Below are 57,671 nucleotides of genomic sequence, written 5' to 3' on the forward strand. Positions count from 1 at the left end.
TAAGATTTTTAAAACTGATATTTAACTCTAAATCAAGCTCTTTTACAAGCTTCATCACAGCTTGTAAATCATCAATTTGTTTTGCTACAACACGAATTTCTTCACCACGAATCGAAGAATTAACTTTAAGTTTGCTATCTTTGATAGCTTTATTGATTTTTTTGGCATTTTCACTATCAATAGCATCGTTTGCTTTCAAATTTAAACGAAACATTGCTCCACTTTCACGAGAAAGCTCTTTAATAGCATTAGGATTAATTCCTCTTTTGATAAGTTTAGAAATCACTATATCTTTTAAAACATCAAGCTTTCCTTCACTAGAAGAACTGAGTTTAAAAATACTCTCTTTTTCGCTTAAATCAATCTCACACTTAATTCCTTTTAAGTCATAACGACTATCAAGTTCTTTTTTAGCTTGTTCAAAAGCATTTTTTAACTCTTGTTTATCTAAAGCTGCTGAAATATCAAAACTATGTTCACTTGCCATTTTCTATCCATTCTTTTAAATTATTATAAACTATATCCATTAAAGCATTTAAAGCCTCCTTGCTCGCCCACGCAACATGAGGAGTGATAATAAGATTTTCTTTATTTTTAATGCTTAAAAGTGGATGATTTTTCATCATAGGTTCAATTTCTAAAACATCAAGCCCTACACGAATATTTTTTTTATCTATGATTTTAGCTAAATCATTTTCATTGACAATCCCACCTCTTCCTACATTAATCAAAATCGCATTATCTTTTAAAAGCTTTAATTCTTCAAAGGCGAGTAAATTTTTGGTTTTTTCATTTAAAGGTGCGTGGATACTTATAATATCGCAAGTTTTTAATAAATCTTTTAATTCCAAATGTACAAAATCTGCGTTTTTATTAGCTCCACTCGTAGAATAATAATAAATTTCGGCTCCAAAAGCCTTTGAAATTTTTGCCACTTCTTTACCTATGGTTCCTAAACCTATAATACCATGTTTTTTACCACTTAAGGTGTTTAAAATTCTACTATAATCTGTAAAAATAGGACTTTCACACCATTTACCCTCTTTGCTCCATTTGTCATAATAAGGCACTTGATTTAAAAAAGCAAACATAAATGCAAAAGTATGTTGCACCACACTCATAGTAGAATACCCAGCAGCATTTTTTACAATAATACCTTTTTCTTTAGCATACTCAATATCGATATTATTAACCCCTGTAGCAGTTTCCAAAATGAGTTTTAAATTTTTACAAGCATCAATCACATCTTTATCAATTACAACCTTGTTTGTCATGGCGACATTAGCATCTTTTAAACGCTCTATGGTTTGCTCTTTATTTGTTGTGGTATAAATTTGCAAAGAACCAAATTTTTCAAAAACACTTAAATCATAATCCCCTAAAGTTGCCGCATCTAAACAAACAATTTTCATTTCTAATCCTTTATAATATGTCCTACAAATTTAGAATAATTATCAAGCACAAGTCCTCCTTTTCTAAATCCTAAGCCACACCCTTCATAAGCAAAGAAAACACCTGCTTGATAGTATTCGTTTTCACATGAATTAAACTCTACATATTCTTGATAAATAGCCTTATTATTCCCATAAGGACCTACATTCTCATGCAAAGTTTTTCCATCTTTAATTATACTGATATTTGCACCTTCTCTACCAAAAACAGGTTTTTTAACATAGTTTTTACCTTCTAAAGGAGTATCTTTTGTTTCTAAAAGTAATGGATGATTTGGATAAAGTTCCCATAGAATTTTTAAAATTCCCTTAGATTGAAATAAAAGCGTATAAGCAGGATTTAAAATAATTGCTCTTTGATTACGCATGATTTGAGTTAAAAGCATAGCAAGTTCACCCTCTTCTATGGCTATATCTTCCCAAGGAATAAGCTTAAACCAATACTCATAATTTTCACCCTCTTTAAAAATTCCTTCTTCACTAAATTCTACCTCATCTACAAAGGAAAAATTAGTTTGAAAACCTGCTTCATTGGCTATATGTGCAAGCAATTTTGTAGTGATTTCCTCTTCTTTACTTCCTGCAACACTTGAAAAAAGAATTTTCCATCCTTGATAATGCTCTTCAAACCCTTCAACACTTTCATCAAGGGTAATAAGTCTTTTAAAATTATCCATCAAACTTTCATAAATGCTGTTAAATTGTGCGCTTTCATCCATTCCATTTTGTTTTAAAAGTGCCCATTGTAAAATCGCACTTTCAAAAAGAGCAGTAGGGGTATCAGCATTAAATTCTATAAGTTTTATAGGCTTGCCATCAAGTCCACCCGCTAAATCAAAACGCCCATATAAATGCCAATGAACCTCATTTTCCCAACTCATCTTAATCGCATCAATAAGATTAAAAGGAATTCCAAGCTCATCAAAACGATCATTATTAATCACTTCTTGCGCTGCAGCAATAAACATATCATAAAGCTCATTTACCGCTTCATAATAAGCATTAGCTTCACTTTCCTTAACACAAACTAACTTATTGCTAATATAATCACTTCCATCTTCATCTGTATGCCAAGAAAAACCTATATTTTCTAAATAATCTTTTTGAAGTTTGTCTACTTGTAATAATTGCATTATTTATCCTTAAGAGCCAAAAGAAGAACTAGAACTTGTGGCTTTAGAGCCTCCACCAAAAAAACCTGATTTTTTAGCACTTGAAGCAGAGCTTGTTGTGCCTGCTTTATTAAAACTATTAACACTCCTTTGATAAGCACTTTGATTTGAAAAAGCACCGCGTTGTTGGTTGGCAAAATTTTGATTATTGAAAAGTTTTGAACCTATCCAACTTCCTAAAATAGCACCTGCAGCACTTGCGAGTAAAGTTTCCCCTAAACTCAATCCCCCACTACTGATTTGTCCATTGTCTTTAGTTAAATTTGAAGTTCCATTATCAATTTTAGCTGCTTCTTCTTTAATCAAAGCATCCATTTCTTCTTTGGATAAAATTCTTTCTGTACCATTAAGATCTTTTAAAACTACCCTTGTTTCATCACTTGGATATTGATCTTTGATTTTATACTGCCCTGGAGCTGTTTCTTCGATAATTACAAAAGCTCCTTGAGCATTAGCTGCTTGATTTAAAGTATCTGCATTGTCATTATTACTTCCACAACCTGCTAAAGCACCTCCAGCAACAGCTGCTAAACCACCTATCATACCAATTTGAATGATTTTTTTGATTTTTTTCATAAGTTTATCCTAAAAACAGAAAATTTAAATTAGAAATTTTAACAAAAAATAATAAATACTTTTTAATTTAATACCAAATGAAGTTTGTAGATATAAAAAAGCCCTTTCGGGCTTTTGGGTTAGAGTCTTGACTCGTAGCGTCTAAGCATATAAAGTCTTTTAAGCATTTTTTTGCGTGCTGAAATTTTTTGTTTTTTGCGAATTTCAGTCATAGGCTCAAAAAATCTTCTTGCTCTTACTTCAGTCACAACTAGATTTCTATCTACTTGTTTTTTGAATTTACGATACGCTTCATCAAAAGACTCGTTAGGATGCACCTTGATTCCTGGCACAGTCCTCACCACCTTTCTGTGTAAATTTTTGTTGTGAAATATAATTATAAAACACTTCTTATTAATTCTAACTTAGAAAGCATTTAAAAATTGTTTTAGTTTTTATCGGTTATAATCCTTAATTACAAAGTGCTAAAAAATTATAATTAAGGTCTAAAAATGCAAGGACACATTACAAACTATACAAAAAAACGATATTTTGTATATTTAATTGCAAGTATTATCATATTTTCCCTACCTTTCATAAGAATTAATGAGAATCATTTTTTTCTTTTAAGTTTTGATCATTCTAAATTAAACCTATTTTTTATTTCTTTTTCAACACAAGAATTTTATCTCATGCCTTTTGTTCTTATATTTCTTTTTTTATTTATTTTTTTTATTACAACTTTAGGTGGAAGAATTTGGTGTGCTTGGAGTTGTCCACAAACGATTTTTAGAGTTATATATAGAGATATCATACAAACTAAATTTCTTAAAATTCGCAAAAATATCAATAACAAACAAAAAGAATATGAGAGGCAATATTTTAAAAAATTTCTTGGAGTAATAATTTTTTATTTTATATCTTTAGTTGCTGTTAGTAATTTACTTTGGTACTTTATTCCTCCTGAAGATTTTTTCAATTATATTCAAAATCCTGGCGAGCATCTACTTTTACTTGGAATTTTATTTTGTGCTAGCTTACTTTTTACTTTGGATATTACCTATTTACAAGAAAAATTTTGTGTTTATGTCTGTCCTTATGCAAGAATACAATCTGTAATGTTCGATCATGATACAATGCAAGTGATCTACGATGAAAAACGCGGGGGCTTGATCTATGATGGACACACCAAACTTCATAAAAAACCGCCTGAGGGAGAATGCATAGGTTGCGAAGCCTGTGTTAGCATCTGTCCAACTCATATTGACATACGCAAAGGAATGCAACTTGAATGTATTAATTGTCTTGAATGTGCCGATGCTTGCTCTAAGGTTCAAAGCAAATTTAATCGTCCAAGTTTGATCAATTGGACAAGTGCAAAAGCTATTGAAACGCGTTCTAAGGTTCATTATTTAAGATTTAGAACGATAGCATATTTTATAGTTCTTCTAATTGCTTTACTGGCTTTAATCATCATGGGAAGCAAAAAAGAAAGCATGCTTTTAAATATCAATCGTAGTAGTGAATTATATAATATTTCAAATGTTAAAGGTGAATTAGTCATTTCAAATGCTTATACCTTTTTGTTTCAAAATACAGATTCTAAACCTCATGAATATTATTTTACAGCAAATTTAGAAGGAATAAATGATGGAATTGAAATCATAAGACCAAACAAACCTTTTAAATTAAAAGCAGGAGAACAAGTCAAAAAAATAGTTGTTATCAGGGCTACAAAAAATTTAGCAAATAATGATAAAAAAGACGTAATCTTTCCTTTACATATAAAAGCTTACGCAAAGGATAATGAAAAAATTTCGGTTTTTAGAAAAAGTATATTTGTATACCCTAAAAGCACTCTTATAAAGGATAAAAATGAACTCAAATAGAACACCATCACAAAAAGTTTTAGCCAGACAAGAAAAAATCAAAGCAGTGGCCTTAGAGCTTTTTTTAACAAAAGGATACCAAGAAACAAGTTTGAGTGATATTATTAAATTATCTGGAGGATCTTATTCTAATATTTATGATGGTTTTAAAAGTAAAGAAGGGCTATTCTTTGAAATTTTAGATGACATATGTAAAAAACACTTTCATCTTATTTATTCCAAAACACAAGAAATTGAAAATGGCACTTTAAAAGAAATTTTAACTTCTTTTGGTTTAGCTTTTATAGAAATTTTCAATCAACCAGAAGCTGTAGCTTTTGGTAAAATTATCTATTCTCAAGTTTATGACAAAGATAGACATCTTGCCAATTGGATAGAAAACAATCAACAAAATTTTTCCTATAACATACTTATGGATTTTTTCAAGCAACAAAATAATTCTTATATGAAAAAAAATGCAGAAAAACTTGCTGTTCTTTTTTGCACTATGTTAAAAGAACCTTATCATCATCTTAATGTTTTAATTAATGCTCCTTTGAAAAATAAAAAAGAACAAAAAGAACATGTTGAATTTGTTGTAAACGTTTTTCTAAATGGGATCAATGGATCCAAAGCTTAAAAATAATTTTATTAACCAAAATTAAGATATAATTAGCCAAAAATTTTTGTAATAAATATTACAATTTTTAATTTAATTTTTCAAGGCAAAACCATGAAATTATTTCAAAAAAATACTATTTTAGCTTTAGGTGTTGTGCTTTTACTCACTGCTTGCAGCAAAGAAGAAGCACCAAAAATACAAATGCCGCCTCAACCTGTAACAACCATGAGTGCTAAATCTGAAGATTTACCACTTAGTTTTACTTACCCTGCTAAACTTGTCAGTGATTATGATGTCATTATAAAACCTCAAGTTAGTGGCGTAATAGAAAATAAACTTTTTAAAGCTGGAGATAAAGTAAAAAAAGGACAAACATTATTTATTATAGAACAAGATAAATTTAAAGCTAGTGTTGATTCGGCTTACGGACAAGCTTTGATGGCTAAAGCAACTTTCGAAAATGCAAGCAAGGATTTTAATCGTTCTAAAGCTCTTTTTAGTAAAAGTGCAATCTCTCAAAAGGAATACGACTCTTCTCTTGCTACATTTAACAATTCAAAAGCTAGTCTAGCAAGTGCTAGAGCACAGCTTGCAAATGCAAGAATTGATCTAGATCATACCGAAATAAAAGCTCCTTTTGATGGTACTATAGGAGATGCTTTAGTTAATATAGGAGATTATGTAAGTGCTTCAACAACTGAACTAGTTAGAGTTACAAATTTAAATCCTATTTACGCAGATTTCTTTATTTCAGATACAGATAAACTAAATTTAGTCCGCAATACTCAAAGTGGAAAATGGGATTTAGACAGCATTCATGCAAATTTAAATCTTAATGGAGAAACCGTTCAAGGCAAACTTTATTTTATTGATTCTGTTATAGATGCTAATAGTGGAACAGTAAAAGCCAAAGCTATATTTGACAACAACAACTCAACACTTTTACCAGGTGCTTTTGCAACAATTACTTCAGAAGGTTTTATACAAAAAAATGGCTTTAAAGTGCCTCAAATAGCTGTTAAACAAAATCAAAATGATGTTTATGTTCTTCTTGTTAAAAATGGAAAAGTAGAAAAATCTTCTGTACATATAAGCTACCAAAACAATGAATATGCCATTATTGACAAAGGATTGCAAAATGGCGATAAAATCATTTTAGATAACTTTAAAAAAATTCAAGTTGGTAGCGAAGTTAAAGAAATTGGAGCACAATAATGTTTTCTAAATTTTTTATCGAAAGACCTGTTTTTGCTTCAGTTGTTGCAATTATCATTTCTTTAGCTGGAGCTATAGGTCTTACAAATTTACCTATAGAACAATATCCTTCTTTAACCCCTCCTACAGTTAAAGTAAGTGCAACTTACACAGGAGCTGATGCACAAACCATTGCTTCAACAGTTGCAAGTCCTATCGAAGATGCAATCAATGGCGCAGATAATATGATTTACATGGATTCAACTTCAAGTTCTTCAGGAACTATGAGTTTGACTGTTTATTTTGATATCGGTACAGATCCTGATCAAGCCACCATAGATGTTAATAATAGAATTTCAGCCGCAACTGCAAAAATGCCAGATGCAGTTAAAAAACTTGGAGTAACAGTTAGAAAAACTTCCTCAACAACACTTGCTGCAATTTCTATGTATTCAAGTGATGGCTCAATGAGTGCAGTAGATGTATATAACTATATCACTTTAAATGTTTTAGATGAGTTAAAAAGGGTTCCAGGAGTTGGAGATGCAAACGCTATAGGAAATCGTAATTATTCTTTAAGAATTTGGCTCAAGCCTGATTTATTAAATAAATTTGGAATCACAGCTACTGATGTAATTTCTGCGGTTAATGACCAAAATGCCCAATACGCAACTGGTAAAATTGGCGAAGAACCTGTAACCCAAAAATCCCCTTATGTTTATTCAATCACTATGCAAGGAAGACTACAAAATCCTAGTGAATTTGAAAACATTATTTTAAGAACAAATAATGATGGATCATTTTTAAGACTTAAAGATGTAGCTGATGTGGAAATAGGATCACAACAATACAGCTCACAAGGACGATTAAATGGCAATGATGCAGTTCCAATTATGATCAATCTTCAATCAGGGGCAAACGCATTGCATACAGCAGAACTTGTTCAAGCCAAAATGCAAGAACTTTCAAAAAATTTTCCAAAAGGTTTAACATATAAAATTCCTTACGATACAACAAAATTTGTAATAGAATCAATCAAAGAAGTTGTTAAAACTTTTGTTGAAGCTCTAATTTTAGTTATCATTGTTATGTATATGTTCTTAAAGAATTTCCGTGCAACACTTATTCCTATGATAGCTGTACCTGTTTCATTGTTAGGAACTTTTGCTGGACTTTATGTTTTAGGTTTTAGTATTAACTTGCTTACGCTTTTTGCTTTAATTTTAGCCATAGGGATCGTTGTAGATGATGCGATTATAGTTGTGGAAAATATTGATAGGATTTTACATGAAAATGAGCAAATAAGCGTAAAAGATGCTGCTATCCAAGCGATGCAAGAAGTTAGCTCTCCGGTTATTTCAATTGTTCTTGTGCTTTGTGCTGTTTTTGTACCAGTTTCTTTTATATCAGGTTTTGTTGGAGAGATTCAAAGACAATTTGCTCTTACCTTAGCTATATCTGTAACCATATCAGGTTTTGTTGCTCTTACCTTAACACCTTCTTTATGTGCACTCTTTTTGCGACGCAATGAAGGAGAGCCATTTAAATTTGTAAAGAAATTTAATGATTTTTTTGATTGGAGTACCTCTGTATTTAGCGCAGGAGTAGCATATATCCTAAAAAGAACCATTCGTTTTGTTTTAATTTTTTGTATTATGCTTGGAGCAATTTTTTATCTCTATAAAGCAGTACCAAATTCTTTAGTTCCTGAAGAAGATCAAGGTTTGATGATTAGCATTATTAATCTTCCTTCAGCTTCAGCACTCCATAGAACAATTTCAGAGGTTGATCACATAAGCCAAGAAGTTTTAAAAACTAATGGAGTTAAAGATGCAATGGCTATGATAGGATTTGATCTTTTTACAAGTTCACTCAAAGAAAATGCCGCTGCAATGTTTATAGGTTTGCAAGATTGGAAAGATAGAAATGTAAGCGCTGATCAAATTATAGCCGAACTTAATAAAAAATTTGCTTTTGATCGCAATGCTTCAAGTGTATTTATAGGCTTACCTCCTATACCTGGATTAAGTATCACAGGCGGTTTTGAAATGTATGTTCAAAACAAAAGCGGAAAAAGCTATGATGAAATACAAAAAGATGTAAATAAACTTGTTGCTGTGGCCAACCAAAGAAAAGAGCTATCAAGAGTAAGAACAACCCTTGATACAACTTTCCCTCAATACAAGCTTATAATTGATAGAGATAAATTAAAACACTACAATCTTAACATGCAAGATGTTTTTAACACGATGAATGCAACTATAGGCACTTATTATGTTAATGATTTTTCTATGCTAGGTAAAAATTTCCAAGTAAATATCCGCGCAAAAGGTGATTTTAGAAATACACAAGATGCGTTAAAAAATATTTTTGTAAGATCAAATGATGGAAAAATGATACCACTTGATTCTTTCTTAACTTTACAAAGAAGTTCAGGGCCTGATGATGTAAAACGATTCAACCTTTTCCCAGCAGCACAAGTTCAAGGTCAACCCGCACCAGGTTATACTTCAGGCCAAGCTATAGAAGCGATTGCTCAAGTAGCAAAAGAAACTTTAGGGGATGATTATTCGATAGCTTGGAGTGGATCAGCTTATCAAGAAGTTTCTAGTAAAGGAACAGCAAGCTATGCTTTTGCTTTAGGCATGGTATTTGTCTTTTTAATCCTAGCTGCCCAATATGAAAGATGGCTTATACCTTTAGCAGTTGTAACAGCTGTGCCTTTTGCGGTATTTGGATCATTTTTATTGGTATATTTAAGAGGATTTAGCAATGATATATATTTTCAAACAGGACTTTTGCTCTTGATTGGACTTTCAGCTAAAAATGCTATCTTGATCGTAGAATTTGCAATGGAAGAGCGCTTTAAAAAAGGTAAAGGGGTTTTTGAAGCAGCTGTTGCAGCAGCAAAACTTCGTTTTCGTCCTATCATAATGACTTCTTTGGCATTTACTTTTGGGGTCTTGCCAATGATTTTCGCAACAGGAGCAGGAAGTGCTTCAAGACACTCTTTAGGAACAGGGCTTATTGGTGGAATGATCGCAGCATCAACTTTAGCGATATTCTTTGTGCCTTTATTTTTCTATCTTTTAGAAAATTTTAATGAATGGCTAGATAAAAAAAGAGGTAAGGTTCATGAATAAAATAATTTCAATTAGCGCTATAGCAAGTTTTACTCTTTTGATTTCAGCTTGCTCTTTAAGTCCAAATTTAAATATTCCCGAAGCAAACTATAGCATTGATAATAAGCTTGGAGCCTTATCCTGGGAAAAAGAAAACAATAGCTCTATCACAAAAAATTGGTGGAAAGACTTTGATGATGAAAATTTAAATAAAGTGGTTGATTTAGCACTTAAAAATAATAATGATTTAAAACTTGCTTTCATACACATGGAACAAGCTGCTGCTCAATTAGGTATAGATTTTAGCAGTTTGTTGCCAAAATTTGATGGTAGTGCAAGCGGAAGTCGTGCAAAAACAGCTATAAATGCTCCAAGCAATCGAACTGGGGAAGTAAGTTACGGTAATGATTTTAAAATGGGACTTAATTTAAGCTATGAAATCGATCTTTGGGGAAAATATCGCGATACATATCGCGCCTCAAAATCAGGCTTTAAAGCAAGTGAGTATGATTATGAAGCTGCAAGACTTTCTGTTATTTCAAATACAGTTCAAACTTATTTTAATCTTGCAAATGCTTATGAAAATGAAAATGCTCTTAAAGAAACCTATGAATCGGCAAAAGAAATTTATAGGATTAATGATGAAAAATTTCAAGTTGGTGCTGTAGGTGAATATGAACTTGCTCAAGCAAGAGCCAACTTAGAAAGTATGGCTTTGCAATATAATGAAGCAAAGTTAAATAAAGAAAATTACCTTAAAGCTTTAAAAATTTTAACTTCAAATGATTTAAATGACATACTTTACAAAAATCAAAGCTATCAAGTTTTTAATCTTAAAGAATTTGACATTCCAACTGGAATTTCAAGTACCATCTTGCTTCAACGTCCAGATATTGGCTCTTCTTTAGAAAAATTAACTCAGCAAAATTATCTTGTTGGAGTAGCCCGCACGGCTTTCTTACCTAGCCTTTCTTTAACAGGATTATTGGGATTTGAAAGTGGGGATTTAGATACCTTGGTTAAAGGAGGTTCTAAGACTTGGAATATAGGTGGAAACTTTACTCTGCCTATTTTTCATTGGGGTGAAATTTACCAAAATGTAAATTTAGCTAAGCTTAATAAAGATGAAGCTTTTGTAAATTATCAAAATACTTTGATTACTGCTTTTGGAGAAATTCGCTATGCTTTAGTAGCTAGAAAAACTATACGCTTACAATACGATAATGCACAAGCAAGCGAACAATCTTACAAAAGAATCTATGAAATTGCTAAAGAACGCTATGATATAGGAGAAATGTCTTTGCAAGATTATTTAGAAGCACGTCAAAATTGGCTTAATGCTGCCGTTGCTTTTAATAATACTAAATATTCTTATGCCAATTCCATAGTAGATGTAATCAAAGCATTTGGTGGAGGATTTGAGCAAAGTGAAGATACGAGTAAAAATATAAAAGAAGAATCAAAAAATTTAGATATGTCTTTTAGAGAATAGTTTGTTCTATTCTCTAAATAAATTAAAAATCTTTGTCTAAATCTGCATCTGTAATTTCATAAGCCTTGTAAATAGCAGGCAATAATTTTCTTATAGCATAATCAAAATGATAAAATTGCTTATATACCTCTTCTGGATTTAAATTTTTAGCATTCTTAAAATCAAATACTTCAGTATTATTGATTTTGGCAATATTTTCATCAAAATAAGAGTAAAACTCTGCTCTTTGTTTAAACAAAGCATTTAAATTTTGAACAATTTTGGCTTTATCCATTTTATATCCTTTTTAAATAATTTAAAAACTTAATCCCATTTTTTATTTAAGAAATAAAAAATTTACTCCTATTTTAGCTAAAAATTGATAAAGTTATGTCTTAAATATTTTAATATATAGGCCACTTATGAATTTATTTCAAAATTTAGCTTTAAAATACTCTCATACTATGATGGAAAAATCCCTTCAAAAAGGTTTCAATGTCGAACTTTTAAAACAACCCAAAGAAAAAATTCCAAAACAAGACAAAAGCTATATGCTTTATGCTCATGTACCTTTTTGCCATACCTTTTGTCCTTATTGTAGCTTTCATAAATATTATTATGATGAAAATTTAGCCAAAGTATATTTTCAAAATCTTAGAGAAGAAATTAAAATCATGAAAGATAAAGGTTTTGATTTTACCTCCATGTATGTGGGTGGTGGTACAACACTGATTGATGAAGAGGAATTATTAAAAACCTTAGAACTTTGTAAAAAGTTATTTAATATAAAAGAAATTTCATGCGAAAGCGATCCAAATCATATTGATCCAAATAAGCTTTCTATGTTTAAAGGTATAATTGATCGTTTAAGTTGCGGGATTCAAAGTTTTGATGATGAAACTTTGAAAAAAGTGGCAAGATATAATAAATTTGGTTCATCTAAAGAACTTCAAGAAAAAATTTCAAAAGCTTTAGGAATTTTACCTATTTTTAGTATAGATCTTATTTTCAATCTTCCAGGACAAAACGAAAAACAACTTTTAAATGACTTAGAAATTGCTAAAAATTTAGCCCCGCAACAAATCACAACCTATCCTTTAATGAAATCAAATCTTACCAAAGATAATATCGCTAAAAGTCTAGGAGTGAGCATTAAAGATAATGAATTTACTTATTATCAAATCATACGAGAATTTTTTAAAGACTATACCCAAAACAATGGTTGGAGTTTTTCTTTAGAAAAAAACAAGCTTAATGACGAATATGTCAGTTCTCATCATGAATACCTAGGAGTAGGCAGCGGAGCTTTTAGCTTTTTAGATGGGGAGCTTTTAATCAATGCATTTAATCTAAATGATTATGCTAAATTTATACAAGAAAAACAAAATGCTAATATAGCCAAAGCTTGTTTTGATAAAAAAGAAATTATCAAATATGTCTTTTTAACTGAAATTTTTTCAGGGAAAATAGAAATTGATAAATTTAATAAAACTCTAAATTGCAATCTCGAAAAAGAACTTTTCATAGAACTTTTAGGACTTAAAACAAGTGGTGCCATCATAAAAGATCAAAATGCTTTAATCGCAACTGAATTTGGTCAATATCTTTTTGTGGTTTTAATGAAAGATTTTTACACAGGAATGGATCTTGTGCGCGCAGTATTTAGAGATGATAAGCGTCTTAAAAATAAAGATTATATCGATATCATGAAAGAAAATATTGATCCGCTTAACTCCGCTAGTATGGAATTTAAAAGCGGAGACAAACTAAAAGGGACGAACAACCATCATTAAAGCGATGATAATAAACATTATAGTTGGAAATTCATTATAAATTCTAAAATATTTTCCACTTTTAGTAGAAGTATCATTTGCTAAAGCTTTTAAACAATAATAATTATGTATATGAAAAATAATCAAAAGTGTAACACAGGTAAGTTTAACATGCATAAAACCCGCACCTACCATTAAAACTTCCTTATGAGCATGCAACATTAAACTTCCTGTGATTAAAGTCACAATCATTGCAGGAGTTTGTATATAATAATAAAGCTTTCTTTCTTGAATTTTTACAACCTCGACAAAACCTTTATTGTCTTTATGTTCAGCATGATACACAAAAAGACGAGGTAAATAAAAAAGACCCGCCATCCAAGAAACAAATGCCAAATAATGCACCCATTTAATCCAAAAATAATAATCATTAATCCATTCTGTCATCTTTTTTCCTTTTTTTAAATATTTCTTGTATTAAAATCAAAGCCACACTTATATTTATCATGACATCTGCAACATTAAAAATAGCAAAATTAAACCATTTATGCCAAAAAAACATATCCACTACACCTCCATGTATAAAACGATCCAATAAATTTGAAACGCCGGCACCAAGCATCATTCCAAAAGCTATGCTATGAGTTTTTAAAAGTGTTCTTTGCCAAAAAAGATAAATAAAAAGCACGCCAATTAAAGCAAGATGTAAATATTTTAAATTATGTTCTAAAAAACTCAACATTGAAAAAGCTACGCCTGTATTTAGAGCATAAGTTAAATCTAGGTATTCACTCTGCCATCTAAATCCTGCTAAAGTTAAGGATTTTACCCATTGATCAAGGGCAAAAACCAAAACAAAGGCACCCCAAAAATAAAAAATAAATTTAAAAGTTTTAGCCATTTAAAGCTTTCTTAAAAAACTCCACAACATTTTTCATTTCTTTTTCTAAGAGCTTAATATCTCTGGCTTCTAGTAAAAGTCTTATCAAATTTTCTGTTCCAGAATAGCGAAATAAGGTATTAATATTTTTATTTTCTAAATCTTTTTTTAATTCTTTTAAACCTTTAATTTTATCTAAATCTTTTTTTTCTGCAATTTTAAGATTGATTAAAAGCTGAGGATAAGGTTTAACTTGACCCAAAATAGAACTTGCAGATTTTTTCTTAGAAAGCATTAAAGCACTAAATTGCAAGGCAGCTATCAAACCATCTCCAGTTTTTGCATAATCGCTAAAAATAATATGCCCACTTTGTTCTCCACCAAAATTTCCACCATTGGCTTTTAGTTTTTCAAGCACATATTTATCGCCAACATTACAAGTATCAAGTTCTATACCATGTTTATTTAAAAACTCTTTTAAAGCACCATTACTCATTATAGTAGCCACAACACTTGATTGTAATTTACCTTGTTCTTTAAGATAAAGTGCCAATACGCCCAATAAACTATCCCCATTAGCCACTTCGCCTTTTTCATCTACAACCACCAAACGATCTGCATCACCATCAAAAGCAAAGCCCACATCTGCACGCAAACGCTTTACCTCAGCAGCTAAGTTTACAGGATGCAAAGCTCCACAATTTTCATTGATATTAAGTCCATTAGGTTTATCACTCATTACTATAACTTCAGCGCCTAATTCCTTAAAAACAGTAGGTGCTACCTTATAAGCTGCCCCATGAGCCACATCTAAAACAACACGCAAAGACTTTAAAGTAAGATCTTTTGGAAAAGAATTTTTAATAGAAACAATATATCTTCCTATAACATCATCAATTCTTTTTGCTTGACCAATTTTTTCCATATCTACCTTAGAGGCTTGTATAAGCTTATCATCAAAATAAATTTCTTCTATTTTTTTCTCTATATCTTCACTGAGTTTATTTCCATGAGCATCAAAAAATTTAATACCGTTATCATAATAAGGATTGTGAGAAGCTGAAATCATAATCCCTGCGTCACAACGCATATCTTCAGTTAAGAATGCAATCGCAGGAGTTGGCATAGGACCAATTTGTATAACATTATATCCTATAGAAGTAAGCCCTGAAACAATAGCATTTTCTATCATATAGCCACTTCTTCTTGTATCTTTTCCTACTAAGATATTATTAGTAATACTTTTATCTTTAAAATAAATACCCGCAGCCATTGCTAAACGCATAGCCAAAAAACTATCTAAAAATTCACCCGCTTTTCCACGAACTCCATCAGTTCCAAAAAGTCTCATTGCAAACCTTTCTAGCAAAATTTAAAGACAATTATAACAAAGCTAAGATAAAGAAATTTAAACAAGCTCTAAAAATAGAGCTTGTTTGGAACCTTATAGTTCAGGTTTAGGAGTTTTTTCAGTAGAAATAGGAAGTTGTGGATAAACAATTGCTGGTTTTGTTCCTGTTAAGGATTTTAAGAAAGTTTCAATACTTTTTGCTTCTTTATCAGAAATTTTAATGCCAAGTTGCACACTACCCATTTCCTTAATAGCATCTTTTAGATTCCAAATAGCGCCATTATGAAAATATGGAGCAGTTTCAGCAACATTTCTTAAAGTTGGAGTTTTTACCATGCCATTTGCATCACCTTTAAAATCACCTAAATTTGCAAATTTATATTTACCAGCAACTTCAAACGCTTGCATATTGCCACCTAAATTCACACCATTATGACAAGCTACACAACCCTTGTCTATAAAAAGCTTTAAGCCTTTTTGCTCTTCTTTTGTTAAAGCTTTTTCATCGCCTTCTAAAAATTTATCAAAACGAGATGGAGTGATCAAGGTTCTTTCAAAATTTGCAATTGCATCAGCAATATTGTCAAAATTTACACCACTTTTACCATAGATTTTTTTAAACTCACTCACATATTCAGGCAATGATGAAATTTTTTCTACTGCGAGTTTAGCAGGAGTTGCCATTTCAGGATCAGCTTGGATTGGACCTTTAGCTTGATCGGCTAATGTTCCTGCACGACCATCCCAAAATTGAGTATTATTTAAAACCGCATTATAAACTGTTGGTGAATTTAAATGATGGGGATTTGCTGTCCATTTATGACCTATTGCAGTACTAACCCCATCTGTTCCACCAAGTCCTACATTGTGACAGGTATTACAAGAAATGATACCACTTTTTGAAAGGCGTGGTTCAAAATAAAGCTTTTTGCCAAGCTCTGCTTTTTCAAGAGTAAATTCACTAGCCTTTACTCCATTTTGTTTTAAAATTTCATCAACACCTTTTTGATCTTTTGGCAAGGCAACAAGACCTGAATTTTTAGCTTCATCTATAAGACTTGCAGCATTTAAGCTTGAAAAAGCAACTAAGGATGCGATTAGCAATGCTTTTACTTTCATTTATAAACTCCTATTAAAGATAAATTAAAATAAAATAATAATTATTTAGAGCTTAAATAAAGATAAATATTATTAAAAAATATTTACAATTAATTAATACTATTTTTATCTTAAAAATTATTTTTTTGTTTATTTATTTTTATAAGATATAATTTTTGGTTATAAATCTTAAAATTTTAAGATGATTTGAAAAGGATATTATGGAAAATTTAATAATTTACGCTTTTATATATCTTTTAAGTTCAATCCCTTTTGGACTGATTCTAGCTAAATTTTTTGCTAAAACTGATATCAAAAAAGAAGGTTCAAAAAGTATAGGAGCAACCAATGTTTTAAGAGTAGTAAAAGAAAAAAATCCCAAACTAGCAAAAAAACTTGCCATTGCTACAATAATTTTAGATTTTGCAAAAGCAGCTATTCCTTTATTAACCTTGAAATTTCTTCATTATGATCAAGCTTTGCTTTGGAGCGTGGCAGTTTTGGCTATTTTGGGACACTGTTTTTCAATTTACTTGTTATTTGAAGGAGGGAAAGGCATAGCAACAGGAGCAGGTGCTATGATAGTTTTGCTTCCATTGGAAGTGCTTACAGCATTTATTGTATGGGTAGTTATAGGAAAAATTTTTAAAATATCTTCGTTAGCTTCTTTAGCAGCATTACTTGCTTTTGTTGTAAGTTCTTTTATATTTAATTATGACTTAGAAATTCATACACATGCACCCGTTTTCATTATCGCTTTTATTATAGTATATAAACATCTACCTAATATTAAAAGATTGATTTTTAAAGAAGAATGCAAAGTCATATAAAAATAAAATTTCACTTTAAGTGTATCATTGGTATATTAGATTTCGAAAGAAGGAAAAAACAAAAAATTATTATCAAGCTTAAAGCTAAAGCAAATGAATTTTTAAATTATGCAGAAGTAATTACCAAAATTAAAACATGGTATCAAAAAGAAGAATTTTACACCCTTGAAGAGTCTTTAGACTTTGTAAGCTTAAATTTAAAAAAAGATTTTCCCAATTTAACCAATCTTAACATAAAAATTTTCAAACCCCATATAATAAAAAATGCTACAGTTGGGGTTAAATTGAAAAAAAAATATTAATTTTTTTTTAAAGATATCTAAACATTTACTTAAGCTATGATATAATTCTTTAAATTTTTCTTAATAAGGATAGAACAAATGAGAATTTTAGTTATAGAAGATGAGATTAGCCTAAATAAAACAATTATAGACAATCTTAATGAATTTGGTTATCAAACTGATTCTTCTGAAAATTTTAAAGATGGAGAATACTTTATCGGCATTAGACATTATGATTTAGTTTTAGCAAACTGGACTTTACCTGATGGAGATGGAGCGGAACTTGTTAACACTATTAAGCATAAATCTCCAAGAACTTCAGTTATGATTATGTCTTCAAAAACAGACAAAGAAACAGAAATCAAAGCTTTGAAAGCTGGAGCTGATGATTTTGTTACAAAACCTTTAGATTTTGATATTCTACTCGCAAGAATTGAAGCAAGACTAAGACTTGGCGGAACCAATGTTATTAAAATTGAAGACTTAGTTATTGATCCAGATGAGGAAAAAATTACTTATAAAGATCAAGATATAGAACTTAAAGGAAAACCTTTTGAAGTTTTAACGCACTTAGCAAGACATTCGGATCAAATTGTATCCAAAGAACAACTTTTAGATGCCATCTGGGAAGAACCTGAGCTAGTAACTCCAAATGTTATCGAAGTAGCTATCAATCAAATTCGTCAAAAAATGGATAAACCATTAAATATATCTACCATAGAAACAGTTCGTCGTAGAGGATACCGTTTCTGCTTCCCTAAAAAATCTTAACAATTTTGCACCTTCGGTGCAAAAAATTTATCTTTATTTCTATTTTTATATTTTATTTAAGTTTGGTTATTGTATAAACTAAAATTATTTTTTAAATTTTTGAAAGGTTATGATGTCTCTTTTAATTACAAAAGACTGCGTATGTTGTGATGCTTGCAGAGAAGAATGTCCTGATGAAGCTATTTATGAAAATAGTCCAATTTATGTAATAGACCCTGATCTTTGTTCAGAGTGCGTTAATGATTTTTCAGAGCCTGCCTGTATTGTTGCTTGCCCATATGAATGTATCATTCCTGATCCTGATAATGTAGAAACTATAGAAGAATTAAAACTCAAACATAGAGATAGAGAATTTTAATGGCAAAAAAAACAGCCGTTGTTGATCTTGGCTCAAACTCCATTAGAATGGTGATTTTTGAAAAAACTTCTAGATATGGTTTTTATACAACTTGCGAATACAAACGCAAAGTAAGACTTGGAGAAAATGCTTATAATAATGGCAAAATTCTCCAAGAAGAAGCCATGCAAAGAGCCGAAGATGCCTTAGCTTTTTTCAAACAATGCGCTTTAAAGCATAAGTGCAAAAAAATATTTATAGTAGGCACATCAGCCTTAAGAGATGCCCCAAATTCAAAAAATTTCATTAAAAGAATCAAAGATAATCTGTCTTTAAATATACGCTGTATAGATGGAAAAAGCGAAAGTTACTTAGGTGGTCTTGCAGCTCTAAATTTATTAAGTCCTTTTAAGGATGGAACCACTTTAGACATAGGTGGTGGTTCTAGTGAATTGTGTTTAATAAAAAATAATAGAATTATTTCTTGCATATCTCTTGATATTGGCACTGTTAGGCTAAAAGAATTGTTCTATGATACTGGAAAAATGGATTCTTTAGAAGAATTTATAAAACCAATTTTAGAACAAATTCCTAAAGAATTTTGCAATCAAAACCTTATTGCAATAGGTGGAAGCTTAAGAGCAATATCTAATTCCATCATGCAAAAAAATTCCTATCCACTGAAAAATTTACATGATTTTCGCTATATGCTAGATGAAGAAAAAGGGCATATTTTAAAAATTTTTAATTCAAACTTAGACTCTTTAATCAATTTTGGCATAAAAAAGGATCGTTTTGATACCATTAAAGAGGGTATATTTATTTTTTTAAAGATTGCGGAAAAAATAAAAGCCAAACAAGTTATCACGAGTGGGGTTGGAATCAGAGAAGGAGTTTATTTGCAAGATTTACTTCGTCCTAAAATCACATTTCCACCAAATTTCAATCCTAGTTTAAAATGTTTGCAAGATAAATTTTTACAATCAAAACAAAAAAATAAAACTCCACATTTTGCTCTGCAAATTTTTACAACCCTTAAAAATCTTCATAAACTTAACGATAACTATAAGCATACTTTACTAAATGCTGCCAAATTATGCCATATTGGAGAATATTTAAATTTCTATTTTGCTAATGAACACTCTGCTCATTTTGTACTAGGTGGATTAAATTATGGATTTTCGCATAAAGAAAAAGCTTTAATTGCTAGTATTATTAAGCTTAATGGAAAAAAAGTTAATCCTTATAATGTTGAACCCTATAAACAACTTTTACCCAATATTCATACCATTTCATGGCTTAATTTTATTTTGTGCTTAGCTAAAACTTTAAGCACAAATGAAGATAAGATTGATTTTGCTTTTGCAAACAATACTCTTTATATATATCAAGAAAACAAAATTCTTAATTTACCCAAAGATGAGCTCAAAAAAATTGCAAAACCAGCTACCATAGCATTAGCAATCAATCAAAAAATTTAAGATTTTTTACCTTTTTGACGCTGCTCTATAAGATTTTGAATTCTTTTTTTATTCTCTTCAAAAAAAGAATCAAAATTTTTCTCTGTTTTTTCTGTATGTTTTATTGTTTGTTCCTCTGGAATTTCAACACTTTCTAAAAGCACATTGGAATTACCTATTATCATTGTATAACGTTTATTAGCGTGATCAAAAATAACAAGTTGATTATTTTTATCTAAAAATCTTTGGAAAATCATAGTAAAATCTCTAGAAACATTGTTATTTTTATAAACCATAGTCTTTTTAAACCACCAAAGCACTATTAACAAAATAACTAAAATTAGCATTACTAAGATATAATTTGTATAATCATACCCTTCTAAACTTGTACTTTTTGGTTTAGGCATTAATTCTTGAGAATTATTCACAGTAGTTGTAGGTACAGATTCGATATTTGCTTTTCCTTGCTCTATAGCTCGTATCCTTACTCCAAATTTATCATTGATAGAGCTAAGTTCTAAATTAATATTTTGTTTGTTTTGTAGTATAATATAGGTATTATTATTTTTAGAACTAATACTAATTTTATCTACAAGTTGAGAGTTAAGTTCTTTTAATTCATCTTTAGAATACGTTAAATCACTAAAAGTTAAAAGAGTTAAATTTTTTTCTTTTTTTTGAGAAATCTTGCCATTATAGGCATTATCAAAAGAAAGCATTAAATCTACTCGATCATTTCTATCGTAGATATTAAAACTAATCAGCTCAACACTATATAAAGGTAAAATTAAAAAAAATAATACTAGCAATCTCATTTAAATTTCTTTTTTAAAGTATTGAAGCACAGTCTTAGAATCCAAAATTTCATTAATTCTTATAGCGAGATTTTTTTCATAAACCATAACCTCGCCTTTGCCAAAAATTCTTTTATTGATATAAAGCTCAACGCTTTCTCCAGCAGGCTTTTCAAGATCAATAACCGAACCTACTTCAAGTTTTAAAAGCTCCGCTACACTCATATTTGTAGTTCCAAGCTCGCTTACAAAATCTACTGTAATATCTAAGATATCTTCATAAGATTGTAAAAGCCCATGATGAATGTTAAACTCTATATCATCGCTCATTATTTGCAATATCCTATTCTAAAATAACAATTTTCAAATTTATAAGTTAAAGCTTCATCTAGAACTATTTCAGAAAAATCAACTTTTCCTAAATATTCCGGAATTCCGAGTTTATACTCGTCATCACCCTTGGCATCATTTAACAAATTTTTAGCATAACCTATAATCTGATTGGCACATTCTTTAGTTAAATCGCACCAGTCATCTTCTTTAAATTTTTCATCATTAATTAAAATTTCTGCAATTTTTTTTAAAAATTCTTTTGGAAAAAATAAATAAAAATTACATTCTCCTTCGCTTTTGCCCATGATAGGAATACTCGCTCCATAAAGTTCACCGCTTATATCTTGAGCTGCTTCAATGCGAAGTCTTAAGATATGCTCGCAAAAATGAGTGATGGAATACTCAAGAATCTTTAACATAACTACCACCTTTATAAAAAACTTAATTTAAAATTATAGTAAATATAAAATAAAAATATGTTTTAAAATTTTATTTTTTGAAAATTTCTTCAATATCTTTCATTATTATATCCAAATTTCCTTGTTTAAAACACTTTACTATGCTAGTTCCCACAATCACTCCGTCAGCAACTTTTCTCATTCTTTTTACATCTTGATTATTTTGAATGCCAAAGCCTACAAAAATAGGCAAATTTGTAAAAGATCTGATTTCTTTTACTTTATCTTGTAAGATTGCTTCTTCGACACTTTTCGTACCTGTAATACCTATGCTTGCTAATAAATAAATAAAACCTTTAGCATGTTTTACTAACTTTTTAACCCTTTCTTTAGGGGTTGTAACACTTACAAGTGTAATTAAAGCTATATTATATCTTTCACACTCTTTAATTAAATCATCACTTTCTTCAAAACTCAATTCAGGCACAATCAAAGCACAAATCCCTAAAGATTTTGCTTTTTTCACAAATTTTTCCAAGCCATAAGAAAAAATTAAATTATAATAAACCATAAAAACCAAAGCTTTTTTAGTTTTTATCCTAGCTAAAAGCTCAAAAACACTATGAATATCCACGCCTTGATCAAGAGCTATTTTTGCCGCATCTGCAATAATCTCACCATCGGCAATAGGATCACTATAAGCAACACCAAGTTCTAAAATATCAATAGGGCTTTGATCCAATCTTTGCAAAAAAGCTTCACTTGTTTGAAGATTTGGATAACCTAAAACCGTATAAGCCACATTTGCATTTTCTTTATAAAATTTTCTAAAATCAACCATAAATCACCCCTTTTTTATAATCTCTAATCATTTGCATATCTTTATCTCCCCTGCCTGAAAGATTTACTACTATCACGCTTTTCTTTTTTAAAGTTGGACAAAGTTTTTCTAAAAATGCCAAAGCATGCGAACTTTCAATCGCTGCAATAATACCTTCTTCTTTACAAAGTAATTTTAAAGCCTGCATACATTCTTCATCACTTATAGCATGATATTGCGCTCTTTTGCTTTCAAATAAAAAAGCATGCAAAGGACCAATTCCTGGATAATCAAGCCCTGCAGAAACACTATGTACAGGCAAGATATTGCCTAAATCATCTTGTAAAACCTTGGTTTTCATACCGTGAATAATGCCTGTTTTTCCCTTATTTAAAGTCGCTGCATGATAAGGCGTATCAATGCCAAGCCCCCCTGCTTCAATACCTATAAGTTTAACATTTTCATCTTTGATAAAATCATAAAAAATCCCAGCTGCATTGCTTCCACCCCCAACAGCTGCGATAATATAATCTACTTTTTTATTGAGTTTTTGAAGTTGCATTTTGCATTCTTTTCCTATAATACTTTGAAAATGCATTACCATTTTAGGATAAGGATAAGGACCTACCGCACTTCCAACCACATAAAAAATATTTTTAATATCTCCAACCCAAGCTTGAATAGCCGCAGTAGTAGCTTCTTTTAGAGTTTTAAGCCCACTTTGTACTGCATGAATTTTAGCACCCAAAAGCTCCATTTTATAAACATTTAAAGCCTGTCTTTGCACATCGGTTGCCCCCATATAAATTTCACATTCAAGTCCTAAAAGTGCTGCTGCAGTGGCTGTTGCAAGCCCGTGTTGACCTGCTCCTGTTTCTGCTATGATTTTTTTCTTTCCCATTTTTTTTGCTAAAAGGGCTTGAGCGATGGCATTATTGATTTTATGTGCTCCGGTATGATTTAAATCCTCGCGTTTTAAATAAATTTCATGCTGATATTTTTTGCTTAAATTTCTAGCAAAATAAAGTGGAGTAGGACGCCCTACATAAGTTTTTAAAAGTTCGTTTAATTCTTTTTTAAAGAGTTTATCTTTAGAAAATTTCAAAAAAGCACCTTCTAGCTCATTTAAAGCAAACATTGCACTTTCAGGCAAAAACTGCCCACCAAAATCCCCATAATACGCTTTTTTCATTTTTTCAACTCCTTTAAAATTTGTTTTATTTTGTTGATATCTTTTAAGCCTTTTTCATCTTCAAGTTTTGAATTAAGATCTAAAATTTTAGCTCCCGTTTTTACAGCCTTATGAACATTATCCAAACCTATGCCTCCGGCTAATATAAAATCTTTAGTATAAGAACCTAATAAAGTCCAATCAAAACTTATTCCATTACCGCCCTTTAAAATTCCCTTAGCATCAAAAAGTACTAAATTAGCAAAAATTTCACTTTTTAAATCTAAACTATTTTCCACACTAATCACCTGCCAAACAAAAACATTTTGCACCTTTAAAATTTCAAATTCTTCTTTGGTAATAGTGCGATAAATTTGTATCCCATCAAGCTTAGCTTCTTTAATACATCTTAAAATTTGTTCCAAATTTTCATCTACAAAAACACCGACAACTTTTTTATCTTTTTCATGAAAAATTGCACTTAAATTTCTTGCTTGTTCTAAACTCACTCTTCTTGGACTTTTAGCAAAAATAAGTCCAAAAAAATCAATATTTAAAAAAGCTAAATCTTTGGCATTTTTTTCATCTTTAATACCACAAATTTTAAGCTTTAGCATAAGCTTGATACTCCTTAAAATATTCTATAACCTTACCTGAATAAATGGCTTCTAAAATCATATCTTTAGCCACTAAAGGCGAACTTGCTTTATTGGCTGTATAAAGTGCAAACATAGCATTTAAAACTACCAAATCAAATTTTGCCCCTTGCATTCTACCGCTTAAAATATCTTTTAAATCTTTAGCGTTGTCATATGCACTAGATCCTATGATTTCACTATGAAAAGCTCTTTTAAAACCAAATTGTTCAGGACAGATAGAATACTCTAAAATTTCTCCTTCACAAAGCTCATAAATTTTACTTTCATCGCAAATACTAAGCTCATCCATACCATCATTTCCTCTTACCACTAAAGCTTTTTTGCGTCCTAAATTTTTTAAAACCTCTATCAAAAGCCTATGCACAGGTGCGTGATAATTTCCCATAAGTTGATATTTTAACTTTAAATTAGGGTGCAATAAAGGACCTAAAACATTAAAAACCGTTCTTACTCCAAGTCTTGATCTGACCTCTTTAAGTTCTCCTACCAAAGGATGAAAAAATGGAGCATGTAAAAAACTAAGCCCTTGATTATTTAGTTGTTTTAAAACTGATTCTAAAGTGTTTGGAGTAGTTATATTTAAAGCTTCTAACACATCTGTACTTCCGCTAGAACTTGAAATGGCACGATTTCCGTGTTTGGCTACTTTTACTCCTAAAGCTGCTAAAATAAAAGCACTAGTCGTAGAAACATTGATACTTTTAAAACCATCTCCACCTGTTCCACAAATATCAATCATCTCACTCTCATCACTAAAAGTTTGAGAATATCTTAAAATTTGTCTTACAAAAGCACTTAAAGATTTTTCGTTTAAAGACTTTTCAGTGATTAAAATCAACAAAGCCGCTACTTGTAAAATTTCATAATCTTTAGACATAATAATCTTACAAATTTGCTCAAAATCATCGCTTTGTAAAAAATGATTTTCACTCATTTTTTGCAAATAAAAACTTAAAGGATTTTCTTGTTTTTGTGGTTTTTTTATATCTTGTTTTAAAAAATTAGAAAAAAGTTGTAAGCCATATTCACTAAAATAGCTTTCAGGATGAAATTGCACACCATAATAAGGTAAATTTTTATGTCCCAAAGCCATAATCACACCCTTTTCATCAAGGGCTAAAATTTCAAGCTCATCACTAAGCTGTTTAACCTCTAAAGAATGATAACGCATTACACTAAAATTTGAAGGCAAATTAGAAAATAATTCATTTTCCCTGCACTGTTTTATCAAAGAATTTTTTGCATGCATAGGCTCTTGCATCTTAACCACTAAAGAATCAAAAGCTAAAGCTAAAGCTTGATGTCCTAAGCAAATGCCCAAAACAGGGATATTAAGCCTTGCTTTAAAAATTTCAAGACAAATCCCACTTTGACTTGGATGCTTTGGACCAGGACTTAAAATAATATGAGTAGGATTTAAATTTTTAATTTCACTCAAAGAAATTGCATCATTTCTTCTTACTAAAATTTCATCATTGCTGAGTTGCTCTAACATGCTTTTAACATTAAAAACAAAAGAATCATAATTATCAATTAAAAGTATCATTGATTTTCCTTTTTTAAATTTTCAAAAGCTACCAAAAGCGCCTTGCGTTTAGCACAAATTTCTGCATATTCTTTTTGACTCTCACTTTGCAAAACAATACCCGCCCCACTTGCCAAATAAGCCTTATCTTGAGTAAAAAAAGCGCAACGGATTAAAATCGCTAAAGTTATGTCTTCGTTAAAATTTAAAAATCCTACCGCACCACCATAAATTCCACGATCGCAATCTTCAAGCTCGCTAGTGATCTCTAAAGCTCTTATTTTAGGAGCTCCGCTTAAAGTTCCCGCTGGAAAAACTGCTTCAATCACATCAAAAATACTCGCATCTTCTTTCATATTGGCATACACTTCACTCACTATGTGCATTACAAATTTATTTTTAATAATAGAAAAAAGATTTTCCACTCTTGTTTGAGTGCCAAATTTAGAAGCATCATTTCTTGCTAAATCTACAAGCATCTTATGTTCACTAAGTTCTTTTTCATCACTTAAAAGATCTTTTTCTAAAGCCAAAAGATCACAGTTATTTTCCAAATTTCTAGTTCCAGCAATAGGGGCTAAATAAATCTCTCTTTTTTTAATTTTTAATAAAAACTCTGGAGAAGAACCCAAAACAACACCATATTTACTTGGAAAATAAAACATATAAGCGCTTGGATTTAAAGTACTTAAACTCTCATAATAGTCAAAAGCATTTACTTGATGCTTGATGCAAAGTTGCTTACTTAAGACCACTTGAAAAATATCTCCACTTAAAAGATATTCTTTGGCTTTTTCGCACATTTTTAAAAAATCATTTTCTTCATCTTCTAAAGAGTTTAAAATTTCAAAAGCATTTTTTTGCTTTGTTTTTATTGGCTCAATATCATCTTTTAAATATTCAAAATATTTTGAAGCGCCAAATTTAAAAAACATCTTACTATTTTTCTCATAAATCAAATAAGCTTTAGCATTGGCAAATAAAAATAAAGGAAAATCATAATTTTTCTTAGAAGAAAGTGGAATTTTTTCAAACAAAGATACAAAATTTGCACTAAAAACTCCAAAAAATCCAGCAAAGTCGCAAATTTTATTCTTGCTTAAAGCTTCATAATATTTTGCCTTAAACTCACTAAAGGATAATTCATTAGCATCTAAATAATCACAATCAATCCCTATAATTACCTTAGTCAAATCCTCTGCAAAATAAGAATTTTCAAATTTTTCAAGGATTTGTCTGTAATAAAAATTTACATTTTTAACAAACATAATAAACCTTTTTTTAAAAAAAATAAATTAAAATAATATTAAAGAAAAAATTTAGATAAAAAGAATTTTAGAAACGCCAAGAGCGAAGAGTGTGTGTAAGTTTTAAAATCAAAGAATTACTAAAAAAATCATTTTCACTCATCTTTTACCTTTCTTATAAAATATTTCAAAAATTAAGACTTTTATGAAAATTTTTAAAGTCTTAATTAATTTTAATCAATAAATATAAATTTTGCTTTAAATTTAAAATAAATATTATAAAATCTTTATATTTTATAATATTTTGAAACATTTTTACGATGCTTAAAGTTACCAAAAAAAATATTCTATTGTTATAAAAAACTAAGATAATACTTAGCTTAATAAGATAAAATTATTCCGTATTTGAAATATTTAGTATTTTTTAGGAAAAGCTATGGAAATCACAGATTTACCTTATCTAATCATAGGAATCATTTCAGGTATTGCTTCTGGACTTTTTGGCATTGGTGGAGGTATGATTATCGTTCCTTCTATGTTCGCACTTGGAGCAAGTGCTCACCATGCTATCGGAATTTCAGTATTACAAATGATTTTTGCAGCAGTTTTTGGCTCTTATATTAATTATAAGAAAAAAAATCTAAATCTTAAAGATGGTATTATGATAGGTTTTGGAGGGCTCATAGGGGCAAGCTTTAGCGGAATGCTTTTAAAAGCTTTAAGTGATGTAGCTCTTACTAGCGTATTTTTGGCGGTAAGTTGTATATTTTTTATCAAATATGCTTTTGGAATTAAAGAAAACATTGTGCAAAATCAAAGAAGCGTTTGTGTAAAGAATATCATTTTATTTATTGCTGGAGCTTTTACTGGTATTTTTGCTATTTCTTTGGGAATTGGTGGCGGACTTTTAATTGCTCCGATTTTAGCTTATTTTTTAGGCTATGATAGTAAAAAAGTTGTTTCCTTATCCTTGTTTTTTGTTATTTTTGCTTCAGTCTCTGGTATTATATCTTTTTCAAATTCTGGAGTTATAGACTCTGAAGTTATTCATAAAGGAATACTAGTAGGTATAGCTTCTATGGTTGGAGTTTTTATAGGAATTAAAATCATAGAAAAAATGCATATTTCAGCTCATAGAAAAATTTTACTTTGCGTATATGCCTTATCAATACTTGGAACCACCCACTCTTTGCTTAATAAGCTAAATTTTATAAATTTTTAACTTGGATTTATCCAAGTTCTTTTAATATTATTATGCTAAAATCTTAAATTTATTTAATGTTTAGGAAAGACTATGAACGATACCATAAAAATCATTGGCGCAAGAGAAAATAACCTAAAAAATATCCACCTTGAAATTCCCAAAAACAAACTCATTGTTTTTACAGGACTGAGCGGAAGTGGAAAATCAACCCTTGCTTTTGGAACTCTTTATGCTGAAGGACAACGCCGTTATATAGAAAGTTTAAGTGCTTACGCCAGACAATTTTTAGATAAGGTAGGCAAACCTGATGTCGATAAAATCGAAGGTTTAACTCCAGCCATTGCCATAGATCAAAAAACTACTTCTAAAAATCCACGCTCTACTGTAGGAACCATCACTGAAATTTATGATTATCTAAGACTTTTATACGCAAGAGTTGGCATTCAACATTGTCATCAATGCGGACAAAAAATTTCATCTATGAGTGCAAGTGATATAGTCAGTGAAATTTTAAAATTTCCAAAAGGTGCAAAAATCATCATCTACGCCCCACTCATACGAGAAAAAAAAGGAACTTATGCAGATTTGCTTGAAAATTTACGCAACAAAGGTTATGTAAGAGCTCAAATTGATGGAGTTTTGGTAAGACTTGATGAAGAAATTGAACTAGCCAAAACCAAAAAACACACCATTAAACTTGTCATAGATAGGCTTGAAATTCAAGAAGATTTACTTTCTCGTCTTGCAAGCGATATAGAAAAAGGCTTACAAGAAAGCTTTGGAGAAATAGAAATAGAAGTTTTAAATCATGAGGAAATAAACCTTAATAAACACTATCATTTTAGCGAGCATTCAGCTTGTTTTGATTGTAAAATTTCCTTTGTTCCACTCGAGCCTTTAAGCTTTTCTTTTAATTCTCCAAAAGGAGCATGTGAAGCTTGCGATGGACTTGGAATTCGTTATACTTTAGATATGAAAAAAATCATCGATGAAAATTTAAGTCTCGAAAACGGTGCTGTTAAAATCATGTATGGTTTTAATAAAAGTTATTATTATAAATTCCTAATCGCCTTTTGCGAACAAAATGAAATTCCTATCAAAATACCTTTTATGCAATTAAACGAAGTACAAAAACGTCTTGTATTGTATGGTAATGCCAAAACTATAGAATTTCTTTGGAAAAGAAATCGCCTAAAACGCACTTTTGAAGGCGTGGTTAAAATGGCTTATGAAATGCTAAAAGATGAAAAAGATTTAGCTGAATATATGAGTGAAAAAATTTGTAAAGACTGCGGTGGGCATCGTTTAAAACCCGAAAGTTTAGCCGTGAAAGTAGCCAAAAAAAGCTTGGGTGAAATTTTAGATATGAGCATAGAAGATAGTACGGCCTTTTTTGCAGATGAGAAAAATTTTTCTTATTTAAGCGAGCAACAAAAACTTATTTCTAAACCTATCCTAAAAGAAATCAACGAAAGATTGTTTTTCTTGTATGATGTGGGGCTAGGTTATCTTTCTTTAGGGCGCGATGCAAGAACGATTAGTGGGGGTGAAGCACAAAGAATCCGCATAGCTTCACAAATTGGCAGTGGTTTAAGCGGAGTGATGTATGTCTTAGATGAGCCTAGCATAGGACTTCATGAAAGAGATACTGCAAAACTGATTAAAACTTTAAGAAATTTACAACAAAAGGGCAATACCCTAATTGTCGTAGAGCATGATAAAATGACCATAGAAGAAGCAGATTTTATTGTAGATATTGGTCCAAAAGCAGGAAAATTTGGGGGTGAGGTTGTATTTAGTGGAACTTATAAAGAACTTTTAAAAAGCAAAAGCGAAACTGCACTTTATATGAATGGTAAAAAACAAATTTCGCAACTTCAAAACAGAACACAGAAAGAATGGCTTGAGCTTAAAAATGTAAATATTAACAATATCCAAGATTTAAGCGTAAAATTTCCTTTGCAAAATTTAGTCGCTATAACAGGAGTTTCAGGTTCTGGAAAAAGCTCTTTGATACTTCAAACCCTACTTCCTTTTGCACAAGAGGAATTAAACCGTGTGAAAAAAGTTAAAAAACTTGGCGGAGTACAAATAGAAGGACTTGAAAAACTTGATAAAGTCATTTATCTTGATCAAAGCCCAATTGGGCGCACACCACGTTCAAATCCTGCCACCTATACAGGTGCTATGGATGAAATCAGAAATCTTTTTGCCGCCACTAAAGAAGCCAAAATGCGTGGTTATAAAGCTGGACGCTTTTCTTTTAATGTCAAGGGTGGAAGATGTGAGAAATGTAGCGGAGATGGAGAAATCAAAATAGAAATGCATTTTTTACCTGATGTTATGGTAGTTTGTGATACTTGCGAGGGCAAACGCTACAATGATGCCACGCTAGAAATCAAATATAAAGGCAAAAATATCAGTGAAATTTTAAATATGAGTGTTTTAGAAGCGAGTGAATTTTTTACAGCCGTTCCTAAAATCAAACAAAAATTAGATACTCTAGTAAAAGTGGGTTTAGATTATCTAACTCTAGGACAAAATGCCACCACCTTAAGTGGAGGTGAAGCACAAAGAATCAAACTTGCTAAAGAACTAAGCCGTAGCGATACAGGAAAAACGCTTTATATACTTGATGAACCTACAACAGGACTGCATTTTGAAGATGTCAATAAACTCATCTTAGTTTTACAACATTTAGTTGATCTTAAAAATTCTGTTTTTGTGATAGAACATAATTTAGATGTGATTAAAAATGCTGATTATATCATCGATATGGGGCCTGAAGGCGGAGTTAAAGGTGGAAAAGTTATAAGCACAGGAAGCGTGGAAAAAGTCGCTAAAGAGCATAAGAAAACAAAATCCTATACAGGATATTATTTAGATCTAGAGCTTAAAAACGCAAGGAGTTGAAATGACACACGAACAAAAAATTGCATTTTTTAAGATTAAAAGATTAAGTGTTTATATATTTTTCTGTGCTTTATATAATTTTTATTACTTTTTTTCTTATGAAGGGGTGACGAGTTCATATGAAGCTGGGAACGAAATTCTTTATATTGGCGGTATATTTTTATGCTTCTTTTCTTGTATTTACATAGTTCTTGCTTTTATTTTTATGGTGGTCAGAATTCATTTTTTATTTTCTTCTAATAAGATTTTAATTTATTTTTTGCTTGCCATTATAAACCTTGGTGCATCTTTTTTTCTTTTGGAAAATAAAATTTTATTTTTAGGGCTTTTAGCTTTATTTTTCGTTTTTTATTTTTTATTTTCACTTACCCTTGCTTTGCTTTTTAAAGAAGTGAAAATGTCTTTTTTATTTGCATTTTTGTGCATGCTTTTGGCATTTTTATCTTTTATATTTATCTATAAATTAAGCCTTTTATTTCTTTTCCTTACTTTGCATTTTTTGAGTTTTGCTTATGCCTTTGAAAGGTATAAAATTTTAAAAAAGCTAGATTGAAATATTTTAAAGAAGAAAAGTGTCAAATTTAAACTTTCATCAAATGTTTGAAATTCGAAGACAAAATGATTTTAAAAGCGTTAAAAAGTTTGCTTGGATAGTTTTTATAAGTTTTTTACTTTCAATTTGTTTTTATTTTTTACCTATCGTTCTTGATTTTATCTATGATTTAAAATTGTATAATTTTGATTCTATCGCTAACATTTTAACTATAATTTTTTGTGTGATTTTTTTAATTTCTTATTCAATTATGATTTTAAAACTTTATTTTACAAGTAAAAGTAAAGTTTTGTTGATAAGTTTTTTTATAGCTGCAAGCACTCAATTTATCGCTTTGTTTAACTTAATTCTTATTATGAGTGCTTATCCTCTCAGTCAGACGCGTATTGCTCTATATAGCTTTTCTTTTTTATGTCTTATAGTAGCCATTTTTTGTACTTTTATATTTTTTAAAACACTAAGAGCTTTATGTAAAAATCAAATTTATTTTCTCTTATGTTTTATTTTTAAAAGTATGATTTTGATAATTGTTTTTATATTTATGCTTTTTTTAATTCATAGCAAGCCTTCACTTGCTTTAGCCATAACTTTGTTTATGTTTTTTTTCTTTACAGGCTTATTGTTTGTCATTTATTACGCCCTATTTGCTTTCGCACTTAGTAAAAACCAAAATATCAAATTTATCCCAAATTTAAAGCTTTTATCCAATGAAAAAGAAAATATTTAACTATAGTATTTTATTTGTTATCTTTTTAAGCCTAAGTCAAATCACCTTAGTTTTTGTTTTTAATCACTATTTAACCATTGATTATAGCCTTTATGAATTACCACCGCAAAACCTTCAAATGCTAAATTTAGCTGATCAAAAGCTTTATCATCTAAGAGAAAATTTGCGTTTTTTAAATTCTATTTTAACTTTTTTACTGCTAATTTTATTTTGTTTTATACATTTATTTTATTTTTTTATTTTTAGAAAAGAAAAATTGATATTTCCTTTGGCTTTTTGTTTTATTTATATAATGTTTGTTTGTTGTATTGATATGTATTTTCATCTAGAAAACGCTAACTTATGGCAATTTTTCATTTATTTAGCTTTTATTCTTTCTTTTATTTATATATTTCTTTTAGATAAATTTTTTCAAAGCCATCTTTTCAAAATTTATTTTATTTTTATCATTGTAGGTGCTATTTTTTTAAGATTAGATCTTGGAATTTTAAATTTGTATTTTGAAATTATCAAATCTTTTTTATTTCCTATCCATCTTTTTATTTTGTTTATTTTAATGCGTAAAAAAGAGTTTTAATGTTTGATTTTTTATATAATGATATTAGCTATTTGGGGCTTTTCATGGTGTGTTTTCTTTCAAGCACACTATTACCCTTAGCAAGTGAAGCCTTTGTTTTAGGCTTTATAAAACTTGATTTTAATCCGAATTTGGTACTTATCATAGCCACTTTGGGTAATACCTTAGGAAGTTTAAGTACTTATGCTTTAGCGTATTTTGGAAAAGAAAAAATTTTAGAAAAATACTTTAGCAAATCCTTAAAAAAATTAGAAAATTTCAATGCTAATTTTGCTAAATTTGGAAGTATATTTGCTTTTTTTACTTTTTTACCTTTAGTAGGAGATCTTTTTGCCTTGGGACTTGGTTTTGCGAAATATTCTTTTTTAAAAACTATATTTTTTATCTTACTTGGAAAATTAAGTCGTTATGCTTTCATAATTTTCATAGCAAACTCCTTTTAAAAACTTCTCTTTTATAAGTTTTAAAAGCTTTGCATTGTCTACATTTTTTAGAATTTTAACACAATTTTTAGTGCTTAAATCCACCCCCATACTCATTTTTGGTTCTTTAAAACAACGCCAACTCATACCTCTTGCCAAAGAACTATCGCAAATAACATCAGCATAACACTCATCAAAATCTGCAATACTAGAATCTAATGCGTAAGCTATCGTTAAAGCATCATGTATCCAAGTTCCCTTTGTACCACGTGTTTTAGAGGCATAATCAATCCAAACACCTAAAGTTTCAACGATAAAATCACATAAAATATTCTTACCTTGCAACTCTTTTAAATCCTCGTGTGTTAATAAAGTCTGCATGGTTGCATTATAAGGTACGAGTGTAATTTTAGCTCTTGAATTTAGCACTATACTAGCCGCCTCAGGATCAAAACCAAAATTTGTATCTTTAGTGTAATAAGGCATATCAAAACTGCCGCCCATAATAAAAAGCTCTTTAAGATTTATATCAAAATCTTTAAAAATTTTCATAGTCATAGCGATATTTGTCAAAGGTCCTATCGCACAAATAGAAATTTCTTTAGGATTTTTACTCACCAACTCACCCATTTTAAAAATCGCATCAGGATTTATATTTTCTAAAATTTCAGGACTTTTTATATTTTCCCAAAGATATTCAAGTTTAAAATTTTTAACACTTTCATCAAGTCTTTGACGCCAAGCTTTACTTGGTTCTTTTAGGGCTTCATTCGCTCCCAAATAAACGGGGATATTTAAATTTAAACGTTTAAATAAATCCTTAGCCACACTATAGGCAACAAGGCTTGGAACATTACCGCAAACTGTGCTTAGCATTTCAAGTTTGATTTCTTTAGATGACAAAATCAAAGCAAGTGCTAAACCATCATCAGTATTTGCTCCTGCAATAGCATTGCCTATGTCCGTGTCTAAGATAAGTCTCATATCGCATCTTCTATTTTATTTAAATCTCTACCTCTAGTTTCTGGCGCAAAAAATGTAGTCACAAAACCTATACCTGCAGTTAATACAAAATATGTCGCGATAGGCCACCAAGTGCCATAATATGCAAGCAAAGCAGAAGCCACCATAGGCGCTGTTCCTCCTGAAAGAATAGAACCTAGCTCCTTAGCAAAAGCCATTTTTGTATAACGGTTTTTTACCCCAAAAAGCTCCACACCCCAAGCCGCTTGCACACCAAAAATCCCTAAAGATGCTAAAGACATACCTACAATAATAGTTAAAATCACAATAATTTCATTTTTACTATCTAAAAGCATAAAAGCAGGAAAAGCATAAATCATTAAAAGCAAACAAAACATTCTATAAGTAATACATCTTCCAAATTTATCACTTAAATAACCTGCCAAAGGAATAACTAAAAACCCTACCAATGAAGCTATCATCACTGCTGTAGTAGCTACTGATTTGTCTAAAAGTAAAATTTTAGTCACATAACCTACAATAAAACCTTGCGCAAGATAAGAAGGTCCATTTTCGCCTATTCTTAAGCCCACCATAGTCCAAAAAGCACGACTTCTTTGCCAAAAACTTCTTTCATCTTTTTTCATATGCTTTTCGTTATTAAGACGCAATTTCATCATTTCATTTTTTTGCTTTTCAAAAACAGGGGTTTCTTTGACATGAAAACGAATATATACAGCAAAAAGAGCGATTAAAATACTTCCCATAAAAGGAACTCTCCAGCCCCATTCTTTAAAACTTGCTTCATCCATTTGTACCATCAAAAGCCATACAAAAGACGCAAGCAAAGTTCCACTATTTGATCCTAAAGCAATCACAGAAGAAACAAGCCCTCTTCTCTTGCTAGGAGCATATTCTCCTAGCATAACTGTTCCACCTGAAAGTTCAGCTCCTGCGCCAAAACCCTGCATAAAACGTAATGCAACCAAACAAATAGGCGCCCAAACACCAATCACTGCATAACTTGGGATAAAACCTATCAGAGTAGTTGAAATTCCCATTAAAGCTATTGTAGCCATCATAACATTTTTTCTTCCGTGTTTATCACCTAAATAACCAAAAAACAAAGCCCCAATAGGTCTTGCAATAAAACCTATGCCATAAGTTACAAAACTAAGCAAAAGTGCAATTACTGGAGTTTGCTCAGGAAAAAACACTTCTGAAAAAATTGTTGCAGCTGCTAAACCATAAAGTGCAAAATCTGCATATTCCATAGCAGTTCCCAACCAGCAAGAAAAAACTGCCTTTTTAAAAACTTTTCTACCTTCAGGTGTGTTAAAATTCTTATCTGCAATTCCATCAATTTGCTGATTTGTCATTACATTTTCCTTACATTATTCATATAAAATTTTACTCTACTCTATAATTATGACTAAAAATTGGAGTATTTTCGCTTAAATATCTTTAAATTTCGAGACATTTTAAGCAAAATTTTGAAATAATATAACCAAAAAATATATTTTATCAAAAAAAGAAATTATTATGAAAACTTTAACTATTATTGATACTTTTGGATTTTTTTTCAGACTTTACTACGCATTAAAAGATTTTAAAAATTCACAAGGACAAGCTAGTGGAATGATTAGCGGTTTTGCAAATTTTATTTATAGCTTAAAAAATGAACATAAAAGTGATTATATTGTTTTTGCATTAGATTCCAAAGGAAAAACTTTTCGTAGTGAAATTGATCCAAACTATAAACAAAATCGCACTCCACCACCGCCTGAACTTCTAGAACAAATTCCAATTTGCATAGAAATGATAGAAAAAATGGGTTTTATAAGCGTTTCTCAAGAAGGTTATGAAGCTGATGATATCATCGCTTCTTTTGTAAAAACTTGTGAAGATAGGGATATTTTTGTACGCATTATCACTCAAGATAAAGATCTTTATCAACTCATAAAAGATGGTAAAACAAGCATTTACAGTCCTATTTCTAAAAACGACTATGATGAAGCAGCGTGTTTAGAAAAATACGGAGTAAAACCTAATCAAATCAGAGATTTTTTAGCTCTTTGTGGGGATAGTTCTGATAATATTCCAGGCGTTAAAGGTATAGGTGCAAAAGGAGCTAAAACCTTGCTTGATGAGTTTGGTAGCATAGAGGGAATTTATGAAAATTTAACCCTAGTACGTAACGAAAGAAGTCGTAACTTGCTTTTAGAGAGTAAGGAAAATGCATTTTTAAGCAAAAAATTAGCTTCTTTGTATGACAATTTAGAAGTACAAAATCTCATAGAAAAAGCCACTTATCCTGATGAAGAACCTCTTTTAAAAATACTTGAAATTTTAGAACATTACGAACTTAATACTTTGCTTAAAAAACTGCGTCAAAATCCTGATAATAAAGATAAAAATTTAGGTTTTAAAGCCACTTTAGTACAAGATGAAAACAAACTTTTTGAAATTTTAAATACCCTTGATAAAGAAAGTATTATTGCTTTTGATACCGAAACCACAGGACTTGATACTAAAGAAGCAAAAATTGTTGGTTTTAGTTTTTGCATGAATGAAAATGAAGCCTTTTACGTGCCTTTAACTCATAATTATCTTGGAGTAGGTGAGCAAATCTCATTGCAAAGTGCCAAAAAAGCTATAGAAGTAATCTTTAATCATTTTGTTATAGGGCACAATCTCAAATATGATTTTAAAATCATTCAAAACAATTTTGACTTAAATTTACCTCAAAAATACGCAGATACAATGATTTTAGCATGGCTTAAAAATCCTTCTTTAAGAGTAAATATGGATGATTTAGCCTTAAGACTTTTTAATTACGAAACCTTGCATTTTGAAAGCCTTGTTAAAAAAGGAGAAAATTTTGCAAGTGTAGAACTTGAAAAAGCTTGTAAATACGCTGCAGAAGATGCTTATATCACTTTAAGATTTTATCTTTATTTTTTAAAAAATCTTGAAACTCCTTTATTAGAACTTGCTAAAAACTGTGAATTTGATTTCATTAAAATCATTATGATGATGGAAGAAAATGGCATAAAGCTTGATACAAATGCACTTGAAATCCTTATGAAAAAATTTGAAAATGAAATCAAAAATTTAAGTGAAGAAATTTATACTCTTTGTGAGGATAGATTCAACCTAAATTCACCTAAACAAGTAGGTGATATACTTTTTGAAAAACTCAAACTCCCAAGTAGAAAAAAAGGTAAAACAGGATATTCTACCGATGAAAAAGTTTTAAATGCACTTTTAGATAAACATCCTGCGATTACCAAAATTTTAGATTATAGGGAACTTGCCAAGCTTTATTCCACTTATTGCGAACCTTTGTTAAAACTAGCATTAAAAGATAAAAATTCACGCATTTATTCAAGTTTTTTACAAACTGGAACCGCTACAGGACGCCTTTCATCTAAGGATCCAAATTTGCAAAATATTCCTGCACACGGACAATACGCAAAAGATTATAAATCTTGCTTTGTAGCTAAAGATGGATTTAGTTTTATCTCTCTTGATTATTCTCAAATCGAACTGAGAATGCTTGCACATTTTAGCGAAGATGAAAAACTTTTAAATGCTTTTGCCAACGATGAAGATATACATGCAAGAACAGCTATAATGATTTTTGGAGAAAGCAATTATGAAACCAGAAGTGTTGCAAAAAGTATAAATTTTGGACTTATTTATGGCATGGGCTATAAAACTTTAAGTCAAAATTTAAAAATAGAAGCTCATTTAGCCAAATCTTACATAGAAAAATATTTTGAAAATTTTACTAGTATTAAAAAATATTTTGAAACAGTTAAAAACGAAGCTAAACAAAATGGCTTTATCACTACTTTAAGCGGTCGCAAGCGTTATTTTGATTTTGAAAACGCAAAACCTATGCAAATTGCCATGTATGAAAGAGAAAGCATTAATTCAATCTTACAAGGCTCAGCGGCTGATGTAATCAAACTTGCAATGCTAGAAATCAATAAAGAATTAAATGAAGACAAAAAGCTTATTTTGCAAATTCACGATGAATTAATTTTTGAAGTAAAAGACGATTTGTGTGAAAATTTTGTAAAAAAAACTAGAGATATTATGGAAAATATAGTAAAATTAAAAGTAAAATTAAAAACAAGTTCAAGTATCGCCAAAAATTGGGGCGATTTAAAATAATCAAGGAGATAAATTAATGGATCTTTCAACCATATTAGGAATGGTGCTTGCAGTTACTAGTATTTCGGTAGGAGATATACTAGAGGGAGGCAATCCTTTGCATGTTGTGCATCTTTCTTCCTTTCTCATAGTTATGCCAACAGCTGCATTTTGCGCAATGACTTCTACGCATAAAAAAATTGTAAAAGCAGCCTACAAAGAACTCAAAGTTGTTTTTAAAGGTTCTGGAGTAAATTTACCCGAAAGGATAGCCCAGTTAATAGAATTTGCTATTATTGCAAGACGAGATGGTCTTTTAGCGTTAGAATCAAGAACCAGTGAGATTGAAAATGAATTTTTAAAAAATGCTATGATGATGCTTGTAGATGGTAAAAGCTTTGAAGAAATTCATGAAAGCATGGAAATACAAACTGAACAACTTGAAGAGCATTATAAAGAATGTGCAGAATATTGGATAGTATTTGGAGAGACTTGTCCTACCATGGGGCTTGTTGGAGCGGTTTTTGGACTTATTTTAGCCCTTAAATTACTAGACAATCCTCAAGCAATGGCAGCAGGTATTTCAGGTGCTTTCACAGCTACAGTTACGGGAATTTTTGGCGCTTATGCACTTTTTGCTCCTTGGGGGAAAAAATTAAAAGCTAATGGAATGGATCTTGTAAAAGAGCAAATTGTTATTACTGAAGCTATAAAAGGAATTGCAGAAGGTGCTAATCCTAGAGATTTAGAAGCTAAACTTTTTAACTTCTTAAGTCACGATGATCCAAGAATTTCACAATTTGACAAAGGTTAAAAATGGCTAAAAAACATAAATGCCCAGAATGTCCAGCAGGTGAAAAATGGGCTGTGCCTTATGCAGACTTTCTAAGTTTGCTTTTGGCACTTTTTATTGCTCTTTGGGCAATTTCTAAAACAAATCCTGCTAAAGTAGAGGCTTTAAAAACTGAATTTGTTAAAATCTTTGATTACACCTCTACTCAAACAGTCAAAGAAGAGAGTAAAACCCAAGAAAAATATAAAGGCGCAGCAAAAGAAGAAAGCGATGAACTCAAATCGTTAAAACAAATGACTATGACACAGCAAGAAACTATCAAACGTCTTCAAGCAGCTCTAGATCAAAGCGATAATCAGGTTGCTCTTAACCTTCCATCTAAAGTTGAATTTGAAAGAGGTAGTGCTCAAATCGTTTCAGCTGATATACAAGATTATTTAAAACGTATAGCTGAGCTAACAACATATTTGCCACCTCAAGCAAAAATAGAAATTAGAGGCTATACAGACAATAGCGACTCTATTATAAGAAGTTATGAACTCGCCTACCAAAGAGCGGAAAATGTATTAAAATATTTTATAGAAGGTGGAGCAAATTTGAAAAATATTAGCATTAAAAGCTACGGGCTTAATAATCCTATCAATGGAAATCCACAAGCTCTAGAAAATAATAGAGTAGAAATATATTTTAAAGTCGATACAGCAGATACAAGTACTCAAAAATCGGTTCTTGAGCTTATTAACAAAATAGGAACTAAAGCACCTTAAAAGTTTTAGTTTCCTTTTTTTACTTGACCAGCTAAACGACTCTTATTATTTGTATTATAAACAAATCCTAGCACCTCAGCTACAGCTTTAAACATTTCCCTAGGAATAAGATCATTAACATCACAAGCTTTATAAAGCTCTCTTGCTAAAGGAGGATTTTCATAAACTACAACATTATTTTCATAGGCTACTTGTTTTATGCGAAGAGCGAGAAAATCCACTCCTTTGGCAACAACCCTAGGGGCTTGTTCTTTACCTGTATCATAACGAATAGCTACGGCATAATGCGTTGGGTTTGTGATCACCACATCCGCACCTGCAACATCTTGAACCATACGACGACGCGCAGCTTCCATTTGAAGTCTACGAATTCTACCTTTAACCTGAGGATCTCCTTCCATTTGTTTATACTCATCTTTTATTTCTTGTTTGCTCATACGCAAACCTTTAAAATACTGAAAACGCACCAAAAAAACATCTAAAACAGCAATAATTAAAAAAGCAACTATAACAATAGCTGCTAAAACAATAGCTCTGTCTCTTAGCCAAGTAAGCTGTGCAACCATAGTATAAAGCTCAACTCTTGGAAGCTCTTGCATAAATTTAAGTAAAACTATAAAAGCTATAGTAAAAACAATACCCACTTTTAAAATAATTTTTATACTTTCAACAATTTTTTTCAATGAAAAAAGGTTTTTTAAACCTTTTAGAGGATTGATTTTTCCTAAATTTGGCATAATAGGTTTAGTTGTAAAAATAAAACCAAATTGCATAATATTTCCCAAAACCCCAGCAATCATAATACTTAAAACAATAGGTGCAAGAATAATTAAAACCTCAAAAATGCTTTTAATCATAATGGCTTGAATAATACGCAAATCAAATTCAACACCAATAAAACTTTGATAGTATCTATATAAATTTACAATTCTCTCGCCCATAAAACTCATCATAAATAAAGTTATAGTTACTCCAATTATCAAAGTTACAATAGCTGCCGCATCTTGAGACTTTGGAACATTACCTTCTTTACGCGCATCTTCTATCTTTTTGGACGTGGGTTCTTCTGTTTTTTCTTGATCTTCGCCTGCCATATTTTAGCCTAAATAAAAATTTTAATATGTGTGTAAAATTATAGTAGAAAATTTATGAATTTCAATTAAAGAATAAAAATGAAGAAAAAGCCTCGTAAAGAGGCTTTATACTAAGAAATTAAAGTTTAGCTTCGTTTTTGCCAAGATATTCAGCCACGCCTTTAGGGTTAGCTTTCATACCTTCATCGCCCTTATTCCATCCTGCAGGACAAACTTCACCATGCTCATTTGTAAAAAGCATAGTATCAACCATTCTTAACATTTCATCTATATTTCTACCTAGTGGTAAATCATTAACCACAGCATGGCGAACTGTTCCATCAGCATCAAGCAAGAACGAACCACGAAGGGCAACTGCTTCTGCATAAAGTACATCAAAATTTCTAGCAATCTGCTTAGTTAAGTCAGCAACAAGCGGAAATTTAACCTGACCAATACCACCTTGATTTACTGGAGTATTTTTCCAAGCAAAATGTGAAAATTCATTATCTCCTGAAATTCCAATTACTTCAATGCCACGATTTTTAAATTCTTGATATCTTTTGTCAAAAGCTATAATTTCTGAAGGACAAACAAAAGTAAAATCTTTTGGATAAAAGAATACTACCGCTCCTTTTGGACCTATGTTTTTATAAAGATTAAAATCTTGAACAATTTCATTGTTTCCCAATACTGCTGGAGCAGTAAAATCTAAAGCTTTTTTAGTAACTATCATATTTTCTCCTAAATAATAAATTTTATTGATAACGAAATTATATCGTTTAAATCTTTATTTTTTTTTAAATATCTAAAATAATATTAAAAATTTAAGAAAGTTATAATTATTATCAAATAATGTAAATTTTTGATTATCAAAATTTACATTATTTAAGAATTTTATGCTAAAATCTTTTAAATCTTAATATTAAAAAGGAGAAAAAATGGCTGTAAAAATTACAGATATATGTATTGCTTGTGGTTCTTGTATTGATGAGTGTCCAGTGAGTGCTATCGTTGATGATGCTAACAATCCAGAAGGTGAAGATAGATATTATGTTTATGCAAACAAATGCGTTGAATGCGTAGGACATAATGATCAACCAGCTTGTGCCAGTGCTTGCCCAACAGATGGATGTATAGTTTGGAGTGCTGTAGAATCAGGACAACCAAGTCGTGATAATATTGGCGCTGATATGAGAAGTGGGGACACTCCAGTTTTTGCATAATTTTAAAAAATTAAAAAGCTAGAGATTCCTAGCTTTTTCTTTTAATTTAACTTTCTTTAAACAAATTCAAGTATAATTTTAAGCTTTATTAAAATAAGGAGTTATTACAAAGATGGAAAAAACTTTATCTATAATTAAACCTGATGCTGTTAAAAAAGGTGTTATAGGAAAAATTTTAGATCGTTTTGAAAGCAATGGATTAAGAATCGCTGCAATGAAAAAAGTTCAACTTAGTAAAGAACAAGCTGAAAATTTTTATGCTGTTCATAAAGAAAGACCTTTTTTTAAAGACTTGGTTGAATTTATGATTAGCGGTCCTGTTGTTGTTTCTGTACTAGAAGGAGAAGGTGCTGTATTAAAAAATAGAGATTTAATGGGAGCGACAAATCCTAAAGAAGCTAAAGCAGGAACAATTAGAGCCGATTTTGCTGAGAGTATTGATGCTAATGCTGTTCATGGAAGTGACAGCTTGGAAAATGCAAAAATAGAAATTGATTTTTTCTTTAAACCAAATGAAATTTGCTAAATGAAAATCCCTTTTTCTAAGATTAATACAAAGGAATATCCTTTTAAACTTAATCTTGAAAATATGATTTTTGAGGGAAATTTAGTAAAAATAAATCCTAAGCTTGTTAAAATAAATGCTATTATGCAAGGTTTTATCTATAGACCTTGTGATAGTTGTGGAACTGAGTTAGAACTTGAAATTAAAGAAAATTTAGAACTTTTTGCAAGTGATGGTATTTTTAAAGATGAAGCAAACGAATTGAGCAATACTATAGAATTTTTTGATGGACATATTGATTTAATAGAAGTTGCTATTAGCGAGCTTGAAGCTTATTTGAGTGATTATTTTTATTGTATAAATTGCAATAATTAATTAAATTTTATAAAGGAGAAAAAATGGCAGTACCAAAGAGAAGAGTGAGCAAAACTCGTGCAGCTAAACGCAGAACTCACTATAAAGTTAGTCTTCCTATGCCTATAAAAGACAAAGATGGAAGCTACAAAATGCCTCACCGTGCGAATCCAACAACTAAGGAATATTAAAATCAATGATTAACATTGCCATTGATGCAATGGGTGGTGATTTTGGAGAAAAACCCATTATAGAAGGCGTTTTAAAGGCACTAGAAGCAAAACCTTTTAACGCTATCTTAGTGGGAAATTCTAAAATTCTAAAACCTTTAATACCAAAAAAATTAGAACAATATATACAATACGAAGAAGCTAGTGAAATTTTTTCGATGAATGGAAATGCCACAGATGCTTTAAAAAATAAAGAAACAACCATATACAAAGCTATTAATTTATTAAAAGAAAAAAAAGTAGATGCTGTAGTTTCAGCGGGTCATAGTGGAGCAAGTATGTCTTTGGCTACCTTAAGGCTTGGAAGACTTAAAGGTATTTCAAGACCTGCTATTGCCACTTTAATGCCAAATATCGTTAACAGAACTTTACTTTTGGATGTTGGAGCTAATACAGATTGTAAAGCTGAAAATTTATTTCAATTTGCCATAATGGGTGAAGTTTATGCTAGAGAAATTATGCAAATTCAAAAACCACGCCTTGCTTTACTTTCTAATGGTGAAGAAGAATGCAAAGGCAATGAACTTACCAAAGAAAGTCATCAGCTTATGAAAAAAATTCCAAATTTTATAGGTAATGCTGAAGGTAGAGATATTTTCAATGGTGAAATAGATGTTTTAGTCTGCGATGGTTTTGATGGAAACGTTATCTTAAAGGCTTGTGAAGGTGTAGCAACAGCTATTTTTCAGCTTCTAAAAAACGAAGTAAAGCAATCTTTTATTTCTAAAATAGGTGCTTTACTTATGAAGTCATCTTTTAAAAAATTAAAAAAACACACAGATTGGCAAGAATATGGCGGAGCACCCCTTCTTGGAGTTAATGGCTGCGTGATCATAAGTCATGGAAAAAGTGATTCTAGAGCTATTAAAAATGCAATTTTTCAAGCTATAAATTTTAGCCAATCTCATATCAATGAACTTATAGAAAATGAACTTGGGAAATACAATGCTTAAAGCCGGTCTTAAAAGTATAGCTTCTTATATTCCAGAAAAAATTTTAAGCAATGCTGATCTTGAAAAAATAGTAGATACCACCGATGAATGGATCACTAGACGCACAGGTATTAAAGAAAGACGCATTGCTAGTGAAAATGAAAATTCTAGCGATTTGGGCACAAAAGCTGCATTAAAAGCCATAGAAAGAGCAAATTTAAAACCTGAAGATATTGATGCGATTCTTGTAGCCACTTTAAGTCCTGATTATTTTACTATGCCTTCAACGGCTTGTAAAATTGCTTCAAATTTAGGACTTGTAAATATTAGTGCTTTTGATATTTCAGCAGCTTGTTCTGGTTTTATCTATTTGCTTGAACAAGCTAAAGCCTTAGTAGAAAGTGGTTTGAAAAAAAATGTTTTAATCGTAGGAGCTGAAAAAACAAGTTCAATTATGGATTACAATGACAGAAGCATTTGCATACTCTTTGGAGACGGTGCGGGTGCTGGAGTTGTAAGTTTGGACAATGAAAATCATATCCTTGATGTACATACTGCAAGCAATGGTAATTATGGAGATCTTTTAATGACTCAAAGATCGCAAAAATCAAGTCTATGTCAAACACTTTCTATGCAAATGAAAGGCAATGAAGTTTTTAAAATAGCAGTAAACACGCTTAGCAATGATGTTGTAGAAATTTTAGCTAAAAATAACATTTTAGCACAAGAAATTGATCTTTTTATTCCTCATCAAGCTAATCTACGCATCATTAAAGCCGTCCAAGAAAAACTCAATCTAAGCGATGAAAAATGTGTGATTACCGTACAAAAATATGGCAATACTTCAGCTGCTTCTATACCTATGGCAATGAATGATGCCTATGAAGAAGGACGACTTAAAAAAGGAAATCTGATCTTACTAGATGCTTTTGGCGGTGGTTTTACTTGGGGATCTGCGCTTTTAAAATTTGGAGGAGAGAATTTTTAATTCTCTCTTAGCTTTCCAAAAGCTTGAATTTCTACCAAATAACCCTCTGCTAAAGCACTTCCTACACAAGCTCTAACAGGTTTAGGATAATTTTTAATCCAAGCATCATAAGTTTCATTCATTGCATCAAAATCTTGCATATTAGCTAACCAGATTTGAATTTGAATCAAATCTCCTTTGCTTGCGCCTATTTTTTCAAACAAAGCATCAAGTTCTGCAAGTGCTTCTTTGGTTTGTTTTTTAATATCTCCGCTAGGTTCAAAAGCCACTTGTCCTGCAGTCTTAAAATATTTATCAAAAACAATAATTTGCGACATTCTATCGCACTCATCAAAACGCTTTATCATGCATATTTTCCTTGAAATTCTTTCATAAATTCACACAAGGTTTTTACCTGATCCAAATTAAGCGCATTATAAATACTTGCACGAATTCCTCCTAAAATTCTATGTCCTTTAAGTCCTATCATTCCAGCTTCTTCGGCTTCCTTTACAAAAAGAGGCTCTAAATCTTTATTTTTAGCAATATTAAAACTCACATTCATTAAAGATCTGTCCTTTTTATCTGCATGTCCTTTATAAAATCCATTACTTAAATCAATACACTCATAAAGCATAGCAGCTTTTTGAGAATTTTTCTCATGTACTTTATCAAGTCCGCCTTGATTTAAAAGCCAATCCATTTCAAGATTAAACATATAAATGGCAAAGGTTGGAGGCGTATTAAACAAGGACTGATTCTCAGCATGAGTCAAATAATTTAACATACTAGGAATTTGTTTATTTTTAGATCTTTCTAACATATCTTTACGGATAAAAATACAACTTAAACCCGAAATTCCAGCATTTTTTTGCACTCCGCCATAAAAAAGAGCAATATTTGAAAAATCTACTTTTCTAGAAAAAAAATCACTCGATGCATCCACAATCAAAGGAGTTTTAGTTTTAGGATAATTTTGATATTGAGTGCCATAAATAGTATTGTTAGAACAAATATAAGCATAATCAGCATTATCTCTAAATTCCACTCTAGGAATATGATTAAAATTACTTTCCTCGCTACTTGCTACGGTTTTAACATTGACACCTAAAATTTGTGCTTCTTTAATTGCTTTTTTTGTCCAAACTCCTGTATTTGCATATTCACAAATCCCATTTAAAGCCAAATTCATAGGAATCATAGCAAATTGTAAACTTGCTCCACCTTGTAAAAATAATACTTCATAATCATCATTTAACCCGTAAAGTTTTTTAGCTTTCTCTTGTGCTCCAAAATGCACTTCTTCAAATACTTTTGTGCGGTGAGAAATTTCCATTATAGAATAACCCCTACCCTGATAATCACAGAGTTCTTTTTGAGCTTGCTCTAAAATTTCTAAAGGTAAAGTCGATGGCCCTGCACTGAAATTGATTTTTCTCATAATCTATCCTTATAAAATTTTTGCTTCTTTTTGAGAAGTTTGAGAACTTAAAATAACGATATCATCACTCTTAAGATCTTCTAAATTTGCTATTTTACCATTTTTTCTGATACAAATAAACTTTTTGCTTTTATTAAAAAAATTCTCATGTTGCAAATAAGCATTTTGCAATTTATCTAATTTTAATTCATTATAACGCATTTGATTTGCCAATAGATGATTTAATTGCTTTTCTATATTATGGCTTTGTTTTATTTTTTCATCTATTATTTTTGGCAAAGAATTAAATTTGAAAAATTTGCTTAAATTTAAAAGCAAATTTTCATAATTTTGTATTTTATAATTCCAAAGTTGCATTAATTTTTCTTCCATTAAATCCAAACTTTGCTCTATATCCAACTTAGAATAAAACAAAGTATCTATAGCAGCTGAAGGCGTTGGAGCTCTAAAATCTGCAACAAAATCACTAATAACATAATCAATCTCATGTCCTATGGCTGAAATAATAGGAGTTTTTGCTTTAAAAATCTCTCTTGCTAAATTTTCATCATTAAAACAAAAAAGATCTTCTCTGCTTCCTCCACCACGTGCTATAATAAGAACATCTAAATCCATATCATCGGCTTTTTTTAAAGCTCGTATAAGAGAAAAAGGAGCATTATTTCCTTGAGTTAAAGCATCAAAAATATAAATTTTTGCCAAAAAATATTCTTTTTGGTGAATAAGTTTTAACATATCTTGCAAAGCAGCAGAAGTTTTTGAAGTGATAATGCCTACTTTTTTAGGAAATTTTGGCAAAGATTTTTTAAAGCGTGGATCAAAAAGTCCTTCTTTTTGCAAACGCTCTTTTAAAGCCAAAAACTGTGCTTCCAAATCCCCAAAACCTGCTTTTTTCATACTAGTAGCGATAAATTGATAACGACCACTTTCAGGATATAAACTTACACTTCCACAAAGCTCTAAAAAATTCCCCACAGCTGGTTTAAATCCGACTTTTAAATTAGCTCCTTTAAACATAGCACAAGCAATGCTTGATCTTTCATCTTTTAAATCAAAATACCAATGTCCTGAACCATGCAAAGTAATTTTTGAAATTTCTCCACTTAAAACTATATCATCAAAATGTGTTTCTAATAAAGCCTTTGCTTTAAGATTTAATTCTGTTGGTGTCATAGTTTTTTTGCTATAAACATTGAACTCACGCCAAAGCTAAAACTTTTATAATCAAGTATTTCAAAACCAGCATTTTTAAGTTCTAAGATGAACTCTTCCTTACTTAAAAATCCTTCAATAGAGTTTGGCAAATACTCATAAGCACTTTTATTTTTACTGATTATCCCACCTATACTTGGTAAAATATTTTTAAGATAAAAATCTCTACAAGCTGCTATAAATCCACCCTTTTCTCTTTTTGTAAATTCCAAAACTACCAAAATACCATCTTTTTGAAGTACTCTAGCAAATTCACTTAAGGCTTTTTGTCTTTCTACAACATTGCGAATGCCATAACTAATGCTTAAAATATCTAAACTTTGACTTTCTAAAGGTAAATTTTGCGCCCCTGCTTCTATAAATTCGACATTTGGAAATTTTTCTTTTGCAACATTTAGCATGCCACTACTTGGATCAATACCTTTAATATTTAGAATATTTTTTTCCATTTTTAAAGCACTCTCTTGCCAAATCTCTATCATATCCCCTGTGCCACAGGCAATATCAGCGATTTTTAAATCTTTTTTTAAATACAAACTCATCACTCTTTGACAAGCTTTTTTGCGCCACGCTACATCAGCTCCAAAGCTTAAAATTCTATTCGCCTTATCATAAGTAGGTGCAATTTGATTAAACATTTCTATAATTTTTTCTTGTTTTTGCATTTTTATCCTTTGTAAATTTTCAAATTTTTACTTGATTTTTTAAGCAATTTGCAAAATTTATTTTTATTATTGATTATTTTCGAAAAAATATTTTTATCCCTATCTTTGCAATATTTTTCATAAAGTTTGTTTAAATTTTTTATCTCTAAAAAACGATAAAAATATTCTAAAAATATTGCCAATTCAAAAAAACTATTTTCAAAAAGCTCTAAATCAAAATTTTTTAGTATATTTTTTCTAAATAAAATAATTTTTTTTCTAAGTTCTAACGCAACAAGTTGTTTAAAAAACCTATCTTTGCAATCACCTTCATAAAAAGAATTTTCCTTTATGAAAAAATCAAAATCATTAAACAAATCTTGGATTTTTTCATCGCTTAAAAATAGCAATAAATCTTGATTTGAATTTTCACTTGCTAAAATATCTTGAGTTTTTTTCGTTATATCTTTAAACTTTAAAGCCAAAATATTACTCAAATTTTTATCTAAAATAGTATTCATACTTGATAAAACTATATACAAGCTTCTTGAATAAAATAAAAATTCGCATAAACTTTGCTTATCTTTTCTCTCTAAAGATAAAGTCCAATAAAATTTTAATTTTTTAAATAAATAAAATAAAAAAATTCTAAATCCATCATAAGCATTAATATAATTTGGAAAATCCAAGCTAAAATTCTGATTTTTTTCTATAATTTTAAAACATTTCTCTATATCAAAATTTTGATATTCAAAACCATATAAAACGATATGTTTAGAATTTAAATCATGATGTAATTCTTTTTGAATTTTAAAATCTTTAGGAATTTTAAATTCATTGGAACTATCCAAAGTTGGAAAAAATATTTTTAAAATACAAATTTTAGGCTCTTCATAAATATCAATATAACTTTTTAAAGAGCAAAATTTAAATTCGAAGCGTTCTTTTTTAATACTCTTTCCTATAATCTTTTTTCGAGCTTTTTCAAATTTTTTTTTAGAAATTTTCTCTTCTTGATTCTGTTCTAAAATTGAATTATTAAATTTTGTAATTTTATAAAATTCATTGCAAAAACTTTGAAATTTAACACTATGATTTGAAGTTATTTGAGTATAAAAAGTTTCAAATTTAGAATTTCGAAAAGGTATATTATCTTTTTTTAAATTCTCTAAAAGAGTGCAATCAGATAGTAAAAAGTTTTTTTGAATTTCATAAATCATTAAAATAACCCTTAAAATATATGGGTTATTTTAACCTTATTTTGCTTAATGACACTTTTTGCAACTATCAACATAAGCACAAACAGACAGATGATTGACGAGATTGCCTATCTTTTTTTCTAAATGCTCTTGATATTCATAAAGCTTAGCATCTTTAAAACTTAAATCCTCTATACCACCACATTTGGTGCAAACAACATGAATATGTTCTTCTTCATAGATATCGTAACAAGTTTTTTGATTTAAAACATTGATTTCAACAACTAAACCTTGTTCTTGTAAAGTATTAAGATTTTTATAAACCGTCGCTAAAGAGATTGAAGGGTATTCTTTTTTAATTTCTGTATATAATTCATCAATATTAGGATGCTCATGTCTTTTTAAAATTTTTAAAACACATAGTCTTTGCGGAGTAGCTTTTAACTCATGTTTTTTAAGCATTTGTAGTAATTCCATTTTATTTATTCCTTACTTTTTTAAGTAAAAATAATAATAAAATTTTTATTAAAAGAAGTTTATATTAAATAATATTTTTTATTATTTAATGATAAAATTTTAAAACTTTCGTCAACAAGCTATTGACATCTTTTTCTAGATTTTTTTCCACCTCACTTGTTTTTCCATGTTCAATAAATTTGTCTTCATATTCAAAGCTAACAACTTTTACATACAAATCATATTTTTGTAAAAAATTATTAATTAAACTTTCTATACCGCCAATTTTAACATTTTCACTAAAAATAAACCAAATTTTACTTTTTTTAGCAAGCTCACACAAAAGCTCTTCATCTAAAGGTTTAGCAAAAATTAAATCAATCAAATTAGCATTATTATTCATTTCTTGCAAGGCTCTTAAGACTTGCCACGCTTTTGCCACACCTTGTCCATAACCTAAAAAAGCAATTTCACTACTATTTTTTACAAGCCATTGCGCCTTACCAAGTTTTATCTCACAAGGATTAAATTCTTTATCCAAAATAAAACTCCCTCTAGGATAACGAAAAGCAATAGGTCCTTGATGTAAATAAGCATACTCCATTATATTTTGCATCATTTGTTCATCTCTTGGGGCTAAAAGAGTGAAATTTGGCAAAGGAGCTAAAAAACTAAGATCAAAAACACCTTGATGCGTCTCCCCATCTTCGCCTACTATCCCTGCCCTATCCATAGCAAAAACCACATTTAAATTCATAATCGCACAATCATGGATCACTTGATCATAAGCACGCTGCAAAAAAGTGCTATATATTGCAATAAAAGGTTTAAATCCTTCTTTTGCCATAGCGGCCATAGAAGTTACTGCATGCTGTTCTGCAATAGCCACATCCCAAAAACGATTTGGATATTTTTCTATAAGCTTATCAAGACCTGTTCCACTTGGCATAGCTGCCGTAACCCCAACAATATTTTCATATTTTGAGGCTAAATCAAGCAAATTCTTAGAAAAAATTTCAGTAGCAGATTTTTTAGTATCACTTTTTTTAACACTCTCTCCACTATCTATATCAAAAGCTCCCACCCCGTGCCATTTAGCATGTTTTCCTTCGGCTAAAACATAGCCTTTACCCTTTATGGTTTGAGCATGTATCACACAAGGCTTTTGCATAGCTTTTGCTTGTTTTAATGCAGAAATAATTTCACCTAAATTATGTCCATCAATAGGCCCTATATATTCAAGCCCTAATTCTTCAAACAAAAGTCCAGGAGTAATAAGTTTAAAACTCTCTTCAAAACGCTTGGCCATATAAGTAGCACTATCAGGCAATATATCCAACATTTTAGCAATACGCTTTTTAAAACTTTGATAAAACTGCGTTGCCATAGCCTGAGAAAGATACTTTGAAATTGCTCCAATTGGTTTTGAAATACTCATTTCATTATCATTTAAAAGTATTACGCAAGGAAATTTAGAATCACCCAATTCATTTAAAGCCTCATAGGCCATACCCGCACTTAAAGCACCATCTCCAATCAAAGCAACAGGAATACGCTTTTCACCTTTTAAAGCAATGGCCTTACAAGCACCTACTGCCAAAGAAATAGAGGTGCTAGAATGCCCTGCTACAAAATAATCTCCCTCGCTAGGTTTTGTATAACCACTTAAACCATTGATTTGTCTTAAAGTATCAAATATTTCTTCTTTTCCGCTTAAAAGCTTGTGTGTATAAGACTGATGCGACACATCAAAAATAAAAGGATCTTTTTTTGCATCAAAAACCAAATGCATTGCTATACTAAGTTCTACAGCACCCAAATTTGAACTTAAATGCCCACCATTTTTACTCACAACTTGTATGATTTTTTCACGCATAGATGCTGCTAAATTTTCTAATTCTTTTAAACTTAGCTTTTCTAACTCTTCTTGAGTATGGACAAATTTTTTACTCATTATTCACCATTTTTTTAATTTTAGCTAGACGAGAGTTAAGATTGGATTCTATATTACCTGCGTCACTTATAATAACAACACTTCCTTTGCTAATTGCATCATCAAGACTTATTTTAATGTGAGCATTCTGATCAAATTGCTCTTTTAAATACTCATAATCCTCTGCATTAACCTTAAGCTCAATTACACTAGCACCCTTAAGCTCGCCGATTAAATCTTTAGCCAAAGCATAAGCTATCTTACTTGAATTTAGTTCAAGTTCTTTTAAGATTACTTCTTTAGCGATATCTATAGCAGTATCTGCTAATTCTTTCTCATTTTTTTCTATGAAATTTTCAAGATTTTCGCAAGCATTATCGAGTTTGGCTATACTTTTTAAATACTTATCTTTAAAATCACTCAATTCTTTTTGAAATTCTTCTTTTGCTTTCTCATAACCTTCTTTGGCAAATTTTTCTTTAGCATTTTCAAGTTCTGAATTTAAGCGGTTATTAAATTCATTCTCTTGGCTTTCTATTTGCATTTGAAGTTTAATAATATTGCTTGACATTTCATCTGTTTTTTTAAGCAAATCTTCAACAAAGCTTGGTTGAAATGTTGGAATTTGAGTTTCCATAACAGCTTGCGTAGAGGCAATGACTTGATTTTCTTCGACTGGTTTTTCGTCATTTAAAGATATATTAGCATTTTCTTCATCTGGAGTTTGAGTATGTTTTTTTTCACCTGTATGATTATCAAATTCTGAAATAACTTTAAAACGATATCCTTCAACAACATGCTGATCAGAAGCCCCACCAGAAATTACATTGCTACGATTAACCATCTCTCACCTACTCTATCATTTCATCCGCATCGCCTGTTTGAACAAGACCTTGTTCTGCAAGTTTTTGCACCACTTCAACAACCTTTCTTTGTGCATCTTCAACATCTTTAACACGCACAGCACCCAAAAAACCCATTTCTTCAAGAAAAGCTTCGCTTGCACGCGTAGACATATTGGCTAAGAATTTTTGCTTTAACTCTTCACTTGCACCTTTTAAACCTATCATTAAATCACGCTTATCGGCTACTTTTAAAATTTCTCTTATAGCTTGAGTGCTAAGTTTTTGTATATCATCGAAAGTAAACATAAGCTCTTTAATAGTCTCTGCTAAGCGTTCATCACTTTGTTCAATATAAGTAATGGTTGATTTGCTTGCTTTTTGACCCAAACGATTAAGCACTTCTGCTACCGCTCTTGGGCCGCCCACTTCAACCTTATAAGAGGTAAGACTTTCAAGCTTGCTTTCTAACACTGCAGAAACTCTTTTAATAATACTTGGAGAAATATCGCCAAGATTTGCCATTCTTATAACCACCTCAGCCCTTAATTCATCACTAAAATACTCTAAAGTTTCTGCCGCATGAATAGAATCCATGTGTGCCAAAATAAGAGCGATGGTTTGTGGGTGCTCTTTGGTAATAAAGTCTGCAAGTTGCTGTGGTTTAATTTGCGCCAAATAAGCAAAATTTTGATTATTCTCCATACTTTTAGTGAGTTTTTCAAGAATTTTATTTGCAATCTCTGGCCCAAAAGTACGAAAAAGTATTTCTTTAGCATATTCCAAACCACCACTTTTAATATATTGATTTGATTGAAGCAGAGTGTAAAATTCTTCTAAAACCGCAGTAGCTACGGATCTATCAACATTTTTAGCCATAGCAATATAACGTGAAATTTCTGTAATTACATCAATTTCCATATGTGAAAACACAGAAGTTGTTGCATCTTCGCCAAGTTGTATAAGAAATATCGCTACCTTCTCAGGCATCGATAAATCATCATAGACCATTTTTTGTTCTTCACTTAGCTTTATCATCACATATCCTTTTCGCCAAATTCACTATCATTTTGAATTAAGTTTTGTAAAAGTGCTGCAATTTCCTCGCCTTTATCACTTACTAAACCACGCAATTTTTCAAGTAAAACCTCATATTGAATAGAATCTTCATTAAAATTATCCCCAAAACCAAGTTGTTCTTCAACTTTTTTCCTTGCTGCATTAAATTTCTCCAAAGCATCTTCAGCATCATCTAAAACAGCATTTGGACCTTGCTGCATTTCTTCTTGCGCTGCGACATCTTCAAGCATTTTTTGAGTAAATGGAGCAATGACTTTTTTGTAAAAAATAAAAAGTAAAATCGCTGCAATAAAATACTTAACTGGTGGAATAAATGGCTCAACAAAACGATTGTAAAAAGTTTTAACTTTACTCTCAACTCTAATCGACTCACGATGAAATGGTAAATTTTGCACTACAACACTATCACCTCTAGTAGCGCTAAAATTAATAGTATTTTTAACTATACTCTCAACACTTGCAAGCTCTTCTTTAGTCAATGGAACATATTCGCTTTTCACATCCCCATTTTCATCAACCACATCTTGATATTTTCCATCTATAGTGACAGCTGCTGAAGTGCGTAAAACTGTTGCAAATTGTTTTTTTGTATTTGTGATAGTTTTAGAAAGTTCATTGTTTGTAGTAACTTGATTTTTTTTATAAGTGTCAATTTGACCTTTATTGTCAAGTCCTTCAACAGGACCTATATTAGAAACAGCACCTGGAACACCCTGAATTTCTGGATCTTTTCTACCTGTTCTTTCCTCGTTTAAAGTTTGCTCACTACGCACTATAGGATTTGGATCATAAATTTCACTTTGAGATTCTTGCTTGGAAAAATCAAAATCTATATTTACACTCACTTTTACTTTATCCATGCCACCTGCAAAAGGAGCTAAATTTTCTATAATCTTATCTTCTAAAGCTTTTTCTTGATCACTTTTAAATTTAATTTGCGCACGAACCAAGTCATCTTCATATGCTTCTTGCTCATCTAAAGGCACACCACTTTGATCACTAATCTTAACATTTTCTTTAGTAAGTTTTGGAACTGCCGCTGAAACAATATTTTTTATACCATCAATTTGTTTTCTAGTAAGCTTTAAGCCTTCGCGAACATTAACAACAACTGAAGCTGTAGGCGGAATTTGCCTTTCGGTAAAAACACTATCTTTAGGAAATGCTATATGTACAACAGCACTACGAATAGGTTCTAAAGTCTCAATAGTTCTTGCAAGTTCACCTTCTATGGCTCTTTGGTATTTTACCTTTTGCTCTTCATTTGTAGCTCCAAAAGCTTGAGTATCAAAAGCTTCAAAACCCACGCGACTATCTTTTATAAGACCTTCGCTTGCAATAAACATTCTTTGACGATAAACCTGATCTTGTGGAACTAAAATTTTATTTTCACTTTCTAATTTATAGGGAATATTATTTTGTTCAAGTTTAGCTACAATTGCAGCAGAAGAACTTGGGCTTACATTTTCAACTAAAACTGCATATCCATTATTTGCATTACTACCACTTCCACGAAATAAAGCTAAAAAAACCAAAAACCCAACCACTACTACAATAGATGCAGCAATCACTATACGCTGCTTGCGAGTTAAATTTTGATAAAGTTGCCCAATTTGATGAAGCATATTTTTAAAATCCATTAATTCTCATCCCTTAGTTTAGCGAATTTTACATATTTTTATTTGATTTATCTATCTTAAAATCTTATCAAATTCTGTAAAAAATTTTTCATTTTCATAAGATGTTCCTATAGTAATGCGTATAGCATTTAAACCATAGCTTTTTAAATTTCTTATTATTATACCCTTTTTAAGCAATTTTTCAGACAAATCTGTACTATTTTTTTCATTAAAAAAATAAGTGATGAAATTTGTATAACTATCAATGATTTTGATATTATGTTTTTTAGCAAATTCTTTATAAAGCTCCATTTGAGAAAAATTATTCTCTAAAGTTTTTTTAGCAAATTCATCATCATTTATTGCTGCAACTGCTGCTTTTAAAGCAAGATTGCTCACATTAAAAGGAGCACGAAGCTTGTAAAATGCACTAATAATATTAGCATTAGCTATACCATAACCAATGCGTAAGCCTCCTAATCCATAAAGTTTAGAAAAAGTTCCCAAATAAAGTACATTGTCAAATTCTTTAATCAATTCACAAGGTTCTAAATGTTTTTTGCTATCTTTAAAACTTGCAAATTCATTATAAGCTGCATCAATCACAACTAAACAATCCTCATCCACACCTTTAATAAACTTGGTCACTTCACTTGCATCCAAACACTCGCCTAAAGGATTATTTGGCAAGCATAAGAAAATGAGTTTAATTTCATCTTTGTGTGCTTCATAAAGCTTTTTAAACTCATTTAAATCATGAGTAATGCTTTGAGTTTTATAACACTTTGCACCGCATTGTTTGGCATAAATTTCATACATAGCAAAGGTAACTCCAGCTTGTAAAAAAGCATTTTTAGAATTTAACTTAGCATGTATAGCAAATTCAATCACTTGATCACTACCTGCACCGATGATGATATTTTCATTTTGAACTTTGTATTTTTGAGCCAATGTGCTTTTAAGTTCTATCATACTATCATCAGGGTAAAGATGAGCTTTGTTTGCATTTTGTCTTAAGCATTCTATGGCTTTTGGTGGCGTACCAAAAGGATTTTCATTACTTGCTAATTTTATCACTTCTTTAACGCCATATTCTTTGGCAATAACTTCTATATCTTTTCCGGGTTCATAATTGCTTAAATGATTTAAAAATTCATTAAATTTCATCTTTTTCTCCTGATAAATAAGATCCAAGCCAAACAATCTCTTGTATATCTTTTAAAGCTTTTTTTACATTTTCATCATCAATATGCCCTTCAAAATCTATGTAAAAACTGTGTAAAAATTCTTTTGATTTTACAGGACGAGATTCAAGCTTAGTAAGATTGATATTTTCTTTTTTAAACTGCTCTAATAAAAAGCTAAGCCCACCAGGTTTATGTGCTGTGTGTGCTAAAATAGAAGTTTTACAATTTGGCATTTTAGGATTTTTAATATCGCTTAAAATTAAAAATCTTGTTTTATTGGCTGCATTATCTTCTATTTTATCAAAAAGCACAGGCACATTATAAAGCTTAGCCGCTATTTTAGAGCAAATTGCTGCCGCATATTTATCTTGCGAAGCTAAATAAGCCGCATTAGCCGTAGATTTTGAAGGAACAAATTCTATAGCGCTAAGTTCATGACTTTCTAAAAATTTACGACATTGATTATAACCTTGCGGATGCGAATAAATGCGTTTGATTTCTTTTAAATT

Annotated in this window: 61 protein-coding genes (2 of these 61 cut by a window edge); 26 read left to right on the plus strand and 35 right to left on the minus strand. The window is 30.4% G+C overall.

The features are described 5' to 3' along the window. From AJ882_RS07210 to rpsU, 5 genes are all read right to left on the minus strand, one after another. Window positions 1-487, minus strand: partial view of a YajQ family cyclic di-GMP-binding protein gene (locus tag AJ882_RS07210; RefSeq protein ID WP_002854188.1) — the 5' portion only. Its footprint begins 5 nt before the window's first position; only the first 487 of its 492 coding nucleotides appear in the window; the start codon lies at window positions 485-487; its stop codon lies off the left edge, out of view. After that, window positions 477-1,412: a D-2-hydroxyacid dehydrogenase gene (locus AJ882_RS07215; RefSeq protein ID WP_070279714.1), complete on the minus strand. Its 936-nt coding sequence runs from the start codon at window positions 1,410-1,412 to the stop codon at window positions 477-479. The genes AJ882_RS07210 and AJ882_RS07215 overlap by 11 nt, the downstream gene beginning before the upstream one ends. Before the next feature lie 2 nt (window positions 1,413-1,414). Further along, the gene (locus AJ882_RS07220; RefSeq protein ID WP_002858689.1) at window positions 1,415-2,584 is read right to left on the minus strand and encodes a glutathionylspermidine synthase family protein; all 1,170 of its coding nucleotides are present in this window, start codon (window positions 2,582-2,584) and stop codon (window positions 1,415-1,417) included. A 9-nt stretch (window positions 2,585-2,593) separates the two neighbouring features. Continuing rightward, the gene (locus AJ882_RS07225) at window positions 2,594-3,199 is read right to left on the minus strand and encodes a UPF0323 family lipoprotein (protein ID WP_002854351.1); all 606 of its coding nucleotides are present in this window, start codon (window positions 3,197-3,199) and stop codon (window positions 2,594-2,596) included. A 119-nt stretch (window positions 3,200-3,318) separates the two neighbouring features. Then, window positions 3,319-3,531 carry a 30S ribosomal protein S21 gene (gene rpsU / locus AJ882_RS07230; RefSeq protein WP_002780697.1) on the minus strand — a complete coding sequence of 71 codons (213 nt, stop codon included), beginning with the start codon at window positions 3,529-3,531 and terminating at the stop codon, window positions 3,319-3,321. Window positions 3,532-3,690: 159 nt separating this feature from the next. On the opposite strand from rpsU, the gene ccoG reads away from it, so the two are divergent. The 5 genes from ccoG to cmeC all read left to right on the plus strand — a co-directional run bounded on the left by ccoG (window position 3,691) and on the right by cmeC (window position 11,476). Then, window positions 3,691-5,067 carry a cytochrome c oxidase accessory protein CcoG gene (gene ccoG / locus AJ882_RS07235; protein WP_002858753.1) on the plus strand — a complete coding sequence of 459 codons (1,377 nt, stop codon included), beginning with the start codon at window positions 3,691-3,693 and terminating at the stop codon, window positions 5,065-5,067. Continuing rightward, window positions 5,054-5,686 carry a multidrug efflux system transcriptional regulator CmeR gene (gene cmeR / locus AJ882_RS07240; RefSeq protein ID WP_002866632.1) on the plus strand — a complete coding sequence of 211 codons (633 nt, stop codon included), beginning with the start codon at window positions 5,054-5,056 and terminating at the stop codon, window positions 5,684-5,686. Before ccoG ends, cmeR begins: the two co-directional genes overlap by 14 nt. A 93-nt stretch (window positions 5,687-5,779) precedes the next feature. Continuing rightward, window positions 5,780-6,883, plus strand: coding sequence for a multidrug efflux RND transporter periplasmic adaptor subunit CmeA (gene cmeA / locus AJ882_RS07245; protein ID WP_002859458.1), 1,104 nt, complete (start codon window positions 5,780-5,782; stop codon window positions 6,881-6,883). Continuing rightward, window positions 6,883-10,005: a multidrug efflux RND transporter permease subunit CmeB gene (gene cmeB / locus AJ882_RS07250; RefSeq protein ID WP_002867772.1), complete on the plus strand. Its 3,123-nt coding sequence runs from the start codon at window positions 6,883-6,885 to the stop codon at window positions 10,003-10,005. Before cmeA ends, cmeB begins: the two co-directional genes overlap by 1 nt. Further along, window positions 9,998-11,476, plus strand: coding sequence for a multidrug efflux transporter outer membrane subunit CmeC (cmeC, locus tag AJ882_RS07255; protein ID WP_002867771.1), 1,479 nt, complete (start codon window positions 9,998-10,000; stop codon window positions 11,474-11,476). Before cmeB ends, cmeC begins: the two co-directional genes overlap by 8 nt. Window positions 11,477-11,498: 22 nt before the next feature. Here cmeC and cmeU read toward each other — a convergent pair whose 3' ends face one another. Continuing rightward, the gene (gene cmeU / locus AJ882_RS07260) at window positions 11,499-11,750 is read right to left on the minus strand and encodes a CmeU family protein (protein WP_002857293.1); all 252 of its coding nucleotides are present in this window, start codon (window positions 11,748-11,750) and stop codon (window positions 11,499-11,501) included. 127 nt (window positions 11,751-11,877) lie between these two features. Between cmeU and AJ882_RS07265 the strand changes: the two genes are divergently transcribed. Next, window positions 11,878-13,248 (plus strand): coproporphyrinogen III oxidase family protein, encoded by a 1,371-nt coding sequence (locus tag AJ882_RS07265; RefSeq protein ID WP_011049669.1) that lies wholly within the window; start codon window positions 11,878-11,880, stop codon window positions 13,246-13,248. Here AJ882_RS07265 and hemJ read toward each other — a convergent pair. The 4 genes from hemJ to AJ882_RS07285 all read right to left on the minus strand — a co-directional run bounded on the left by hemJ (window position 13,222) and on the right by AJ882_RS07285 (window position 16,577). Continuing rightward, the gene (hemJ, locus tag AJ882_RS07270; protein ID WP_002854237.1) at window positions 13,222-13,674 is read right to left on the minus strand and encodes a protoporphyrinogen oxidase HemJ; all 453 of its coding nucleotides are present in this window, start codon (window positions 13,672-13,674) and stop codon (window positions 13,222-13,224) included. The two genes, AJ882_RS07265 and hemJ, sit on opposite strands and share 27 nt — an antisense overlap. Further along, window positions 13,658-14,128 carry a signal peptidase II gene (gene lspA / locus AJ882_RS07275; protein WP_002858678.1) on the minus strand — a complete coding sequence of 157 codons (471 nt, stop codon included), beginning with the start codon at window positions 14,126-14,128 and terminating at the stop codon, window positions 13,658-13,660. The genes hemJ and lspA overlap by 17 nt, the downstream gene beginning before the upstream one ends. Next, a complete protein-coding gene (gene glmM / locus AJ882_RS07280) occupies window positions 14,121-15,458 on the minus strand; it encodes a phosphoglucosamine mutase (RefSeq protein WP_002854369.1) in 1,338 nt (445 codons plus the stop codon). The genes lspA and glmM overlap by 8 nt, the downstream gene beginning before the upstream one ends. A gap of 93 nt (window positions 15,459-15,551) precedes the next feature. Then, window positions 15,552-16,577 carry a cytochrome-c peroxidase gene (locus AJ882_RS07285; RefSeq protein WP_002854298.1) on the minus strand — a complete coding sequence of 342 codons (1,026 nt, stop codon included), beginning with the start codon at window positions 16,575-16,577 and terminating at the stop codon, window positions 15,552-15,554. A gap of 200 nt (window positions 16,578-16,777) precedes the next feature. On the opposite strand from AJ882_RS07285, the gene plsY reads away from it, so the two are divergent. The 5 genes from plsY (at window position 16,778) to AJ882_RS07310 (ending at window position 20,256) form a co-directional block, all read left to right on the plus strand. Further along, a complete protein-coding gene (gene plsY / locus AJ882_RS07290) occupies window positions 16,778-17,386 on the plus strand; it encodes a glycerol-3-phosphate 1-O-acyltransferase PlsY (protein ID WP_002867769.1) in 609 nt (202 codons plus the stop codon). After that, window positions 17,371-17,688, plus strand: a complete 318-nt coding sequence (locus AJ882_RS07295; protein WP_002867768.1) for a dihydroneopterin aldolase — start codon at window positions 17,371-17,373, stop codon at window positions 17,686-17,688. The genes plsY and AJ882_RS07295 overlap by 16 nt, the downstream gene beginning before the upstream one ends. A 78-nt stretch (window positions 17,689-17,766) precedes the next feature. Next, complete coding sequence (gene hsrA, locus AJ882_RS07300; protein ID WP_002851101.1) at window positions 17,767-18,438, plus strand: homeostatic response regulator transcription factor HsrA; 672 nt, start codon at window positions 17,767-17,769, stop codon at window positions 18,436-18,438. A gap of 112 nt (window positions 18,439-18,550) precedes the next feature. Further along, window positions 18,551-18,796, plus strand: coding sequence for a YfhL family 4Fe-4S dicluster ferredoxin (locus AJ882_RS07305; protein WP_002854647.1), 246 nt, complete (start codon window positions 18,551-18,553; stop codon window positions 18,794-18,796). Next, a complete protein-coding gene (locus AJ882_RS07310; protein ID WP_002867767.1) occupies window positions 18,796-20,256 on the plus strand; it encodes a Ppx/GppA phosphatase family protein in 1,461 nt (486 codons plus the stop codon). Before AJ882_RS07305 ends, AJ882_RS07310 begins: the two co-directional genes overlap by 1 nt. Here AJ882_RS07310 and AJ882_RS07315 read toward each other — a convergent pair. The 9 genes from AJ882_RS07315 to AJ882_RS07355 form a co-directional block, all read right to left on the minus strand. After that, the gene (locus AJ882_RS07315) at window positions 20,253-21,050 is read right to left on the minus strand and encodes a hypothetical protein (RefSeq protein WP_002867766.1); all 798 of its coding nucleotides are present in this window, start codon (window positions 21,048-21,050) and stop codon (window positions 20,253-20,255) included. The genes AJ882_RS07310 and AJ882_RS07315 overlap by 4 nt on opposite strands. Then, window positions 21,051-21,359 (minus strand): flagellar motor switch protein FliN, encoded by a 309-nt coding sequence (gene fliN / locus AJ882_RS07320; RefSeq protein ID WP_002824739.1) that lies wholly within the window; start codon window positions 21,357-21,359, stop codon window positions 21,051-21,053. Next, on the minus strand, window positions 21,359-21,781 hold the full coding sequence (locus AJ882_RS07325; protein ID WP_002854524.1) for a chemotaxis protein CheX: 423 nt from the start codon (window positions 21,779-21,781) through the stop codon (window positions 21,359-21,361). Before AJ882_RS07325 ends, fliN begins: the two co-directional genes overlap by 1 nt. A 70-nt stretch (window positions 21,782-21,851) precedes the next feature. Next, entirely contained in the window at window positions 21,852-22,601 is a 750-nt protein-coding gene (gene trpA / locus AJ882_RS07330) for a tryptophan synthase subunit alpha (RefSeq protein WP_002854645.1), read from the minus strand. Next, window positions 22,594-23,772, minus strand: coding sequence for a tryptophan synthase subunit beta (gene trpB / locus AJ882_RS07335; RefSeq protein WP_002854204.1), 1,179 nt, complete (start codon window positions 23,770-23,772; stop codon window positions 22,594-22,596). Before trpB ends, trpA begins: the two co-directional genes overlap by 8 nt. Then, entirely contained in the window at window positions 23,769-24,368 is a 600-nt protein-coding gene (locus AJ882_RS07340; protein ID WP_002858740.1) for a phosphoribosylanthranilate isomerase, read from the minus strand. Before AJ882_RS07340 ends, trpB begins: the two co-directional genes overlap by 4 nt. Further along, a complete protein-coding gene (gene trpD, locus AJ882_RS07345; RefSeq protein ID WP_002867764.1) occupies window positions 24,355-25,956 on the minus strand; it encodes an anthranilate phosphoribosyltransferase in 1,602 nt (533 codons plus the stop codon). Before trpD ends, AJ882_RS07340 begins: the two co-directional genes overlap by 14 nt. After that, a complete protein-coding gene (locus AJ882_RS07350) occupies window positions 25,953-27,203 on the minus strand; it encodes an anthranilate synthase component I family protein (protein WP_002867763.1) in 1,251 nt (416 codons plus the stop codon). Before AJ882_RS07350 ends, trpD begins: the two co-directional genes overlap by 4 nt. Before the next feature lie 202 nt (window positions 27,204-27,405). After that, window positions 27,406-27,495, minus strand: a complete 90-nt coding sequence (locus AJ882_RS07355; protein WP_042635777.1) for a hypothetical protein — start codon at window positions 27,493-27,495, stop codon at window positions 27,406-27,408. A 123-nt stretch (window positions 27,496-27,618) separates the two neighbouring features. Here AJ882_RS07355 and AJ882_RS07360 point away from each other — a divergent pair, with 123 nt between their 5' ends. The 6 genes from AJ882_RS07360 to AJ882_RS07385 all read left to right on the plus strand — a co-directional run bounded on the left by AJ882_RS07360 (window position 27,619) and on the right by AJ882_RS07385 (window position 33,599). Then, the gene (locus AJ882_RS07360) at window positions 27,619-28,404 is read left to right on the plus strand and encodes a sulfite exporter TauE/SafE family protein (RefSeq protein WP_011049666.1); all 786 of its coding nucleotides are present in this window, start codon (window positions 27,619-27,621) and stop codon (window positions 28,402-28,404) included. 72 nt (window positions 28,405-28,476) lie between these two features. Then, a complete protein-coding gene (gene uvrA, locus AJ882_RS07365) occupies window positions 28,477-31,299 on the plus strand; it encodes an excinuclease ABC subunit UvrA (protein WP_002867761.1) in 2,823 nt (940 codons plus the stop codon). 1 nt (window position 31,300) lies between these two features. Beyond that, the gene (locus tag AJ882_RS07370) at window positions 31,301-31,852 is read left to right on the plus strand and encodes a hypothetical protein (RefSeq protein WP_002867760.1); all 552 of its coding nucleotides are present in this window, start codon (window positions 31,301-31,303) and stop codon (window positions 31,850-31,852) included. Window positions 31,853-31,871: 19 nt separating this feature from the next. Continuing rightward, window positions 31,872-32,579, plus strand: a complete 708-nt coding sequence (locus tag AJ882_RS07375; RefSeq protein WP_002867759.1) for a hypothetical protein — start codon at window positions 31,872-31,874, stop codon at window positions 32,577-32,579. After that, window positions 32,560-33,156, plus strand: a complete 597-nt coding sequence (locus AJ882_RS07380; RefSeq protein WP_002860300.1) for a hypothetical protein — start codon at window positions 32,560-32,562, stop codon at window positions 33,154-33,156. Before AJ882_RS07375 ends, AJ882_RS07380 begins: the two co-directional genes overlap by 20 nt. Continuing rightward, window positions 33,156-33,599 carry a YqaA family protein gene (locus tag AJ882_RS07385; protein WP_002867758.1) on the plus strand — a complete coding sequence of 148 codons (444 nt, stop codon included), beginning with the start codon at window positions 33,156-33,158 and terminating at the stop codon, window positions 33,597-33,599. Before AJ882_RS07380 ends, AJ882_RS07385 begins: the two co-directional genes overlap by 1 nt. Here the strand turns inward: AJ882_RS07385 and AJ882_RS07390 are convergent. Together AJ882_RS07390 and AJ882_RS07395 are read right to left on the minus strand one after the other, a co-directional pair. Next, entirely contained in the window at window positions 33,555-34,562 is a 1,008-nt protein-coding gene (locus AJ882_RS07390) for a nucleoside hydrolase (RefSeq protein ID WP_002867757.1), read from the minus strand. The two genes, AJ882_RS07385 and AJ882_RS07390, sit on opposite strands and share 45 nt — an antisense overlap. Continuing rightward, a complete protein-coding gene (locus AJ882_RS07395) occupies window positions 34,559-35,920 on the minus strand; it encodes an MFS transporter (RefSeq protein ID WP_011049664.1) in 1,362 nt (453 codons plus the stop codon). Before AJ882_RS07395 ends, AJ882_RS07390 begins: the two co-directional genes overlap by 4 nt. Before the next feature lie 163 nt (window positions 35,921-36,083). Between AJ882_RS07395 and polA the strand changes: the two genes are divergently transcribed. From polA to motB, 3 genes are read left to right on the plus strand one after another with little or no spacing between them, the layout of a single operon-like run. Then, window positions 36,084-38,723, plus strand: a complete 2,640-nt coding sequence (polA, locus tag AJ882_RS07400) for a DNA polymerase I (RefSeq protein ID WP_011049663.1) — start codon at window positions 36,084-36,086, stop codon at window positions 38,721-38,723. Window positions 38,724-38,739: 16 nt separating this feature from the next. Further along, window positions 38,740-39,516: a flagellar motor stator protein MotA gene (motA, locus tag AJ882_RS07405; RefSeq protein WP_002858693.1), complete on the plus strand. Its 777-nt coding sequence runs from the start codon at window positions 38,740-38,742 to the stop codon at window positions 39,514-39,516. A 2-nt stretch (window positions 39,517-39,518) separates the two neighbouring features. Next, entirely contained in the window at window positions 39,519-40,262 is a 744-nt protein-coding gene (gene motB / locus AJ882_RS07410) for a flagellar motor protein MotB (protein ID WP_014517180.1), read from the plus strand. 5 nt (window positions 40,263-40,267) lie between these two features. Here motB and flhB read toward each other — a convergent pair whose 3' ends face one another. Both flhB and AJ882_RS07420 read right to left on the minus strand, forming a co-directional pair. Beyond that, complete coding sequence (flhB, locus tag AJ882_RS07415; protein ID WP_002858726.1) at window positions 40,268-41,356, minus strand: flagellar biosynthesis protein FlhB; 1,089 nt, start codon at window positions 41,354-41,356, stop codon at window positions 40,268-40,270. Window positions 41,357-41,474: 118 nt separating this feature from the next. Beyond that, complete coding sequence (locus AJ882_RS07420) at window positions 41,475-42,071, minus strand: peroxiredoxin (protein WP_002854219.1); 597 nt, start codon at window positions 42,069-42,071, stop codon at window positions 41,475-41,477. Between the two features lie 205 nt (window positions 42,072-42,276). On the opposite strand from AJ882_RS07420, the gene AJ882_RS07425 reads away from it, so the two are divergent. The 6 genes from AJ882_RS07425 (at window position 42,277) to AJ882_RS07450 (ending at window position 45,570) form a co-directional block, all read left to right on the plus strand. After that, complete coding sequence (locus tag AJ882_RS07425) at window positions 42,277-42,561, plus strand: DUF362 domain-containing protein (protein WP_002854354.1); 285 nt, start codon at window positions 42,277-42,279, stop codon at window positions 42,559-42,561. 112 nt (window positions 42,562-42,673) lie between these two features. After that, window positions 42,674-43,087 carry a nucleoside-diphosphate kinase gene (gene ndk, locus AJ882_RS07430; RefSeq protein WP_002854376.1) on the plus strand — a complete coding sequence of 138 codons (414 nt, stop codon included), beginning with the start codon at window positions 42,674-42,676 and terminating at the stop codon, window positions 43,085-43,087. Beyond that, the gene (locus AJ882_RS07435) at window positions 43,088-43,441 is read left to right on the plus strand and encodes a hypothetical protein (protein ID WP_002857618.1); all 354 of its coding nucleotides are present in this window, start codon (window positions 43,088-43,090) and stop codon (window positions 43,439-43,441) included. It begins immediately after the preceding gene. A 23-nt stretch (window positions 43,442-43,464) separates the two neighbouring features. Further along, entirely contained in the window at window positions 43,465-43,611 is a 147-nt protein-coding gene (rpmF, locus tag AJ882_RS07440; RefSeq protein WP_002858674.1) for a 50S ribosomal protein L32, read from the plus strand. A 5-nt stretch (window positions 43,612-43,616) separates the two neighbouring features. After that, entirely contained in the window at window positions 43,617-44,603 is a 987-nt protein-coding gene (gene plsX / locus AJ882_RS07445; RefSeq protein ID WP_002860304.1) for a phosphate acyltransferase PlsX, read from the plus strand. Continuing rightward, on the plus strand, window positions 44,596-45,570 hold the full coding sequence (locus tag AJ882_RS07450) for a beta-ketoacyl-ACP synthase III (protein WP_002869731.1): 975 nt from the start codon (window positions 44,596-44,598) through the stop codon (window positions 45,568-45,570). Before plsX ends, AJ882_RS07450 begins: the two co-directional genes overlap by 8 nt. Here the strand turns inward: AJ882_RS07450 and AJ882_RS07455 are convergent. From AJ882_RS07455 to pheA, 12 genes are all read right to left on the minus strand, one after another. Continuing rightward, complete coding sequence (locus AJ882_RS07455) at window positions 45,567-45,917, minus strand: RidA family protein (protein ID WP_002860306.1); 351 nt, start codon at window positions 45,915-45,917, stop codon at window positions 45,567-45,569. The genes AJ882_RS07450 and AJ882_RS07455 overlap by 4 nt on opposite strands. After that, complete coding sequence (gene serC, locus AJ882_RS07460; protein WP_002860307.1) at window positions 45,914-46,990, minus strand: phosphoserine transaminase; 1,077 nt, start codon at window positions 46,988-46,990, stop codon at window positions 45,914-45,916. Before serC ends, AJ882_RS07455 begins: the two co-directional genes overlap by 4 nt. A gap of 9 nt (window positions 46,991-46,999) precedes the next feature. Further along, window positions 47,000-48,163, minus strand: coding sequence for an exodeoxyribonuclease VII large subunit (gene xseA, locus AJ882_RS07465; RefSeq protein WP_011049661.1), 1,164 nt, complete (start codon window positions 48,161-48,163; stop codon window positions 47,000-47,002). Further along, window positions 48,160-48,867 (minus strand): bifunctional demethylmenaquinone methyltransferase/2-methoxy-6-polyprenyl-1,4-benzoquinol methylase UbiE, encoded by a 708-nt coding sequence (gene ubiE / locus AJ882_RS07470; protein WP_002859428.1) that lies wholly within the window; start codon window positions 48,865-48,867, stop codon window positions 48,160-48,162. Before ubiE ends, xseA begins: the two co-directional genes overlap by 4 nt. 2 nt (window positions 48,868-48,869) lie before the next feature. Then, complete coding sequence (locus AJ882_RS07475) at window positions 48,870-50,066, minus strand: hypothetical protein (RefSeq protein ID WP_011049660.1); 1,197 nt, start codon at window positions 50,064-50,066, stop codon at window positions 48,870-48,872. Window positions 50,067-50,111: 45 nt separating this feature from the next. Next, entirely contained in the window at window positions 50,112-50,522 is a 411-nt protein-coding gene (perR, locus tag AJ882_RS07480; RefSeq protein WP_002876900.1) for a peroxide-responsive transcriptional repressor PerR, read from the minus strand. An 85-nt stretch (window positions 50,523-50,607) separates the two neighbouring features. Next, window positions 50,608-52,455: a 1-deoxy-D-xylulose-5-phosphate synthase gene (gene dxs / locus AJ882_RS07485; protein WP_070279716.1), complete on the minus strand. Its 1,848-nt coding sequence runs from the start codon at window positions 52,453-52,455 to the stop codon at window positions 50,608-50,610. Beyond that, window positions 52,448-53,278 (minus strand): flagellar assembly protein FliH, encoded by an 831-nt coding sequence (gene fliH, locus AJ882_RS07490; protein ID WP_011049658.1) that lies wholly within the window; start codon window positions 53,276-53,278, stop codon window positions 52,448-52,450. The genes dxs and fliH overlap by 8 nt, the downstream gene beginning before the upstream one ends. 7 nt (window positions 53,279-53,285) lie before the next feature. Continuing rightward, the gene (gene fliG / locus AJ882_RS07495) at window positions 53,286-54,314 is read right to left on the minus strand and encodes a flagellar motor switch protein FliG (protein WP_002854670.1); all 1,029 of its coding nucleotides are present in this window, start codon (window positions 54,312-54,314) and stop codon (window positions 53,286-53,288) included. Continuing rightward, on the minus strand, window positions 54,314-55,996 hold the full coding sequence (gene fliF, locus AJ882_RS07500) for a flagellar basal-body MS-ring/collar protein FliF (protein ID WP_002857356.1): 1,683 nt from the start codon (window positions 55,994-55,996) through the stop codon (window positions 54,314-54,316). Before fliF ends, fliG begins: the two co-directional genes overlap by 1 nt. A gap of 51 nt (window positions 55,997-56,047) precedes the next feature. After that, on the minus strand, window positions 56,048-57,142 hold the full coding sequence (gene hisC / locus AJ882_RS07505) for a histidinol-phosphate transaminase (RefSeq protein WP_002867750.1): 1,095 nt from the start codon (window positions 57,140-57,142) through the stop codon (window positions 56,048-56,050). Continuing rightward, window positions 57,132-57,671, minus strand: partial view of a prephenate dehydratase gene (pheA, locus tag AJ882_RS07510; protein WP_002867749.1) — the 3' portion only. Its footprint extends 534 nt past the window's final position; only the last 540 of its 1,074 coding nucleotides appear in the window; its start codon lies beyond the right edge, outside the window; its stop codon occupies window positions 57,132-57,134. Before pheA ends, hisC begins: the two co-directional genes overlap by 11 nt.

Origin of the sequence: Campylobacter sp. BCW_6461 (assembly GCF_001762735.1) — a bacterium.
Classification (GTDB): domain Bacteria; phylum Campylobacterota; class Campylobacteria; order Campylobacterales; family Campylobacteraceae; genus Campylobacter_D; species Campylobacter_D jejuni.

Bases quoted from the DNA above. Each gene is read 5' to 3' on its own strand.
- AJ882_RS07215 (WP_070279714.1), bottom strand. From the start codon at position 1,412: ATGAAAATTGTTTGTTTAGATGCGGCAACTTTAGGGGATTATGATTTA.
- AJ882_RS07220 (WP_002858689.1), bottom strand. From the start codon at position 2,584: ATGCAATTATTACAAGTAGACAAACTTCAAAAAGATTATTTAGAAAAT.
- AJ882_RS07225 (WP_002854351.1), bottom strand. From the start codon at position 3,199: ATGAAAAAAATCAAAAAAATCATTCAAATTGGTATGATAGGTGGTTTA.
- ccoG (WP_002858753.1), top strand. From the start codon at position 3,691: ATGCAAGGACACATTACAAACTATACAAAAAAACGATATTTTGTATAT.
- cmeR (WP_002866632.1), top strand. From the start codon at position 5,054: ATGAACTCAAATAGAACACCATCACAAAAAGTTTTAGCCAGACAAGAA.
- cmeA (WP_002859458.1), top strand. From the start codon at position 5,780: ATGAAATTATTTCAAAAAAATACTATTTTAGCTTTAGGTGTTGTGCTT.
- cmeB (WP_002867772.1), top strand. From the start codon at position 6,883: ATGTTTTCTAAATTTTTTATCGAAAGACCTGTTTTTGCTTCAGTTGTT.
- cmeC (WP_002867771.1), top strand. From the start codon at position 9,998: ATGAATAAAATAATTTCAATTAGCGCTATAGCAAGTTTTACTCTTTTG.
- cmeU (WP_002857293.1), bottom strand. From the start codon at position 11,750: ATGGATAAAGCCAAAATTGTTCAAAATTTAAATGCTTTGTTTAAACAA.
- AJ882_RS07265 (WP_011049669.1), top strand. From the start codon at position 11,878: ATGAATTTATTTCAAAATTTAGCTTTAAAATACTCTCATACTATGATG.
- hemJ (WP_002854237.1), bottom strand. From the start codon at position 13,674: ATGACAGAATGGATTAATGATTATTATTTTTGGATTAAATGGGTGCAT.
- lspA (WP_002858678.1), bottom strand. From the start codon at position 14,128: ATGGCTAAAACTTTTAAATTTATTTTTTATTTTTGGGGTGCCTTTGTT.
- glmM (WP_002854369.1), bottom strand. From the start codon at position 15,458: ATGAGACTTTTTGGAACTGATGGAGTTCGTGGAAAAGCGGGTGAATTT.
- AJ882_RS07285 (WP_002854298.1), bottom strand. From the start codon at position 16,577: ATGAAAGTAAAAGCATTGCTAATCGCATCCTTAGTTGCTTTTTCAAGC.
- plsY (WP_002867769.1), top strand. From the start codon at position 16,778: ATGGAAAATTTAATAATTTACGCTTTTATATATCTTTTAAGTTCAATC.
- AJ882_RS07295 (WP_002867768.1), top strand. From the start codon at position 17,371: ATGCAAAGTCATATAAAAATAAAATTTCACTTTAAGTGTATCATTGGT.
- hsrA (WP_002851101.1), top strand. From the start codon at position 17,767: ATGAGAATTTTAGTTATAGAAGATGAGATTAGCCTAAATAAAACAATT.
- AJ882_RS07305 (WP_002854647.1), top strand. From the start codon at position 18,551: ATGTCTCTTTTAATTACAAAAGACTGCGTATGTTGTGATGCTTGCAGA.
- AJ882_RS07310 (WP_002867767.1), top strand. From the start codon at position 18,796: ATGGCAAAAAAAACAGCCGTTGTTGATCTTGGCTCAAACTCCATTAGA.
- AJ882_RS07315 (WP_002867766.1), bottom strand. From the start codon at position 21,050: ATGAGATTGCTAGTATTATTTTTTTTAATTTTACCTTTATATAGTGTT.
- fliN (WP_002824739.1), bottom strand. From the start codon at position 21,359: ATGAGCGATGATATAGAGTTTAACATTCATCATGGGCTTTTACAATCT.
- AJ882_RS07325 (WP_002854524.1), bottom strand. From the start codon at position 21,781: ATGTTAAAGATTCTTGAGTATTCCATCACTCATTTTTGCGAGCATATC.
- trpA (WP_002854645.1), bottom strand. From the start codon at position 22,601: ATGGTTGATTTTAGAAAATTTTATAAAGAAAATGCAAATGTGGCTTAT.
- trpB (WP_002854204.1), bottom strand. From the start codon at position 23,772: ATGAAAAAAGCGTATTATGGGGATTTTGGTGGGCAGTTTTTGCCTGAA.
- AJ882_RS07340 (WP_002858740.1), bottom strand. From the start codon at position 24,368: ATGCTAAAGCTTAAAATTTGTGGTATTAAAGATGAAAAAAATGCCAAA.
- trpD (WP_002867764.1), bottom strand. From the start codon at position 25,956: ATGATACTTTTAATTGATAATTATGATTCTTTTGTTTTTAATGTTAAA.
- AJ882_RS07350 (WP_002867763.1), bottom strand. From the start codon at position 27,203: ATGTTTGTTAAAAATGTAAATTTTTATTACAGACAAATCCTTGAAAAA.
- AJ882_RS07355 (WP_042635777.1), bottom strand. From the start codon at position 27,495: ATGTTTCAAAATATTATAAAATATAAAGATTTTATAATATTTATTTTA.
- AJ882_RS07360 (WP_011049666.1), top strand. From the start codon at position 27,619: ATGGAAATCACAGATTTACCTTATCTAATCATAGGAATCATTTCAGGT.
- uvrA (WP_002867761.1), top strand. From the start codon at position 28,477: ATGAACGATACCATAAAAATCATTGGCGCAAGAGAAAATAACCTAAAA.
- AJ882_RS07370 (WP_002867760.1), top strand. From the start codon at position 31,301: ATGACACACGAACAAAAAATTGCATTTTTTAAGATTAAAAGATTAAGT.
- AJ882_RS07380 (WP_002860300.1), top strand. From the start codon at position 32,560: ATGAAAAAGAAAATATTTAACTATAGTATTTTATTTGTTATCTTTTTA.
- AJ882_RS07385 (WP_002867758.1), top strand. From the start codon at position 33,156: ATGTTTGATTTTTTATATAATGATATTAGCTATTTGGGGCTTTTCATG.
- AJ882_RS07390 (WP_002867757.1), bottom strand. From the start codon at position 34,562: ATGAGACTTATCTTAGACACGGACATAGGCAATGCTATTGCAGGAGCA.
- AJ882_RS07395 (WP_011049664.1), bottom strand. From the start codon at position 35,920: ATGACAAATCAGCAAATTGATGGAATTGCAGATAAGAATTTTAACACA.
- polA (WP_011049663.1), top strand. From the start codon at position 36,084: ATGAAAACTTTAACTATTATTGATACTTTTGGATTTTTTTTCAGACTT.
- motA (WP_002858693.1), top strand. From the start codon at position 38,740: ATGGATCTTTCAACCATATTAGGAATGGTGCTTGCAGTTACTAGTATT.
- motB (WP_014517180.1), top strand. From the start codon at position 39,519: ATGGCTAAAAAACATAAATGCCCAGAATGTCCAGCAGGTGAAAAATGG.
- flhB (WP_002858726.1), bottom strand. From the start codon at position 41,356: ATGGCAGGCGAAGATCAAGAAAAAACAGAAGAACCCACGTCCAAAAAG.
- AJ882_RS07420 (WP_002854219.1), bottom strand. From the start codon at position 42,071: ATGATAGTTACTAAAAAAGCTTTAGATTTTACTGCTCCAGCAGTATTG.
- AJ882_RS07425 (WP_002854354.1), top strand. From the start codon at position 42,277: ATGGCTGTAAAAATTACAGATATATGTATTGCTTGTGGTTCTTGTATT.
- ndk (WP_002854376.1), top strand. From the start codon at position 42,674: ATGGAAAAAACTTTATCTATAATTAAACCTGATGCTGTTAAAAAAGGT.
- AJ882_RS07435 (WP_002857618.1), top strand. From the start codon at position 43,088: ATGAAAATCCCTTTTTCTAAGATTAATACAAAGGAATATCCTTTTAAA.
- rpmF (WP_002858674.1), top strand. From the start codon at position 43,465: ATGGCAGTACCAAAGAGAAGAGTGAGCAAAACTCGTGCAGCTAAACGC.
- plsX (WP_002860304.1), top strand. From the start codon at position 43,617: ATGATTAACATTGCCATTGATGCAATGGGTGGTGATTTTGGAGAAAAA.
- AJ882_RS07450 (WP_002869731.1), top strand. From the start codon at position 44,596: ATGCTTAAAGCCGGTCTTAAAAGTATAGCTTCTTATATTCCAGAAAAA.
- AJ882_RS07455 (WP_002860306.1), bottom strand. From the start codon at position 45,917: ATGATAAAGCGTTTTGATGAGTGCGATAGAATGTCGCAAATTATTGTT.
- serC (WP_002860307.1), bottom strand. From the start codon at position 46,990: ATGAGAAAAATCAATTTCAGTGCAGGGCCATCGACTTTACCTTTAGAA.
- xseA (WP_011049661.1), bottom strand. From the start codon at position 48,163: ATGACACCAACAGAATTAAATCTTAAAGCAAAGGCTTTATTAGAAACA.
- ubiE (WP_002859428.1), bottom strand. From the start codon at position 48,867: ATGCAAAAACAAGAAAAAATTATAGAAATGTTTAATCAAATTGCACCT.
- AJ882_RS07475 (WP_011049660.1), bottom strand. From the start codon at position 50,066: ATGATTTATGAAATTCAAAAAAACTTTTTACTATCTGATTGCACTCTT.
- perR (WP_002876900.1), bottom strand. From the start codon at position 50,522: ATGGAATTACTACAAATGCTTAAAAAACATGAGTTAAAAGCTACTCCG.
- dxs (WP_070279716.1), bottom strand. From the start codon at position 52,455: ATGAGTAAAAAATTTGTCCATACTCAAGAAGAGTTAGAAAAGCTAAGT.
- fliH (WP_011049658.1), bottom strand. From the start codon at position 53,278: ATGGTTAATCGTAGCAATGTAATTTCTGGTGGGGCTTCTGATCAGCAT.
- fliG (WP_002854670.1), bottom strand. From the start codon at position 54,314: ATGATAAAGCTAAGTGAAGAACAAAAAATGGTCTATGATGATTTATCG.
- fliF (WP_002857356.1), bottom strand. From the start codon at position 55,996: ATGGATTTTAAAAATATGCTTCATCAAATTGGGCAACTTTATCAAAAT.
- hisC (WP_002867750.1), bottom strand. From the start codon at position 57,142: ATGAAATTTAATGAATTTTTAAATCATTTAAGCAATTATGAACCCGGA.